The organism is Amycolatopsis sp. CA-128772, assembly GCF_002904295.1.
GTDB lineage: Bacteria > Actinomycetota > Actinomycetes > Mycobacteriales > Pseudonocardiaceae > Amycolatopsis.
This window is the reverse complement of record NZ_PPHG01000060.1, coordinates 1-54310: the sequence shown is the minus strand read 5'-3', so window position 1 is coordinate 54310 and position 54310 is coordinate 1. Positions and strand designations below refer to the sequence as shown.

58 protein-coding genes (1 of these 58 cut by a window edge) are annotated in these 54310 nt (G+C 71.8%); 19 read left to right on the top strand and 39 right to left on the bottom strand.

The genetic code is table 11. The features are described from left to right. Positions 1–674: the 5' portion of a GntR family transcriptional regulator gene (locus tag C2L59_RS21095; protein ID WP_103351221.1), read on the bottom strand. Its footprint begins 82 nt before the window's first position; only the first 674 of its 756 coding nucleotides appear in the window; the start codon lies at positions 672–674; its stop codon lies beyond the left edge, outside the window. A 148-nt stretch (positions 675–822) separates the two neighbouring features. Here C2L59_RS21095 and C2L59_RS21090 point away from each other — a divergent pair, with 148 nt between their 5' ends. Both C2L59_RS21090 and C2L59_RS21085 read left to right on the top strand, forming a co-directional pair. Then, a complete protein-coding gene (locus C2L59_RS21090) occupies positions 823–1869 on the top strand; it encodes an SIS domain-containing protein (RefSeq protein ID WP_103351220.1) in 1047 nt (348 codons plus the stop codon). Continuing rightward, on the top strand, positions 1866–2822 hold the full coding sequence (locus tag C2L59_RS21085; RefSeq protein ID WP_103351219.1) for an N-acetylglucosamine kinase: 957 nt from the start codon (positions 1866–1868) through the stop codon (positions 2820–2822). The genes C2L59_RS21090 and C2L59_RS21085 overlap by 4 nt, the downstream gene beginning before the upstream one ends. Positions 2823–2932: 110 nt before the next feature. On the opposite strand, the gene C2L59_RS21080 is transcribed toward C2L59_RS21085, so the two are convergent. Further along, on the bottom strand, positions 2933–3595 hold the full coding sequence (locus tag C2L59_RS21080) for a DUF3159 domain-containing protein (RefSeq protein WP_103351218.1): 663 nt from the start codon (positions 3593–3595) through the stop codon (positions 2933–2935). Positions 3596–3864: 269 nt separating this feature from the next. On the opposite strand from C2L59_RS21080, the gene C2L59_RS21075 reads away from it, so the two are divergent. From C2L59_RS21075 to C2L59_RS21050, 6 genes are all read left to right on the top strand, one after another. After that, positions 3865–4683, top strand: a complete 819-nt coding sequence (locus tag C2L59_RS21075; protein WP_103351217.1) for an SGNH/GDSL hydrolase family protein — start codon at positions 3865–3867, stop codon at positions 4681–4683. A 712-nt stretch (positions 4684–5395) separates the two neighbouring features. Next, a complete protein-coding gene (locus tag C2L59_RS21070) occupies positions 5396–6136 on the top strand; it encodes an OmpA family protein (protein WP_233223613.1) in 741 nt (246 codons plus the stop codon). Between the two features lie 13 nt (positions 6137–6149). Beyond that, on the top strand, positions 6150–6542 hold the full coding sequence (locus C2L59_RS21065) for a hypothetical protein (RefSeq protein WP_103351216.1): 393 nt from the start codon (positions 6150–6152) through the stop codon (positions 6540–6542). Positions 6543–6601: 59 nt separating this feature from the next. Then, entirely contained in the window at positions 6602–7078 is a 477-nt protein-coding gene (locus C2L59_RS21060; protein WP_103351215.1) for a hypothetical protein, read from the top strand. Further along, positions 7075–7956, top strand: a complete 882-nt coding sequence (locus tag C2L59_RS21055; RefSeq protein WP_103351214.1) for a hypothetical protein — start codon at positions 7075–7077, stop codon at positions 7954–7956. The genes C2L59_RS21060 and C2L59_RS21055 overlap by 4 nt, the downstream gene beginning before the upstream one ends. Positions 7957–8262: 306 nt before the next feature. After that, entirely contained in the window at positions 8263–8928 is a 666-nt protein-coding gene (locus tag C2L59_RS21050) for a hypothetical protein (protein WP_103351213.1), read from the top strand. A gap of 262 nt (positions 8929–9190) precedes the next feature. Here C2L59_RS21050 and C2L59_RS21045 read toward each other — a convergent pair whose 3' ends face one another. The 8 genes from C2L59_RS21045 to C2L59_RS21010 form a co-directional block, all read right to left on the bottom strand. Next, a complete protein-coding gene (locus C2L59_RS21045; protein ID WP_103351267.1) occupies positions 9191–11938 on the bottom strand; it encodes a BTAD domain-containing putative transcriptional regulator in 2748 nt (915 codons plus the stop codon). A 544-nt stretch (positions 11939–12482) separates the two neighbouring features. Beyond that, on the bottom strand, positions 12483–13385 hold the full coding sequence (gene thpD, locus C2L59_RS21040; protein ID WP_103351212.1) for an ectoine hydroxylase: 903 nt from the start codon (positions 13383–13385) through the stop codon (positions 12483–12485). A gap of 28 nt (positions 13386–13413) precedes the next feature. Next, positions 13414–13806, bottom strand: a complete 393-nt coding sequence (locus C2L59_RS21035) for an ectoine synthase (protein WP_103351211.1) — start codon at positions 13804–13806, stop codon at positions 13414–13416. Positions 13807–13818: 12 nt separating this feature from the next. Further along, the gene (gene ectB / locus C2L59_RS21030) at positions 13819–15072 is read right to left on the bottom strand and encodes a diaminobutyrate--2-oxoglutarate transaminase (protein WP_103351210.1); all 1254 of its coding nucleotides are present in this window, start codon (positions 15070–15072) and stop codon (positions 13819–13821) included. 15 nt (positions 15073–15087) lie between these two features. Continuing rightward, complete coding sequence (gene ectA / locus C2L59_RS21025) at positions 15088–15597, bottom strand: diaminobutyrate acetyltransferase (RefSeq protein ID WP_199199176.1); 510 nt, start codon at positions 15595–15597, stop codon at positions 15088–15090. Positions 15598–15823: 226 nt separating this feature from the next. Further along, positions 15824–18886 carry a patatin-like protein gene (locus C2L59_RS21020; protein ID WP_103351209.1) on the bottom strand — a complete coding sequence of 1021 codons (3063 nt, stop codon included), beginning with the start codon at positions 18884–18886 and terminating at the stop codon, positions 15824–15826. Between the two features lie 126 nt (positions 18887–19012). Continuing rightward, complete coding sequence (locus C2L59_RS21015; RefSeq protein ID WP_103351208.1) at positions 19013–20248, bottom strand: DUF445 domain-containing protein; 1236 nt, start codon at positions 20246–20248, stop codon at positions 19013–19015. Positions 20249–20252: 4 nt separating this feature from the next. Next, entirely contained in the window at positions 20253–21044 is a 792-nt protein-coding gene (locus C2L59_RS21010; protein WP_103351207.1) for an Abi-alpha family protein, read from the bottom strand. 84 nt (positions 21045–21128) lie between these two features. Here C2L59_RS21010 and C2L59_RS21005 point away from each other — a divergent pair, with 84 nt between their 5' ends. Further along, positions 21129–21950 (top strand): maleylpyruvate isomerase family mycothiol-dependent enzyme, encoded by an 822-nt coding sequence (locus C2L59_RS21005; RefSeq protein ID WP_103351206.1) that lies wholly within the window; start codon positions 21129–21131, stop codon positions 21948–21950. A 27-nt stretch (positions 21951–21977) separates the two neighbouring features. Here C2L59_RS21005 and C2L59_RS21000 read toward each other — a convergent pair whose 3' ends face one another. The 4 genes from C2L59_RS21000 to C2L59_RS20985 are packed head-to-tail and all read right to left on the bottom strand — an operon-like array spanning position 21978 to position 25193. After that, complete coding sequence (locus C2L59_RS21000) at positions 21978–22400, bottom strand: lipopolysaccharide assembly LapA domain-containing protein (RefSeq protein WP_103351205.1); 423 nt, start codon at positions 22398–22400, stop codon at positions 21978–21980. 46 nt (positions 22401–22446) lie between these two features. Then, positions 22447–23586, bottom strand: coding sequence for a dipeptidase (locus C2L59_RS20995; RefSeq protein ID WP_103351204.1), 1140 nt, complete (start codon positions 23584–23586; stop codon positions 22447–22449). Between the two features lie 42 nt (positions 23587–23628). Continuing rightward, positions 23629–24231 carry an alpha/beta hydrolase gene (locus C2L59_RS20990; protein ID WP_103351203.1) on the bottom strand — a complete coding sequence of 201 codons (603 nt, stop codon included), beginning with the start codon at positions 24229–24231 and terminating at the stop codon, positions 23629–23631. Then, on the bottom strand, positions 24228–25193 hold the full coding sequence (locus C2L59_RS20985; protein ID WP_103351202.1) for a ring-cleaving dioxygenase: 966 nt from the start codon (positions 25191–25193) through the stop codon (positions 24228–24230). The genes C2L59_RS20990 and C2L59_RS20985 overlap by 4 nt, the downstream gene beginning before the upstream one ends. An 83-nt stretch (positions 25194–25276) precedes the next feature. Between C2L59_RS20985 and C2L59_RS20980 the strand changes: the two genes are divergently transcribed. Beyond that, positions 25277–25735, top strand: coding sequence for a MarR family winged helix-turn-helix transcriptional regulator (locus C2L59_RS20980; RefSeq protein WP_103351201.1), 459 nt, complete (start codon positions 25277–25279; stop codon positions 25733–25735). Between the two features lie 47 nt (positions 25736–25782). Continuing rightward, positions 25783–26163 (top strand): VOC family protein, encoded by a 381-nt coding sequence (locus C2L59_RS20975; RefSeq protein WP_103351200.1) that lies wholly within the window; start codon positions 25783–25785, stop codon positions 26161–26163. Positions 26164–26217: 54 nt separating this feature from the next. Here the strand turns inward: C2L59_RS20975 and C2L59_RS20970 are convergent, their stop codons facing one another. From C2L59_RS20970 to C2L59_RS20940, 7 genes are all read right to left on the bottom strand, one after another. Further along, positions 26218–27072 (bottom strand): amidohydrolase family protein, encoded by an 855-nt coding sequence (locus tag C2L59_RS20970; protein ID WP_103351199.1) that lies wholly within the window; start codon positions 27070–27072, stop codon positions 26218–26220. Next, complete coding sequence (locus tag C2L59_RS20965) at positions 27069–28622, bottom strand: benzoate-CoA ligase family protein (RefSeq protein ID WP_103351198.1); 1554 nt, start codon at positions 28620–28622, stop codon at positions 27069–27071. Before C2L59_RS20965 ends, C2L59_RS20970 begins: the two co-directional genes overlap by 4 nt. Before the next feature lie 8 nt (positions 28623–28630). Next, complete coding sequence (boxB, locus tag C2L59_RS20960) at positions 28631–30052, bottom strand: benzoyl-CoA 2,3-epoxidase subunit BoxB (protein WP_103351197.1); 1422 nt, start codon at positions 30050–30052, stop codon at positions 28631–28633. A gap of 5 nt (positions 30053–30057) precedes the next feature. Next, entirely contained in the window at positions 30058–31677 is a 1620-nt protein-coding gene (gene boxC / locus C2L59_RS20955; protein WP_103351196.1) for a 2,3-epoxybenzoyl-CoA dihydrolase, read from the bottom strand. Between the two features lie 32 nt (positions 31678–31709). Continuing rightward, the gene (locus C2L59_RS20950; RefSeq protein WP_370444761.1) at positions 31710–32135 is read right to left on the bottom strand and encodes a hypothetical protein; all 426 of its coding nucleotides are present in this window, start codon (positions 32133–32135) and stop codon (positions 31710–31712) included. An 81-nt stretch (positions 32136–32216) separates the two neighbouring features. Next, the gene (locus tag C2L59_RS20945; RefSeq protein WP_103351195.1) at positions 32217–33119 is read right to left on the bottom strand and encodes a GNAT family N-acetyltransferase; all 903 of its coding nucleotides are present in this window, start codon (positions 33117–33119) and stop codon (positions 32217–32219) included. 153 nt (positions 33120–33272) lie between these two features. After that, on the bottom strand, positions 33273–35699 hold the full coding sequence (locus tag C2L59_RS20940; RefSeq protein WP_103351194.1) for a glycoside hydrolase family 3 protein: 2427 nt from the start codon (positions 35697–35699) through the stop codon (positions 33273–33275). A gap of 95 nt (positions 35700–35794) precedes the next feature. On the opposite strand from C2L59_RS20940, the gene C2L59_RS20935 reads away from it, so the two are divergent. After that, complete coding sequence (locus tag C2L59_RS20935; protein WP_103351193.1) at positions 35795–36376, top strand: TetR/AcrR family transcriptional regulator; 582 nt, start codon at positions 35795–35797, stop codon at positions 36374–36376. 2 nt (positions 36377–36378) lie between these two features. Here C2L59_RS20935 and C2L59_RS20930 read toward each other — a convergent pair whose 3' ends face one another. Beyond that, positions 36379–36762, bottom strand: coding sequence for a PPOX class F420-dependent oxidoreductase (locus tag C2L59_RS20930; RefSeq protein ID WP_103351264.1), 384 nt, complete (start codon positions 36760–36762; stop codon positions 36379–36381). Between the two features lie 28 nt (positions 36763–36790). After that, positions 36791–37378: a dihydrofolate reductase family protein gene (locus tag C2L59_RS20925; protein ID WP_103351192.1), complete on the bottom strand. Its 588-nt coding sequence runs from the start codon at positions 37376–37378 to the stop codon at positions 36791–36793. Between the two features lie 90 nt (positions 37379–37468). Here C2L59_RS20925 and C2L59_RS20920 point away from each other — a divergent pair, with 90 nt between their 5' ends. Further along, positions 37469–37924, top strand: a complete 456-nt coding sequence (locus C2L59_RS20920; RefSeq protein ID WP_103351191.1) for a helix-turn-helix domain-containing protein — start codon at positions 37469–37471, stop codon at positions 37922–37924. A gap of 155 nt (positions 37925–38079) precedes the next feature. Here the strand turns inward: C2L59_RS20920 and C2L59_RS20915 are convergent, their stop codons facing one another. Further along, positions 38080–38523 carry a MarR family winged helix-turn-helix transcriptional regulator gene (locus C2L59_RS20915; protein ID WP_103351190.1) on the bottom strand — a complete coding sequence of 148 codons (444 nt, stop codon included), beginning with the start codon at positions 38521–38523 and terminating at the stop codon, positions 38080–38082. 48 nt (positions 38524–38571) lie between these two features. Here C2L59_RS20915 and C2L59_RS20910 point away from each other — a divergent pair, with 48 nt between their 5' ends. Together C2L59_RS20910 and C2L59_RS20905 are read left to right on the top strand one after the other, a co-directional pair. Continuing rightward, the gene (locus tag C2L59_RS20910) at positions 38572–39084 is read left to right on the top strand and encodes a DUF1579 family protein (RefSeq protein WP_103351189.1); all 513 of its coding nucleotides are present in this window, start codon (positions 38572–38574) and stop codon (positions 39082–39084) included. A gap of 62 nt (positions 39085–39146) precedes the next feature. Continuing rightward, positions 39147–41009 (top strand): ABC transporter ATP-binding protein, encoded by a 1863-nt coding sequence (locus C2L59_RS20905; RefSeq protein WP_370444760.1) that lies wholly within the window; start codon positions 39147–39149, stop codon positions 41007–41009. Between the two features lie 525 nt (positions 41010–41534). Here C2L59_RS20905 and C2L59_RS20900 read toward each other — a convergent pair. Further along, positions 41535–42290: a 2-keto-4-pentenoate hydratase gene (locus tag C2L59_RS20900; RefSeq protein ID WP_370444758.1), complete on the bottom strand. Its 756-nt coding sequence runs from the start codon at positions 42288–42290 to the stop codon at positions 41535–41537. Further along, positions 42287–43090, bottom strand: a complete 804-nt coding sequence (locus C2L59_RS20895) for a 2-keto-4-pentenoate hydratase (RefSeq protein ID WP_103351187.1) — start codon at positions 43088–43090, stop codon at positions 42287–42289. Before C2L59_RS20895 ends, C2L59_RS20900 begins: the two co-directional genes overlap by 4 nt. Positions 43091–43228: 138 nt before the next feature. Between C2L59_RS20895 and C2L59_RS20890 the strand changes: the two genes are divergently transcribed. Genes C2L59_RS20890 through C2L59_RS20880 form a run of 3 tightly spaced genes read left to right on the top strand, consistent with a single transcriptional unit; the run spans position 43229 to position 44786 of the window. Then, positions 43229–43732 carry a VOC family protein gene (locus C2L59_RS20890; RefSeq protein WP_199199174.1) on the top strand — a complete coding sequence of 168 codons (504 nt, stop codon included), beginning with the start codon at positions 43229–43231 and terminating at the stop codon, positions 43730–43732. A gap of 56 nt (positions 43733–43788) precedes the next feature. Next, on the top strand, positions 43789–44361 hold the full coding sequence (locus tag C2L59_RS20885) for a hypothetical protein (RefSeq protein ID WP_103351185.1): 573 nt from the start codon (positions 43789–43791) through the stop codon (positions 44359–44361). A gap of 23 nt (positions 44362–44384) precedes the next feature. Then, positions 44385–44786, top strand: coding sequence for a CoA-binding protein (locus C2L59_RS20880; protein WP_103351184.1), 402 nt, complete (start codon positions 44385–44387; stop codon positions 44784–44786). Here the strand turns inward: C2L59_RS20880 and C2L59_RS20875 are convergent. From C2L59_RS20875 to C2L59_RS20815, 13 genes are all read right to left on the bottom strand, one after another. Further along, positions 44783–45310, bottom strand: a complete 528-nt coding sequence (locus C2L59_RS20875; RefSeq protein WP_103351183.1) for an NHL repeat-containing protein — start codon at positions 45308–45310, stop codon at positions 44783–44785. The genes C2L59_RS20880 and C2L59_RS20875 overlap by 4 nt on opposite strands. 74 nt (positions 45311–45384) lie before the next feature. After that, positions 45385–45945, bottom strand: coding sequence for a GvpL/GvpF family gas vesicle protein (locus C2L59_RS20870; protein ID WP_103351182.1), 561 nt, complete (start codon positions 45943–45945; stop codon positions 45385–45387). Further along, positions 45942–46259 (bottom strand): gas vesicle protein GvpJ, encoded by a 318-nt coding sequence (gene gvpJ, locus C2L59_RS20865; RefSeq protein ID WP_103351181.1) that lies wholly within the window; start codon positions 46257–46259, stop codon positions 45942–45944. Before gvpJ (C2L59_RS20865) ends, C2L59_RS20870 begins: the two co-directional genes overlap by 4 nt. Beyond that, positions 46256–46489 carry a gas vesicle protein K gene (locus C2L59_RS20860; RefSeq protein ID WP_103351180.1) on the bottom strand — a complete coding sequence of 78 codons (234 nt, stop codon included), beginning with the start codon at positions 46487–46489 and terminating at the stop codon, positions 46256–46258. Before C2L59_RS20860 ends, gvpJ (C2L59_RS20865) begins: the two co-directional genes overlap by 4 nt. Beyond that, on the bottom strand, positions 46486–46740 hold the full coding sequence (gene gvpJ / locus C2L59_RS20855; RefSeq protein ID WP_103351179.1) for a gas vesicle protein GvpJ: 255 nt from the start codon (positions 46738–46740) through the stop codon (positions 46486–46488). The genes C2L59_RS20860 and gvpJ (C2L59_RS20855) overlap by 4 nt, the downstream gene beginning before the upstream one ends. Continuing rightward, positions 46733–47467 (bottom strand): GvpL/GvpF family gas vesicle protein, encoded by a 735-nt coding sequence (locus C2L59_RS20850; RefSeq protein ID WP_103351178.1) that lies wholly within the window; start codon positions 47465–47467, stop codon positions 46733–46735. Before C2L59_RS20850 ends, gvpJ (C2L59_RS20855) begins: the two co-directional genes overlap by 8 nt. After that, entirely contained in the window at positions 47464–47748 is a 285-nt protein-coding gene (locus C2L59_RS20845) for a gas vesicle protein (RefSeq protein ID WP_103351177.1), read from the bottom strand. Before C2L59_RS20845 ends, C2L59_RS20850 begins: the two co-directional genes overlap by 4 nt. 17 nt (positions 47749–47765) lie before the next feature. Next, the gene (gene gvpO / locus C2L59_RS20840) at positions 47766–48095 is read right to left on the bottom strand and encodes a gas vesicle protein GvpO (RefSeq protein ID WP_103351176.1); all 330 of its coding nucleotides are present in this window, start codon (positions 48093–48095) and stop codon (positions 47766–47768) included. Between the two features lie 185 nt (positions 48096–48280). Beyond that, positions 48281–48961: a response regulator transcription factor gene (locus C2L59_RS20835; protein ID WP_093953491.1), complete on the bottom strand. Its 681-nt coding sequence runs from the start codon at positions 48959–48961 to the stop codon at positions 48281–48283. Next, positions 48961–50349, bottom strand: coding sequence for a cell wall metabolism sensor histidine kinase WalK (locus tag C2L59_RS20830; protein WP_233223610.1), 1389 nt, complete (start codon positions 50347–50349; stop codon positions 48961–48963). Before C2L59_RS20830 ends, C2L59_RS20835 begins: the two co-directional genes overlap by 1 nt. 165 nt (positions 50350–50514) lie before the next feature. Beyond that, positions 50515–51231, bottom strand: a complete 717-nt coding sequence (locus C2L59_RS20825; protein ID WP_103351174.1) for a type 1 glutamine amidotransferase — start codon at positions 51229–51231, stop codon at positions 50515–50517. Next, a complete protein-coding gene (locus C2L59_RS20820; RefSeq protein WP_199199173.1) occupies positions 51224–52453 on the bottom strand; it encodes a MurT ligase domain-containing protein in 1230 nt (409 codons plus the stop codon). Before C2L59_RS20820 ends, C2L59_RS20825 begins: the two co-directional genes overlap by 8 nt. Positions 52454–52509: 56 nt before the next feature. Next, positions 52510–53400 carry an NADP-dependent oxidoreductase gene (locus C2L59_RS20815; protein WP_103351173.1) on the bottom strand — a complete coding sequence of 297 codons (891 nt, stop codon included), beginning with the start codon at positions 53398–53400 and terminating at the stop codon, positions 52510–52512. A 74-nt stretch (positions 53401–53474) separates the two neighbouring features. On the opposite strand from C2L59_RS20815, the gene C2L59_RS20810 reads away from it, so the two are divergent. Further along, positions 53475–54038, top strand: a complete 564-nt coding sequence (locus C2L59_RS20810) for a TetR/AcrR family transcriptional regulator (RefSeq protein WP_103351172.1) — start codon at positions 53475–53477, stop codon at positions 54036–54038. The last annotated feature ends 272 nt before the right edge of the window (positions 54039–54310 follow it).

The window sequence follows — 54310 nt, the reverse complement described above, 5'->3', positions numbered from 1 at the left end:
GCGAACGAGTGGCGGGTCAGCATCAGCACCGGCATGCCGACGTCCGCGCCGAGCATTTCCGCTTCCTGCGGCCCCGCCAGCGACGTCTCGATCGTCTCTTCCGCGCGCTCGAGTTCGACGCCGTAGTGCTCGCGTAGAACGGCGTACAACGAACCGCCGGCCGAAACGTGCTTGCGCAGCCCGCGGAACCGGCCGACCGGCAGGTGCGTCGTTTCGAGCGCCATCGGCTGCGAGTCCGCCAGTCGAAGTCGTCGAAGGCGGAGGATTTTCGCGCCGGTGCGGATTCCGAGCAGCTTCGCGAGATCGCCCTCGACCGGCATTTCCTCGACCTCGAGGAGCTTCGACGACGGCTTCAGGCCCTGCTTGCGCATGTCCTCGGTGTAGGAGGACAGCTGCAGCCGCTGGGCGAGCTTCGGCTCGGCCGCGAAGGTGCCTTTGCCCTGCACACGGTGCAGGCGGCCCTCGGCGGTCAGGTCGGCCAGCGCCTGGCGCACGGTGGTGCGGGAGACCGTGAACTCCCCGGCGAGCGCGCGTTCGGTCGGGATCGGCGACCCCGGCGGCAGCACGTCCAGGAGATCGAGGAGGTGCTGTTTCAACGCCCAGTACTTGGGCTCGCGCTGCCCGCGCATCCCGGCGACGGCGCCCGCCTCGCCCGTGGTGGTGGTCTCCAACATGCCCGGCTCCCTATGTCTTCCCTCATCGCACGCCACGTCCCCGTAAGAAACGTACCCTTTTCCCCAAACGCGCCGCCCCTATAACATTGGTCTAGACCTGACCGACGCCGCCTGAGTCCGGTACATAATGCCGGAGGTGGAGAGGAAAATGATGACCGAACAACGGCCCGGCGAGCACATGGCCACGGAGATCGCCCAGCAGCCGGACGTCCTGGCCGGACTGGTGGCGCGTCAGGCGGAAATCGCCGAAGTGGCGGAAAAGATCTCACAACGCCCTCCGCGGTTCGCTTTGCTCGCCGCGCGTGGATCGAGTGACCACGCAGCGTTGTACGCGAAGTACCTGATCGAGGTACTGCTCGGCCTTCCGGCCGGTCTGGTTTCCCCGTCCACGGCCACGCTGTACGGCGCGCGGCCGGATCTGCGGGACGTGCTTTTCGTCACCGTCAGCCAGAGCGGCGGCTCGCCTGACCTGATCGAGGTCACCGAAACGGCGCGGCGCCAGGGCGCGCTGACCGTCTCGGTCACCAACACGCCGGACTCGCCGCTGCGGGCGGCGTCCGAGCTCGGTGTCGACATCGGCGCGGGCGTCGAGCAGGCCGTCGCGGCGACCAAGACGTACTCCGCGACGCTGATGGCGCTGTACCTGCTGATCGACGCGGTGCGCGGCGGCAAGGCGGCCGACGCCGAGAAGATCGGCGAGCTGGCGCAGCAGACCCTCGACGGCGCCGAAGAGGGCGTGCAGCGCGCGGTCGACCGGTACCGCTTCGTGGACCGCGTCCTCACCACCGGCCGCGGCTACTCCTACGCCAGCGCGCTCGAGGGGTCGCTCAAGCTCGCCGAGACCAGCTACCTCGCGGCCCGCGCGTACAGCGGCGCGGACCTGCTGCACGGCCCGGTCGCGGCAGTCGACGGCAAGACCGCCGTGCTCGCGGTGACCAGCGCCGGGCACGGCGGCCGGGCGATGCACGAGGTCCTGGAGGCGGTCGGCAAGCGAGGCGCGGACGTCCTCGCGGTCGGTTCGGCCGCCGCCGAGGTGCCCGCGGCGCTGCGCATCGACGTCGCGCCGACGGTCGAGGAGCTGGCGCCGATCCTGGAGATCCTGCCGATCCAGCGGATCGCGCTCGGCCTGTCGCTGGCTCGCGGCGGCGACCCGGACAGCCCGCGCGGCCTGCTGAAGGTGACCAAGACGAGGTGAGCTTCGCGATCGGCGTCGACGCCGGCGGGACGTCGACCAGGGCCGCCCTGGTCGACGCCGCCGGCGCGGTGCTGGGCACCGGGCGCGGCGATGGCGCCAACCCGAACGCGCACGCGCCCGAGGTCGCCGCGGGCCGGATCGCCGGAGCGATCACCGCGGCGCTCGGCGCGTACGACCCCGGCGCCGTGCGGGCGTGCGTCGTGGGGATGGCCGGGGTCAGCAAGCTGAGCGACGCGGGCGTGGCGACGGTCTTCGACGCGGCGTGGACGCGAATCGGTCTCACGTGTGTCGTCCGGACCGTCGCCGACGCCGAAGTGGCGTACGCGTCGGCGACATCGGCGCCGGACGGCACGGTCCTCGTCGCCGGCACCGGTTCGATCGCCGGCCGGATCCGCAAGCGCCGTCTCGCCGGCACCACGGGCGGCTACGGCTGGCTGCTCGGCGACGAAGGCTCCGCGTTCTGGCTCGGCCGCGAAGCCGTCCGTTCCACTTTGGAGGCTCTGGGCCGCGGGCGGCCGCTCGACGGGCTCCCGTCGGCGGTGCTCGCCGCCGCGCTCGGACCGTCCGGTTTGGACGTCCGGACCGACGCCGGCCGGCTCGCCGCGTCCCGCGCGTTGATCACGGCGGCCAACGCCGAGGCGCCGGTGCGGCTCGCCCGGTTCGCCCCGCTGGTGAGCGCGGCGCACGACGCGGGTGAACCGGCGGCCCGGGAGATCGTCGCCCGCGCGGCCGAGCTCCTGGTCGCGAACGCCCTCGCGGCGCGCGAGCCCGGCGAGTCGACTCCGGTCGTGCTCGTCGGCTCGGTGCTCACCGGAGCGAGCCCGGTCGGCGCGCTCGTGCGCCATCGGCTGGCCGGTCTCGAGGTGCTGACCAGCTCCGATGGCGTGCTCGGGGCCGCCTGGCTCGCCGCCGTGGACGCCTTCGGCGAGGGCACACCGCGGCCCCCGGCATAAGGATCTCGAGCAAAACGCGGCGCAAAGCCGCGAAAACGTCGACTGAACCCGGGTCGGCCGGGTACCGTAGGCAGTGGCCCCCGGACCCTCCCCCCTCGCCGGGGGCCGCCTTATGCCCCGGGTACGTCGTCCGAGCGGGTTTCGGGAGCCAGGCGCAGGCCCGGGTGCTCCGGCGGTAACGCCCGGTAGAGCACCCAGCCACTCACCGCGACGGTCAGCGCGACCAGCGGCCACGAGAGCACCGTGCGGGCCACGCCCAGCGCGATCACCTGGCCGGACCACCACAGCAGGCCGTAGACGACCACGCGCAGCGTGTACTGGCCGAAAACCCAGACCCAGCTGGCGCGCGAGTACGCCTTCAGCAGCGCCGGGTCGCGGCGCCAGCGCGTCTTCTGGCCCAGCACCAGGCCGACGACCACGCCGAGCAGCGGCCAGCGCACGACGATGCTGGCCGCCCACAGCAGCGCGCTGGCCACATTGGACATCAGCTGCAGCAGGAAGAAGTCCTGGGCGCGGCCGGTGTGCAGGGCGATCAGCGCGGCCGCGACAACGGCGGCCAGGCTGACGACCAGCGCCCGCACCTTGCCGCCGCGGGCGTACCGGTAGATCCCGAGCGCCACGGCGACCACGATGGCGGCGCCGGCGCCCCAGGCGACGGACTGCCCGGCTGCGAGCCAGCCGGCGACGAAGCCGACCGGCGGGATGCTGGCGTCGAGGGCGCCCTGGCGGCCGCCGAGGATCTGCGCGAGCGACTCACGGGGTTCTGCGGGCACGTCTCCAGCCTGCCGGATCCCGTCCGAGACGCCCCGGCCAGGGAGATTTTCGCCACATCGGGGCCCCTGTTTGCCTCCCAGTGTGCTGTTTCACGGCATGCCGAAGGTGAAGACTACGTAATAGAGAGGCGGAGAAGGCCGACAAGATAAGACACTGTTACCGCAGACTGAACGCTCGGGGGTGGAGCGGGTTTGCGGCCGATGGTTAGTTGAGGTGTACAACTACACGTCGGGGTGTGTCGGTCGCAGGGATGGGAAGGGGACCCAACGTGTACGGATTCGACAGCTATGTGGCGCTCGGTGACAGCTTCACCGAGGGCCTCAACGACGGTCTGCCGGACGGCTCCTTCCGGGGGTGGGCCGACCGCCTGGCGGAGGTCCTGGCGGGCGGCCGGAACGACTTCCGCTACGCCAACCTGGCCCTGCGCGGCAAGATGCTCGACGAGATCCTGGACGAGCAGCTGCCGATCGCGCTGGAGCTCAAGCCGGACGTGGTCACGCTGTGCGCGGGCGGCAACGACATCATCGTGCCGGGCGCGGACGTCGACGCGGTCACCGAACGCCTGGAGGAGGGCGTCGCGAAGCTGCGCGAGGCGGGCATCCCGGTGCTGATGTTCAACGGCCCGGACACGAAGGTCCTGTCGGTGATGTCGGTCCTGCGCGGCAAGGTGGCGATCTACAACACGAACCTGTGGGCGATCGCCGAGCGCTACGGAGCCCGCATGGTCGACCTGTGGACAATGGGCCCCCTCCACGACCGCCGAGCCTGGAGCGACGACCGCCTGCACTTCTCCCCGGAGGCCCACCGCCGCATCGCCCTGAAGGCGGCGGAGGTCCTGGGCATCCCGGTGGAGAGCGACTGGCGCGAGCCATGGCCCGCGGAGGTGGTCCCGAGCCGCTGGATCGACTCGCGGCGGTCGGATCTGACGTGGACGAAGGTGCATTTGCTGCCGTGGATCCGGCGGCAGATCCGCGGCGAGTCGATGGGGGACGGGTTGTCGCCCAAGCGGCCGAAGCTGGTGCCTTTGGTGCCGCTGGAGGTGCTTGAGGTGCCGGTTTCGGACCAGGCTCAGCAGCAGGCTAGTTGAGGGGTTGGGAGCGGGAGGGGGATTAGGGGCCACAGGGGGCGGCTCGGCGGGCCTTGGCTCGGCGGCCGCTCGGCGGCCGTTGGCGGGCTCTTGGCTCGGCGGCCGCTTGGCTGCCCTGGCTAGGCAGCTTCTGGCTGAGCGAGCCCCTGCCAAATAGCCACCCAGCCCCTCGAAGGCGCCTTCGGCCCGGCAAACCCCCTGGCCCAGCAGCTTCTGGCTGAGCGAGCCCCGCCAAAGAGGCCGCCGACCCCGGGAAGCCGCGCGCGGCCCGGCAGACTTTCGGCCCGGCAGGCATGCCGCCCCACGGCAGCAGCCGGCGCCCGATGAGCAGCCCCTCGCCACCCCGCCAATCCTCGGGCCCCGCAGCCTCGCCCGGGCTCCGGCAGCAGCCAGCCTCGGCAGGCGGACCGGCGGCCTCAGCCCCCGCGGCACCAGCCGGCCGCGGCAGGCCCGGCAGGCATCCCGCCCCGGCCGCAGCCAGCCCCGGCAGGCAACCCCGCGCGCCCGATCCCCGCCGCCTCGCCCGCCGCAAAACCGCAAACTTCCTGGGGCTGCGCCCCCCGGTATCCAGCCTATCCGCCACCTCCGACAGAACGTGCCCGGCCGATCACCCGCCCCCGAGTTGTCCACATGTCGACTTGCCTGGGGACAACTTGTGGATACCACCCGGATTCAGGTCGCCAACCCGTCGCACCCGGCTTAAAGTCCCCTTATGTCCGGTGGTCGGCGCTGGATCCTCGTGGTCCCGATCGCGGTGCTGGTCACAGCACTGCTTGCGGGGGTCGCCACCTGGGCTCAGTCCGGGGGCATGGAACGCGATCTCGCCGCCCGCGCCCAGACCGCCCTCTTCGAAGCGGGCCTTCCGACCGGGGATGTCCGGTTCGACGGGCGGGATGCCATCCTCAGCGGCTTCCCGCCCGACCAGGCGCTGCGAGCTCTCGAAGTCGTCCAGGGCGTCGATGGTGTCCGGGCCGCCAAGGTCACCGGGGACGTCGTCCCCCTCGCTCCCAGCACCACCGCGAGCCCGCCGAGCAGCACCGTCCCCACCACCACCAGCTCGCCGCCGCCGACCACCACCACTACCGCGCCGCCGCCCACCGACAAGGCCGGGGTTCAGGCCGAGATCGATCGGATGCTCACCGAGACGCCGATCAGCTTCGAACCCGACTCCGCCCGGCTCACCGCCGATGGGACGCAGGCCGCGCGCGGCATCGCGATCGCCCTCGCCAAGGCGCCGGCCGGGTTCCGGTACCGGGTCACCGGGCACGTCGCCCGGGGGCCCGGTGGGGAGAGCGCCGCCCTGAGACTGTCGCGGGACCGGGCGCGGGCCGTCGCGCGGATCCTCACCGGCAACGGGCTGGCCGTCAGCCGGGTGACCTACCGGGGGCTGGGCGACACCCGGCCGGCCGGTGACGGCGAAGAAGACCGGCGCGTCGAAATCACAGTCGTCTAAGGGGTGATCGCGGATGTTGTGGCTGTTCGGGCAGATCTGGCTGTGGCTGGTCGTCGCCTTCGCGCTCGGTGCGCTCACCTCGTGGCTGCTCCTGCGGGCCGCGCAACGACCCAAGCCGGCACCCGAACCCGAACCCGAGTACGAACCGGAGTACGAACCGGCGCCGCCGCCCTTGTCGACCGAGCAGACGCAGTTCATCCCCGCCGCCTGGGCGCAGCACGAGCCGGAGCGCCGGCCGCCCGCCCCCGACGAGCCCGAGCCCGTCGGGCACCGGGAAGGGCACCTGCCGCTTCCGCCGCAGCGCGGGGCGGAGGCCGAAGACTGGCCGACCGAGGACGAACCGGCCTGGCCCGAGTCCGAAGAGGCCACCCCGCAGTGGCCGCACCAGCCTGGGCGCGGAAGCTGACACCCATCCTGGTAAATTCCGCTACGCACTGTGAGCGTGACGGTTGAGAAGGGGGTGGCGTGGCGCTCCCCCATTGGACGTCGCAGCAGGTCCTGCCGCCGGGCCGGCACGCCTGCGACCTGGCCGACGTGTACGAACGGCTGGTCTTCGACGCCCCGCACCAGAACGAGCGCGAAATCCTCTTCAGCGCGCTCAACAGCTACCTCGGCGTCGCCCGGCGGATCATGCCGTCCGGCCGCGCCTGGATCGGCGGCGAGCTCGTCACCCGGACCGCCCACCCGCCGCGCGGGCTCGACGTCGTCCTCATCCCGGACGAGTGGGGCGCGCTCAAACGGCTCGACGACGACGGCCGGTCCGCACTGTACGGCCTGCTCACCCTGCGCGGGGTGATCGTCGGGCAGCCGGCCATGTACCTCGACCAGGTACAACCCGTCGGCGGCATGCTGGACGGCTTCCTGTGCCGCCCCGGCGACGAAGACGTGTGGGCCGAGGTCTGGGCCGAAGGCGGCAGGGGCTACCCGGAGATGATCTGGTGAGGAACGAGTTCCGGCGGATCGCCGACGAAATCCCCGGCGGCACGTGGCTCGACGACCTGGCCCGCGCCTCGGCGATGGCGGCCAACGCGAAGTTCGAGCGGACGTCCCGCTCGCCGCTGCTGCACGTCTCGGTGATCGGCGAGCAGACCATCGACGCCTACACCTTCTCCGACATCAGCCGCGCCCTGCAGGACGCGACGGCGAAGATCGGGCACATCATCCGGAACCCCTCCGGCGAGGTCACCCAGGTCCAGCAGACCGACCGGGACAAGGCGCCGCTGATCCAGCGCGGCCAGGCGGGCAACGCCATCTTCTTCGGCTTCCCCGAGCCGGTGGCCGACGACGCGCTGATCGTCGACGGCATCGAGACGCTGTCCGAGCGCGCGGTCAAGGAGCTCTGCGACTTCCTGCCGGCGAACGGCTCGGACGACGGCGCCCTCGACGCCGTCCTGCTGCAGCGCGACACCGTCCGCAACGCGGTGAGCGACATCGTCAACGCCGTCGCGAAGAACGCGGGCATCGGGATGGCGCTGACCCCGACCGCGGGCGAGCGGGTCACCCGCAGCATGACCACCGAACAGGCCCGGATCCTGCAGGGCAGCCTCCGCGAGTCCCGCGAAGAGGTCGGCTACGAGACGGTCCGCGGGCGGCTCGACGGCGTCCGCACCCGGCGGCGGATCTTCTACCTCGACCGCGAATCGGGCGGCACGATCCAGGGCGCGGTGGCGCCGGACCTGCTCGACGAGATCAAGGAGAACCTCGACCGCCCGGTGACCGCCCGGTTGCGCGTCGTGCGCACGACGACGATCGACGGCCGCCGCGGCCGGCCCGTCTTCGAACTGCTCGAAATCACCCCGGAAGTAAGCCTTTTCGACTGAGAAGTCCGGTATGCGACCTTCGTCTTGAACGCTGTGACCTACGGTCGTCGTAAGCCTCACGGTGGTGCCCGGATGTCCGTACGGTATTTACGATACCGGCTGCGAGGTCGCCGAAGGCCGCGTCGAATAGTGGGAACTCCGATATTCTTCCCATTGATCACCGGGTCACACCCTGCCCGCGATGTCAGGAAATACCGATACCTGACGCAAAATGGTGGGACAATGACTTTTTCCAGAATGTAACAATTTCGTTCGGGGCCACACTTATGGGTTAACGTCGTCGCACTCCCACCCGAAGGGGCCCGCATGATGACCGACCCGCAGTACCCGCCGACCACCGCGCGCCACGGAAGACCCGCGCCGCCGGTGACGGCCACGGAGCGTCGTCGAGCCAACGCGCGGTCCGGCCGGAACATCCTGGCGATCGTCGGCCTGCTGCTCGGCACGGCCGCCCTGGTCGTCACGTTCGTCCCCGATGTCGAGTTCGTCGCGTGGCCACTGGGCGGGCTCGGGCTGGTCTTGGCCGTCGCCGGGCTGGTCCAGGTCAAGAAGGGCACCGCGGGCGACCGCGGGCTGGCGATCACCGCCACCACCGTCTCGGTCGCGGCGCTGCTCACGGCGGCCGGGATGCTGCTGTACACGACCTTCCTGGGCGGCGGGGAGTCCGGGCTGCACCTGCCCTCGGTGGCCGGCGACAAGCACGCCGTGATCTTCCAGGTCACCTCGGCCGGCGGCGCGACCGTGCGCTACGGCAGCCTCAGCGACCAGCGCACGGAAAACGCGCCCGCGAGCACCGACGCGTGGCAGGGCCAGGCCTCCTACAACAGTGGTTCGTATCTGTTGACGCTCACCGCGGACACGCGCAACGCGAATGTGGACAACGAAATCAAGTGCGCCATTCTGGTCGACGGCAAGAAGGTCGCGGAAAACAGCGGGACGACGATCGCGCTCTGCACGGCGAACGTGGGCTGAGCGCCTGGCGACCGGCCGGCCTACCCCCATCTCGGCCGGCCGGGCCGCCACGAGCCGCTCCTGGCGGCTCCCGGCCCCGCGGCGGTTTCCCGCGCGGGGCCCGGCACCGGCGTCTCAGCCTGCCCCTCCCCTAGGGCTCAGCCGGCACCGCCGAACCTACGCGGACACCGCCCGCACCCACTAAGAATCCACTAAGGATTCAGCGCACGGGCCCCCGCCGTGACCCATTCGCAACCCGAACCCGGAAAACCGCCGGAAACCTTCACCGGAGATCGGCGAGTTCGGCGCGGACCTCACCGACGAGCTTCGGGTGCACGCGCTCGTAAATGCGCACGGACAACGCCAGCTGTTCCCGCGCGCCGTCGAGATCGCCGCGGGTCCGCAGCACCCGGCCGAGCGTCAGCCGCAGGCCGCCCTCCCGCGCGACGAACCCGCGGCTGATCGCGAGGTCGATCCCCTCCCAGACGTTCCGCTCGGCCGCCTCGACGTCCCCGGCCCGCAGGCTGAGCTCGGCCAGCTTGTCCAGCGCGACGACGACCCGGTCGTCGTCGCCGAGTTCGCGGTCGATCCGCAGGCCGGCGCGCTGGTGGGCGATCGCGTCGGTGAGCCGGCCCGCCCGCTTCTCCGCCTGCGCGCAGCTGCTGAGCGCCTGCCCGCGCAGCGTGACGTCCGGCGCCTCCTCGACGGCTTTGGTGAGCCGCGCGATGGCCTTCTCGTGCTCGCCGAGCCGGCTCAGGGCGCGCCCGAGGTGCAGGTCCACCGACGTGCCCAGCCGCCGGTCGGTGAGTGCGGCGGACAGCTCCGCCGCCCGTTCGGCGTCGGCGAGCCCGGACCCCGGCAGCTCGAAGGTCAGCGCGATCTCGCACCGCGCGAGCAGCAGCCAGCACTGCCCCGCGACGTCGCCCGCGGCTTCGGCGGCGGCGACACCGAGGTCGGCCATCCGCGTCCACTCGTCCAGCAGCGGGCAGGCGATCCGGTAGCTGTGCCCGAGCCGGGCCAGCCGCCAGACGTCGTCGTGGCGGCCCGCGGCGTAGGCGGCGTCGAGGACGGCCAGGAGGTTCGGCCACTCGGCCGCGAACCAGTCCTGCGCCTCGGCGAAGCCGGGCAGCGGCGGCATCGCGTCGTCGGCGAGCACGTGGGCGAAGCCGAGCGGGTCGGCGACCCGGCCCAGCCGGCGCCGCGCCCGGTCGGCCACCGCCTGGTAGTAGCGGATGGTCCAGCCCAGTGCCTCGTCCCGGTCCTTCTCCCCGAGCTCCTTTTCCGCGAGCTCGCGCAGGTACAGCCAGACGAGGTCGTGCGGCACGAAGACGTCCCGGCCGGTCTCGGCCAGCAGGTTGTGCGCGGCCAGCGCCCGCAGCCGCCGCCGGGCCTCGGCCACCGGGATCTGCGCGACCGCGGCCATCACGTGCGGCCCGACCAGCACCCCGGGGATCGTGCCCAGCTGCAGGAACGTCTCGGCGATCTCGCCGGGCAGCCCGCGGAAGGAGACGTCGAAGGCGACTCGCACGCTGTCGTCGGCGCCGTCGACCTGCAGCGCCGCCAGCCGGGTGCGTTCGTTGCCGAGCTCGTCCACGAGCTCCTCCGCGGTCCGCTGCGCGCTCGCCGAGAGCCGGGCGCCCGCGATCCGCAACGCCAGCGGCAGGTAGCCGCACAGCCGCGCGAGGGCGTGGTTGAGGCTCGCCGGACCGGCGAGCTCCTCGATGAGCTGCACGGCGTCCTCGGGCGCCAGGGTGCCCAGGACGCGTTGCTTGGCCGCGTTCGACACGGCGAGCCCGTCGAGGCGCGACCGGCTGGTCACCACGGTCATCGTCCGCGCGCTCGGCGGCAGCAGCGGGCGCACCTGCTCGGCGGTGCGGGCGTCGTCGAGCAGCACCAGCATCCGCCGGCCGGCGATCAGCGACCGGTAGAGCGCGACGCGTTCGTGCAGCAGCTCCGGGATCTTCGCGGTGTCGACGCCGAGGCCGAGCAGGAACTGCGTCAGCAGCTCGGCCGGCTCGAGCGGCGGGTGGTGCGGGTCGAAGCCGCGCAGCGACGCGAACAGCACGCCGTCCGGGAACCGGGACGCGACCCGGTGCGCCCACCACACGACCAGGGTGCTCTTGCCGACGCCGGCGGTCCCGGTGACCACCGCGATCGTCGTCTCCCCGGCTTCGACGCGGGCGACCAGGCCGTCGAGCCAGGCCAGCTCGCCGGCCCGGCCGGCCAGGCTCGGCACCGCGCCGGGCAGCTGCGAAATCGCTTTCGCCGGCTCGCTGCCGGTGGCGGGGGCAACGACGTTGCGCGCCGGGAGGTCGTCGTTGAGCACCCGTTCGTGCAGCCAGCGCAGCTCGGCGCCGGGCTCGACACCGAGGGTGCGCAGGGTCGCGCGGGAGACGGTCCGGTACAGCTCGAGCGCGTCCCCGCGGCGGCCCGCGTGGTACAGCGCCCGCATCAGCTGCCCGGCGGTCCGCTCGGCCAGCGGATCGGCCCGGACGATCGGGCTGAGCTCGACGATCAGCTCCGCGTGCCGGCCGAGTTCGAGGTCGGCGTCGACGCGGGCGCCGTGCACGGCGAGGCGGAGGTCCTCCAGCTCGGGCGCCCGCAGGGAGTCGGGCACCCCGCCCAGCGCCGGGCCCTGCCACAGCGCGAGCGCTTCGGCCAGCAGCGCGGCCGCGACCTCCGGGGTGGCCACCGCCGCGCGGTCCAGCAGCGTGCGCGCCCGGTGGACGTCGATCCGGTCGGGTTCGACGTCCAGCCGGTAGCCCGGCGGCGTGGTGAGGATGCTCAGGCCGTCCAGGTCGCGCAGGATCCGGCGCAGGTGCGAGACGTTGCCGTGGACGATGGTGCGGGCGGTCGCGGGCGGGTCGTGGCCCCACAGCGCGTCGATGATCTCGTCGAGCCCGACGACCTTGCCGGGCTTGAGCGCCAGCAGCGCGAGCAGGCCGCGGACACCGGGACCGCCGATCGGGACGGGGTCGTCGCCGTGGAACAGCTGGACGGGCCCGAGCAGCTGGAGTCGGGTCCGGGCCATGCGCGCGCCCACCTCCCCGGTTCCACGGTGTGCCGGCGTCGCCCCCGCCGGAGAAGTCAACCTACCGTGATCGCCCGTCGGCGAATACCACCCGGCCGGGCCGGGACCAGGACGTTTCGTAGCGCTGCGGATTCCGCTGTACTGGTGTCCGGGGCGTACGGCATCCACCGGAGTACCCGACCGGACGACACGCGGACCCCGCCGGACGACACGGCGCACCCGGACGGGCGGCGCGTGTCGTCCATCCGGGTAAAGGTGTCGGCCACGTGGGTACGCGTGGCCGACGGCCGGGTACGGACATGACACGACCCCGTACCACCGGTCCCGATCCGGTGGTACGGGGTCGTGCTGAACTTCCGGCCGGGCCGCCAGGGGGCCGGTCCGCCCGTCCGTCGCCGTGGCCGTCCGGGCGGGTGTGCTCACCCCGAGCGAAGCACCCGCCGCCGTTCGTCCGCGAAGACGTGTTGCGCGGACCACACGCCCACGCGGTGGCGACACGGTAACAAAGCGCACCGGGCCGGTCACCGGCGGGTCAGGGTTCGGCCTACCTGGTGATCGGCGCCGAGTCGCGGCCGGCGATGAACGCGGGCCGCGGCGCGCTCGCCGCGAACGGCTCCTGCAGGGCGTTGTCCACGCTGTTGAACACCAGGAAGATGTTCGAGCGCGGGTACGGGGTGATGTTGTTGCCCGAGCCGTGCATGACGTTCGAGTCGAACCACAGCGCCGAGCCCGCCTGGCCGGTGAACTGGTCGATGCCGTGTTCGGCCGCCATCTTCGTGATGTCGTCCTCGCCCGGCACGCCCACCCGCTGGTCCTTGAGCGAGCTCTTGTAGTTCGCCTCCGGCGTCTCGCCGGCGCACTGGACGAACGTCCGGTGCGAGCCCGGCATGATCATCAGGCCGCCGTTGAACGGGTGGTTGTCGGTCAGCGCGATCGAGCAGCTGACCGCGCGCGGCGACGGCATGCCGTCCTCCGCGTGCCAGGTTTCGAAGTCCGAGTGCCAGTAGAACCCGGTGCCCTTGAACCCCGGCATGTAGTTGACGCGGCTCTGGTGGACGTACACCTCGGAGCCGAGCAGCTGCCGGGCCCGGTCCAGCACGCGCGGGTCGCGCACCAGCTCGGCGATCAGGCCGGAGATCTCGTGGACGTCGAAGATCGACCGGACCTCACCGGTCTTCGCCTCGGTGATCACGCGCTCGTCCCGGGCGAGCTCCCGGTCGGAGGACAGCCGCACCAGCTCCTGCCAGTACGTCTGCACCTCGCCCACGGAGAGCATGTCCTCGACCACGGTGTAGCCCTTGGTCTCGTGGTTCGCCAGCGTGGCGGCGTCGATCGGGCCGTCGGCTTCGGTACCCCACACCGTGGGGTGCACGCGCGGCAGGTGCTCCGGCGTACCGGTGATCCGGGTCGGGTAAGCGTCGTCGACCCGGGTGTCCGTCAGCGTCACGGGCTTCGCCTCCTGTTGCCTCTCCGGTTTACGCGTCCTCGGTGATCAGCGGGTACACGCCGTTTTCGTCGTGCACCTCGCGGCCGGTCACCGGGGGGTTGAACACGCACACGCACTTGATCTCGGTCTTCGGCCGGACCTGGTGCTTGTCGTGGTCGTTGAGCAGGTAGAGCGTGCCGGGCTTGAGCTCGTACACCTTACCGGTGGCCAGATCTTCGATCTCGCCTTCACCGGAGGTGATGAACACCGCCTCGATGTGGTTGGCGTACCAGAAGTCGTTGACCGTCCCCGCGTAGAGCGTGGTCTCGTGCACCGAGAAACCGACGCCCTCCTTGGCGAGGATGATCCGCTTGCTGCGCCAGTTCTCGGTCTTGATGTCGGCGTCGGTGTCGGTGACCTCGTCGAGTGTGCGGACGAGCACGGGCGAACTCCTTTACTTCTTCAGTACGGCTTTGACGGACTCGTCGATGATCGACAGGCCCTGGGTCAGTTCGTCGTCGGTCAGCGTCAGCGGCGGCAGCAGTTTCATGACTTCGCCGTCGGGGCCGGAGGTTTCCATCAGCAGGCCGCGGGCGAACGCTTCCGCGCAGACCCGGCCGGCCAGGTCGCCGTTCGCGAACTCGAGGCCGCGCGCGAGGCCGCGGCCCTTGGCGGTCAGGTTCGCCTCCGGGTAGGCCTCGACGATCCCGCTGAACGCGCTCGCGATGCGCTCGCCCTTGGCCTTGGTCGACTTCTCGAGCGCGTCGTCGCTCCAGTAGAGGTCGATCGCTTCCTTGGCGGTGACGAACGCCGGGCTGATGCCGCGGAAGGTGCCGTTGTGCTCGCCCGGCTCCCAGACGTCCAGCTCCGGCTTGATGAGCGTCAGGGCCATCGGGATGCCGTAACCGCTGATGGACTTCGACAGGCAGACGATGTCCGGCGTGATCCCGGCGTCCTCGAAGGAGAAGAACGGGCCGGTGCGGCCGCAGCCCATCTGGACGTCGTCGAGGATCAGCAGGATGTTGTGGCGCTTGCAGAGGTCGTCGAGCCCCTTCAGCCACTCCAGGCGCGCGGCGTTGATGCCGCCCTCGCCCTGCACGCCTTCGACGATCACCGCGGCCGGCTCGTTGAGCCCGCTGCCGGAGTCCTCCAGAAGCTTTTCGAAGTACAGGAAGTCCGGCATCGCGCCGTCGAAGTACTTGTCGTACGGCATCGGGGTGGCGTGCACCAGCGGGACGCCGGCGGCGCCGCGCTTCATCGAGTTGCCGGTGACCGACAACGCGCCCAGCGTCATGCCGTGGAAGGCGTTGGTGAAGTTGATGACCGACTCGCGGCCGGTCACCTTGCGCGCCAGCTTCAGCGCGGCCTCGACGGCGTTCGCGCCGCCCGGACCCGGGAACACGACCTTGTAGTTCAGGCCGCGCGGGTCGAGGACCTTGTCGCGGAAGCTCTGCAGGAAGTCGCGCTTGGCCACGGTGAACATGTCCAGCGCGTGGGTGACGCCGTCGCGCTGGATGTAGTCGATCAGGGCCTGCTTCAGCTGCGGGTTGTTGTGCCCGTAGTTCAGCGCGCCGGCCCCGGCGAAGAAGTCGAGGTAGGGCTTTCCGCTCTCGTCGTAGAGGTGGCTGCCCTGCGCGCGGTCGAACACGACCGGCCAGCCGCGGCTGTAGCTGCGTACTTCGGATTCGAGCTCTTCGAAGATGCTCATGTGTTTCTTTCTCTCCTAATCGCCCGGATTCGACGGCGGCAACAGCGGACCGATGCGGTAAAGCTCTTCCGGCAGGTGCCCGGCTTCGGGGAAATCCGCCCCCTCGAACAGCACACTGGTTTCGACCGCGGCGTTCCACCGCTTCGCGAACGACGTGAACAGCCGGATGGACGCCTCGTTGTCCGGGGTGATCGTGGTCTCGAGGTAACGCACGCCCGCACCGACCAGGCGCGTGTACAGCGCATCGAGCAGGGCCCCGGCCAGGCCCTTTCCGCGCTGCGAACGGTCGACCGCGACCTGCCAGACGAGCGCCGCAGCGGGCTCGTCGGGTCTGCGGTAGGCGATGACGAAACCGACCGTCTTGCCATCCTCGCGCGCGACGACCGAAGACTCGGCGAAATCGCGGCACCACAGCATGTATGCGTACGGCGAGTTGAGATCGAGCTTGGCGGAATCACGCGCGATTCGCCACAGCTCCGCGCCGTCCGCCTTGGTCGGGGATTCGATCAAGTGCGTTACGGACATACTCAGGAAACGTAACAGAGAATTTTCCGCGTGCCAGCGACGCAGGTCACGACCCCCGCGATGACCTGCAACGACGCGGTATACCCGGTGAGCAGTCACACAAACATGTTTGACGTGGCCGGAGGCTGGGCAGAAGCGCGGTCCGCGGCCCACGACCCGTTAGCACCATGACCCCGAACCGGGATGATCGCAAGGCGACGGGCCGGAACCGCCGGCGGCGAGTCGCTCAGCGCACGCGTCCGGCGACGGCGTCCGGGGCGGCCGGCTTGGTCGCGACCCGCCGGGGCGAACCACCGCTGCCCCGGCCGGCGCCGGCGACGTTGAGCGCCACCGCCTTCGCTTTGCGTGACCGCAGGCGGTGGCCGAGGCGGCGCGCGATCGCGCTCACCGGCATCACGACCGCGGGCAGGATCAGCAGCCCGGACACCACCAGCCACCACACCGCGCCTTCGCCGCGGCGCCAGCCGGCCACGACGTCACCCAGCCAGCCGAAGAACGGGCGAGCGAGCGGGGGCAGGAACGCGGCCAGCAGCAGCGCCGCCACGACCAGCACCCCCAGCGCCGTGCACAGCCACCGCATCTTGCGGCCGGTCGTGAGCAGCGCCGTCGCCAGGTAGACGGCCGCGCCCGCGAGGACCGGGAGGCCGATCCACTGCAGGACCGCGCCGCCGTTGCTGCCGATCACCAGGCCGGCCAGCAGCGCCAGCACGCCGGCCACGAGCGAGCCGGCCGTGCCGAGCCGGGACGCGCCCTGCGCGACCCTCGCCGTGCTCCTGGCGACCGTCCGCAGGATGCCCGCGACGGTCTTCGGCCAGCCGCCGGGCAGCTGGAACGCGACCGTCCCGGCGTTGACCGTGGCGGCGCCGAGGGCGACCAGGGTGCGGGTCAGCCGGGCGGTCCCCTGCTCCCCGGCGAGCGTCTCGGCCGAGACGCGGCAGGACTGGAACCGGGCCTGCGAGGCCGCCACGTCGATCCGGGGCAGCTCCTCGGCCAGCGCCTGCTCGATGCCCGGGCGGTCTTCGGCGTCGAAGCGTGCCGCGAGGTCGACGACCGGGAGTTCCTCGGCGGCGATCTCCTCCTGCCGGCTCCGGGCCAGCACCATGGCCGTGACCGGCATGCTGACCGGGCGTTCGGCGTCCGGCCCGGCCACCGGGTTCAGATCGGCGTCGAGGCCGAGGAAGGCGAGTTCGGCGGCCAGCTGGTCGCCCAGCTGCTTCGCCTCATCGGTCGTGCAGCGGTCGCGCTCGTCCGGCTTGCGCCAGCCCGGCGCCAGCGCCGCGCGGAACTCCTCGCGGAACCGGTCCCGCCCGACGACGTCACGCACGGTTTCGAGGCGGACCGGGTCGAGCAGGCACTGGACCAGCCAGCCGGCGCCGTCGACGCGGCCCCACATCCAGTCGCTGGCCCGCCAGGACGCCTTGTAGAAGGCGCCGAAGTAGCTCGCCTGCATGCCGGTCAGCTTGTCCCACGACCGGCGTCGCGTCATGTCCAGCAGCGTCCGGGAATCGGCGCTGACCTGCACGAGGTCGACCCGCTGGTCGACCGACGGCGCCTGCGCGAGCAGCCCGCGCGTCGCCACGTGCAGGGTGAGCAGGCGGGCTTGGACGACGTCGTCGGTGCCGGCGGCGTCCGGGCCCAGTGCCAGCCAGTTCAGCAGGGTCGTGACGGATTCCGACTTCTCGGTTTCCGCTTCGGCCAGCGCCCGCAGGGCCGGCGCCGCGGCCCGCAGCCCCTGAACCAGCAGCGGCCACGCCCCGGCCACCGCGGCCGTCTTGTCCGGCTGGACCCATTCCCGGGCGAGGTCTTCGATCCACGTCTCCAGCGAGGCGGCGCCGGGCCCCGGGTGCGCGGTGACCCACTGCCCCAGCCGCACGCCGCGGCCGGCGGTCCGGCGCGCCTCGTGCAGCTGTTCGCGCGCGGCGTTGAGTTCCGGCGACCGGCCGGCGTCCGCCTGCAGCCGGAAGCCGGCGTTGATCAGCTGCAGGCCGATCGCGACGGCGTCGTCGAGCGCGGTCGTCCGGTAGGGCACCAGGCCGGCGACCGGCACGCGGCCGGCCGGCGGCGCGACCGGGATGTCGCCGGCGAGCCCCGCCACCGCGATGTCCCGCAGCCGCTGCGACATCCCGGACGCCCACTGGGTGCCGGGTTCGGCCAGCGCGTACCGCCGGGCGGCGACCCGCACGAGCTCGGCGGCGTCCTCCGCGGTCCGCCGCTCGAGGTAGGCGGCGGCGATCCGCGTGTCGACCAGGCATTCCGGACCCCCGCGCAGCCCCAGCGCGGCCAGCGAAACCCGGGTGTCGCGGGCGCGCAGCACGGCGTCGTTGTGCCGGGTCAGGTCGTCGAGCTCGGCGCTGATCGACTGGCTCATCACGGTGTTGACGACCTTGGCCATCGCGTTCGACAACAGCGGCGGGCGCCCCGCATCACACCCGACGGCGTCGGTCTCCCCCTCGCCGGTCGGCACGACGTAGAGCAGCAGCCGCCGCACGTCGACGTTGGACCGCCGTTCGAAGATCTCCCGCAGCGCCGGCCGCAGCGGCTTGTTCAGCAGCACCCCGCCGTCGGTGAGCCAGTGCGAACGCGTCAGCTCGGTGTACGGCGTCATGTCGGGGTGCAGCCGATCGGTCCCGTCGGTGCCGATGGGCATCCGCGACAGCTCGAAGGCGCCGGGGAAGGACGCGGTGGAGCGGGCGGCCAGCGCGAGCGGCCCCTCCACCCCGACGGTCCACAGTGGACCACAGAACCGGAAGAGCATCCGGTGTTCGGTGTCCCGCACCAGGTTCCCCAGCGCATCGTCGAACCGGGTGGTCTCCCCATCGATCATCGTGCCGGTGAGCAGCACGGTGATATCCGGCTCCTCGACCGGCGGCGCCCCACCGGCGGTGATCTGCCGCAGCGCCCGTTCGACGTCTTCGAGCAGCACCCGATCCCCATCGAGCACGGACCGCGGCTGCGCCTCCCGCGCGTCCCGCACGAGGTTTTCCAGTGAGCCGGTGGTGATCCAGGTGTCCCGCAAGACCTGCGGCGTGGAGCGGAAGGCTTCCGCGAGCCCGAGACAGGCGGCGTTGATCCCCCCGGCACTGGTCCCGGTCAGGACGTCGATCGACACGCTCGCCCGCAGGACATCAAGCAGCCGCCGGTAGAGACCGGGCGCGCTGCCACGCGACTCCCGCAGCAGCTGCGACGTCTCGGTGGCCACCCCGCCCATCCAGATGGCCAGGCTGGCCCCACCCACCATGGTCATCGCCAGGCGGATTTCCTGCTGCCACGGTTCCGCGGTCTCGGCCATGGAGTTCTCCCGCCGATCGGTCATCCTGACGCACAGTAGAGGCGCCGGGCGAGCGCGGAGATACGTACGGGCGTACGGCTGTTCGGGTGGATTTCTTCGCCCGGACAGCCGCCCCCGGCGACGCACCTAACCCGCCAGCTGCTCCAACGCCAGCACCTGGGCCTCACCGACCGCGAACCCCAGCACCGCCCCCGTAGCGATCAGAATCCACTCGTCCTGCTCGAAAGCCGGCCGCAGCAACCGCTCGAACTCCCGGGGTGACAGCTCCTTCATCTTCGACACCAGCACGTTCCGGATGTCCATCGCGTCCGTCGCGTAATCCTCGATGTAGCGCATCGTCTCCGGCAGCCGCGACATGATCTGGGACGCGATCGCCAGCTTCACGTCCTGGTACTTGCGCGAGCCCACCGCGAAAACCAGCAGCGGCTTCGCGACACTCCCCAGCTCCCGGTCCAGCTGGCGCTGGATCAGCGCCAGCACCCGGTCCGACAGCGGTCCGTGGAGAATCGCCTCGATCACGTTGTGCGGGGTGATGATCTCCTTCGCGATCAACGACCCGTACGCCTCCGCGACCTCCGCCCGCCGCTTCAGGAACAGGCCCTGCCACTGCACGCCGAAATACCGGCGGGGCTCGATCGGGTAGAAGATCATCCGCAGCGCCAGCCAGTCCGTGAACCAGCCTGTGAACAGGCCGAAGACCGGCATGATCGGCGGGAACTTGAACAGCACCCACGCCACCATCTGGACGACGCCGATCGCGCCGCCGAAGACCAACCCGGACCGCGCGATGAACTTGAACTCGCGAGCGCCCGCCTCCTGGAAGATCCGGTTGAGCAGGCGCTTGTCCTTGACCAGGCTGGTGACCACCATGCCCTTGAGGTCGAACACACTGTCCACATCGGACTTGATCAGGTCGAGCACGGCGGCGACCATCCGCGGCGATTCGTGCTGGACGCGCTGGATCACCAGGCGCTGCACGCGCTCCGGCAGCGACTCCCACAGCCCCGGCCGGTAGTGCGCCGCCACCTCGCGGACGATGTCCTCCACGCCCGCCAGCAACGGCTTCTCGATCTCCTGGGCGATCCGGGACGCGTCGAGGCGCGCGACGACCTCGGCCGGCTTGATCAGCTGCTCGGTCATCGTGTCGCAGGCGATGCTCGCCATCCGGGCCGCGCGCTTCGGGACGATGCCCTGCCAGCCCAGGAACGGCTTGACGCCGACGAACTCCACCGGCTGGAACATCATCCGGATCGCCACGAGCTTGGTGCCGTAGCCGATCAGCGCCGCGACGAGGGGGATCGAGACGTAGAGGGGCCAGTGCCGCGCGAAGTCGGCGAGGATGCCGCCGAAGAAGGCCCCCATCCCGCTAACCCAGGCTCGGGTCGCAGGCCTGCCAGAACTGCGCGCCGAGGCGCGAGACGTGGATCGTCCGCCGGACGAACTTCGCGCGCCGGACGTGCTTCTCCGCCTCGCGCACGGTTTCGTCGGTCAGCAGGATCTCGTACTGCGTCTCCAGCGACGGCACCTCTTCGTCCAGGTCGACCAGGCCGAGCCCGATCAGCCGGGTGACGTAGCCGGGCACTTGGTCGGGCAGCGACACCCCGGCCGCCTTGCCGACCGTCGAGGCGTTGCGCAGCACCACCCGGCCGTTGCCGCCGAGGCCGGTCCGCTCGACGACGTCGACGGCGGGGAACGGCGAGCCGTCGGACAACGCCGACAGGATGCGGGCCTCGTCCGGCGTCAGCTGGCGCAGGATGATCGCGTAGAAGTACTCGCGGGCGCGGTCCCGGCCGAAGCCGATGGAGTGGTTGAGCAGCTCGGCCATCGCGGCGCGCAGCGGCTCGCCGTGGTTGTCGCGCAGGGGCACGAGCGTCACGGCGGCTTCGACCTTCCCGGGCACCGCCGGGCGGTTCATCGCCGACGCGGCGGTCAGGGCGGCGTGGTACGGGTCGTCGACCTCGTCGAGCCGGCGGCGCAGCTCGGTCAGCAGCCGGCGCTCGACCTGCCGGACACCGCGTTCGGCGGTCTCGACGCCGGGGAGCTTGCGACCGAGCGCGAAACCGGTGCGCGAGGCCCAGCCCGCCAGCTGGCCGGCGCGGCGGGCCAGGTCGGCCACCTCGTCGGCCGTGCCCCGGCCGTTCGGTCGCTCTGCGTTCACCGGCGGACTCCCCTCTGCTTACGCGGCTGATGCTACCTGCGGGTAGGCCGAATGGAGGTGTGATGTGCGTGTTGGATGGCCGGTATGAGTCCGACGCGCTGGGGCCCGCCGATCGACGTCCTCCCGTACTTCTCCAAGGAGGAACAGGCGCTGATGACGCTGCTCGGCGCGCTGACCGACGAGGACTGGACGCGGTCGACCATGTGCGCCGGCTGGACGGTCAAGGACGTCGCCGCCCACCTGCTGGGGGACAAGGTCGGCCGGCTGTCCCACGGCCGCGACGGGCACCGGGCGGAATCCCCCCGTTCGGGTGAGGCCTTCCCGCGGTTCATCGACCGGATCAACGAGGAGTGGGTCGTCGCCTGCCGCCGCCTCTCGACGGACGTCCTGCTCACCATGCTGTACGAGTTCATGGGCCAGACGACCGAGTACTGGGCGCAGCTGGACCTCGACGCCCTCGGCATCCCGGTGTCGTGGGCGGGCGACGAGCCCGCGCCGCGCTGGCTCGACGCGGCCCGCGACTACTCCGAATTCTGGGTGCACCACGTGCAGATCCGCGAGGCGCTGGAGCACACGCCGCTGGAAGCGGAGTACGCCGAGCCGATCGCCGACACATTCGTCCGCGCGCTGCCGCACACCCTGCGCGGCGTCGACGCCCGCGTCGGCAAGCAGGTCGGCTACACCGTCACCGGCCAGGGCAGGTGGTACGCGCGCCGCGAGCGCGACGGCTGGGTCCTGGACCGCGGCGCGCCGCCGTCACGCACCCCGCTGGCGTCGGTAACGACGGACCTGGACACGTTCTGGCGGCTCTGCACCCGCAACGCGGCCGACGTCGGCCGCGTCCGGACGTCCGGGGACGAAAGCGTTTGCGCCACCGTCCTCGGGATGACGTCGATCATCGTCTGAGCGTCACTTTCACGTGAAAGTGACGCTCTAGCGGCGGCGCGCCTGCTTCCGCAGCTGCAGGATCCGGGCGCCGCCGATCAGGGCGACCAGCACCGCCCCGCCGATGGCCGAGAACAGCATGGCGATGGCCAGCGGCAGGCGGCCTTCGGCGCCGAAGAAGTGCACGGTCACCGAGTCCAGGTTCTGCAGGATGAAGATCAGCAGCACGACCAGCACGAGCAGGCCGGCGATCACCGCGACCCAGGTGCCGCTGATCCGGGTCGGCCGGGTCTTGCCCGCCGGTTTGGCGGGCGCCGGCCGCACCGGCGTCACCTCCTCCGCGCCCGGCCGGACGTCGCCGGCGCGCAGCTCGGCGGGTTCCAGGGCGCCTTCCGGCACCTCGGTGCCGGGCAGGTCGTGGTGTACGGGACCGGTGGGGCGGTCGGCCGCGCCCCCGCGCGCGTGCGTCATGTGACCAGTGTCCGTCCGGCGGGCGGGGAGCGCTGGCTCAAACCCCCTAACGGGCGAAGCCGTCGACCTCACGGAGAACGCGGAGGGTGTTCTTGCCGGCCAGTTTCGCGCAGTCGTCCTCACTCCACCCGCGCTCGAGCAGGGCGGCGAACAACACGGGGTACTTGGACGTGTCCTCCAGCCCCTCCGGCAGGGAAGCGACGCCGTCGTAGTCGCCGCCGAGGCCGATGTGGTCGATCCCGGCCACCTCGCGGGCGTGTTCGACGTGCGCGACGACGTCCTCGACGGTGGCGAGCGGCTTGGGCGGGCCGTCCCACTCCTTGACGAACGCCCCGCGCTGGGTCAGGTTCCGGTACTCCTGCCCGGCCTCGGCCATCGCGGCCTCGAGCCGCTCGTTCCAGGCGGCCACCTTCGGCGAGACGAACGCGGGCACGAAGGTGATCATCGCGACGCCGCCGTTGCCGGGCAGCTGGGCGAGGACGTCGTCGGGGACGTTGCGGGGGTGGTCGTTCACGGCGGTGCACGAGGAGTGGCTGAAGATCACCGGCACCGAGCTGACCTCGATCGCCGCCCGCATGGTCGACGGCGCGACGTGCGAGAGGTCGACCATCATCCCGATCTTGTTCATCTCGCGGACGACGTCGCGGCCGAACTCGGTGAGCCCGCCGTGGACCGGCTCGTCAGTGCCGGAGTCGGCCCAGGTCGTGTTGAAGTTGTGCGTCAGCGTCATGTACCGGACGCCGAGCCGGCGCAGGATCCGGAGCACCCCGAGCGACTCGGCGATGCTGTGGCCGCCCTCGGCGCCGAGCAGCGACGCGATCCGGCCGTCGGCGAAGGCGGCCTCGGCCTCGTCGGCGGTGGTGACCAGGCGCAGCCGGCCGGGGTAGCGCTCGACCAGCTGGTGGACGACTTCGATCTGCTCGAGGACGGCGGTCACGGCACTGTGGCCCTCGAACTCACAGGGCACGTACACCGACCAGAACTGCATGCCGAGCTTCCCGTCGGCGAGCTTCGGGAAGTCGGTGTGCAGGGCGGGCTGCCGGACGGTCAGGTCGAGCGACGCGGCCGCTTCGACCGGGTTCGGGCCGCCGTGCTGCCGCAGCTCCCACGGCAGGTCGTTGTGCCCGTCGGCGAGGATGACCGCGTCCAGCAGTTTGGTAGCACGCTGTAGTGCCTCGTTAGTCATCGCCCGATCGTAGGGTGGTCCGGTATACGGTCCGTACAAACGTCAGGCCGTCATCCACTTCGCGGCCGCGCGGACACCGTCCACAGTGATCTGGTGGCCGCCGGGGTGGCGCTGCGTGACGACGTCGGCCCCGCGTTCGCGCAGCAGCCGGATCAGCTCCTCGGTGGAGGCGAGCGGCGCCATCGGGTCGCGTTCGCCGTTGGCCAGGAAGATCCGCGACGCGGACAGGTCGTGCCCGGGCGGCGCCGGGACCGGCGACATCGCGGCAAACAGCGCCGCTTCCCGGACCACCTCGGGCCGCAGCAGGGCCACCGCGGCCGCGATGTTGGCGCCGTTCGAGAAGCCGACGGCGACCAGCCGCCGGTCGCCGAAGCCGTACTCCTCGCGGGCGTCCCGGACGAAGTCGGCGAGCTCGTGCGCGCGCCGCACGACGTCCTCGTGGTCGAACACGCCCTCGGCCAGCCGGCGGAACCAGCGCGCGGCGCCCTGCTCCGACACCGGGCCGGCCGGCGCGAGCACGGCGGAGTCCGGGCTGAGCTCGCGGGCCAGGCCGAGCAGGTCGTCCGGGCGGCCGCCGGTGCCGTGCAGCAGGAGCAGCACCGGCGCGTCCGGCGCCCCCTCGGCGTACTCGTGCGCCAGCGTCATGACAGCTCCGGGTTGTTCTCGGTGGGCAGGTTGAGCTTCGGCAGCATGTGCTCGATTTCGTCGCGGCGCGGCTCCAGCCACGGCGGCAGCTTCAGGGCGCGGCCCAGCTCCAGCAACGGCTCGTCGATGGCGAAGCCGGGCTCGTCGGTCGCCACCTCCAGGAGCGTGCCGCCCGGTTCGCGGAAGTAGATCGACCGGAAGTACTGGCGGTCCAAAATGGACGTCACTCGCACGCCCTTGCCGACGAGCTCTTCGCGCCACGATTTCTGGGTTTCCTCGTCGGGCGCGCGCCAGGCGACGTGGTGCACGCTGCCCGCGGCGACCAGCCCGCGCGGCGCGTCCGGCGTCACGAGGACGTCGACGAGCGCGCCCGGGCCGCCTTCACCGGCGGCGAACCGCAACCGGTTGCCGTCCTGGTGGGCGAAGCCGAGGCCGAGGTCGCCGGTGAGCATGCCGGCGGTGGCGTCTTCCTCGGTCACCGAGAGTGTCACCGAGTGCAGCCCGCGGATGGCGTGCTCGGCCGGGACGAGCTCGGTGTCCCACGGGTCCCGCGGGTCGCCCTGCGGGTGGGCGACGAGCGCGAGCTGCAGGCCATCGGGGTCACGGAACGTGAGAGTGGCTTCGTCGTCGGCGTTGCGGACTTCGCCGGTGTCGACGCCGGCGGCGGCGAGGTGCCGCTGCCACCAGCCGAGCGAAGCTTCGGGGATGGAGAACGACGTGGTCGTCGCCTGGCCGGTGCCGTGGCGGCCGCTGGGCGCCTCGGGCCACGGGAAGAACGTCATCAGCGAACCGGGTTTGCCGGAGCTGTCGCCGTAGTAGAGGTGGTAGGTGCCCGGGTCGTCGAAGTTCACGGTGGTCTTCACCAGCCGCAGGCCCAGGGTGCGCAGGTAGAAGTCGGCGTTGCGCTGCGGGTCGCCGCCGATGGCGGTGACGTGGTGCAGGCCGGTCGTCCGGATCGACATGGGTGCCTCCTCGTCCAAGGTAACCCGATAACCTCTCGCTAGCAAGATATATTCCGGCGAAGCTTTGCGGTAAGGTGGCGCACGTGACGCCTGATCCGAACACCGACGACGACGAGATCGTCACCTGGTGGGGCCTGGTCATCGAGGGCTACCTGGCCACCCAGGACAAGCTGATGGGCGAGATCGCCGGCCGGTTCGGGCTCGCGCCCGCGTCGTTCGACATCCTGCTGCGGCTGGTCCGCTCGCCCGAACACCGGATGCCGATGACCCGGCTGGCCACCGAGGCGGCGCTGTCCAGCGGCGGCTTCACGAAGGTGGCGGACCGGCTGGTGGCGGCCGACCTGATCTGCCGGATCCCGAGTCCCGACGACCGCCGCGTCACGTTCGCGTCGCTGACCGAGCACGGCCTCGAGGTGGCGAACCAGGCCCGCGCGGCCGCCGCGGACATCCTGCGCCGCATCGTGCTGACCCCGCTGGGTGACGACGCGGCGGCACTCGCCGAAGCCATGCGGACACTCCGGGCGTTCAACGACGGGCGTTGAAAAAGTCGAGGTCACCGCGGTGCCCGCGACGGCGCACCATGAGAACCATGCTGACCGAATCGACGATCACGACGATGCTTCCGGTGACCGACAGTGAACGAGCCGGTCACTTCTACGCGGACTCCCTCGGCCTGAAGCAGGTGGGGAAGGGCGAGGACGGAACGCTCTACTTCGCCGCGGCCGGCGGCGCGATCGGCCTCCGCCCGATGCCGGCCGGCGCCCAGAGCGAGAGCACGGCGCTGAGCTTCGAGGTCAGCGACCTGCCCGCCGAAGTCGACGCCCTGGAAAGCCGCGGCGTGCACTTCCAGGACTTCGAGACGGAAGGGCTGAAGACGGTCGCCCACATCGCCGAGCTGGGCAACGAGCGGGCGGCCTGGTTCAACGACTCCGAAGGCAACGTCCTCTGCCTGCACGAGGTGCTGACCTGACCTCTGGGGGCGCGGGGGTGCCGGAGTCTCACCGGCACCCCCGCGTGCGCACCACTACGCCAGCGACGGCATCAGCTTGACCGCGTTCCCCGCCAGCACCCCGCTCAGCACGTCGTCCGGCAGCCCCAGCCCGGCCAGCGCCCGGACGTTCGCGGCCACCGACGGCACGCCGGGCCAGTCGGTGCCGAACACGAACTTCCCCGCCAGCCGAGCCAGGTCGAACCGCTGGTAGTACTCCGGAAGCTTCTTCGGCGGCAGGCCCGCCAGGTCGAGCCAGACGTTGTCCCGGGCCAGCGCGAGGAACGCCGCCACGTCGTACCACCACCCGCGGCCGCCGTGGGCGAAGACGAACTGCAACGCCGGGAAGTCCTCGACCACGTCCGACAGCAGCTCAGGATTGCCGAAACTCGTGCGGGAGCCGGGAAAGCTCGACGTTCCCGAGTGGAGGATCACCGGCACCCCGCGTTCGAGGCACAGCTGGTAGACCGGGTACAGCTCCTTGTCCGCCGGGGAGAACGCGCCGTGCACCGGGTGGAGCTTCAGCGCCACCGCGCCCAGGTCCAGCTGCCGCTCGGCTTCCGCCGCCGCCGGGTGGTGCAGGTACGGATTGACGTTCGCCACCAGCCGGAACCGCTCCGGGTTGTGGGAGACCAGCGCCACGTTGTCCTCGATCGGCTGAATCCCGGTCGCGCGCGGGCTGTACTCGCAGAACAGCAGGACCCGGTCGACGCCTTCGGCCGCCATGAGCTCGTCCATCGCCGCCGGGACCACGGACCCGTCGTCCGCGTACACCGACCGCCACGGGTACGTGCCCGCGAAGTCGTGGGCCCACTGCAGCCACGCGGGTTTCAGCGTCGGCAGCCGCGGCGCGTGTACGTGCGCGTCGACCACGAAGTGCCCGTCGATCATGGGTGCGGTGCCACCGCCCGCAGCACGTCGCGGACCTGGTCGCGGATGACGTTGCGGCGGATCTTGCCGGTCGCCGTCTTCGGCAGTTCGGCCAGCTCGACCACGCCGCGCGGGCGCTTGAACGCCGCCAGGCCCTCGCGGCAGAACTCGATCAGCTCGTCCGGGTCGACGGCGAACCCGGGTGCGGGCACCACGCACGCCACCGGCTTGTCGAGCCCGTCGGCGTCCGGTGCGGCGACGACCGCCACCTCGGCCACCGCCGGGTGCTGCCGCAGCCGTTCCTCCACTTCGGACGGTGAAACCCAGATCCCGCCCGCCTTCAGCATGTCGCCGAACCGGCCCAGGCAGCTGTAGGTGCCGTCCTCGTTGCGCACGTAGCTGTCGCCCGTCCGCAGCCATTCGCCCTGGAACACGAGCTTCGTCGCGTCGTAGCGGGCCCAGTACCCGGTCGCCGTCGACGGCCCGGCCACGAACAGCTCACCCGGCTGCCCGGCGGCCTCGACCACCGCGCCCGCTTCGTCGCGGATCTGCAGCGAGTACCCGGGCACGGCGACGCCGGTGGTGCCCGGCCGCACCGCGCCGGGCTGGTTCGACAGGAAGATGTGCAGCGCCTCGGTCGACCCGATGCCGTCGAGGATCTCCAGCCCGAAGCGCGCGCGAAAGCGTTCGAACAGCGACGCGGGCAGCGGCTCGCCGGCCGAAACCGCGTACCGCACCGAAGCGAACGAGTCGTCGGGGACGTCGCTGGCGAGCAGCGCCGCGTAGAACGTCGGGACCGCGAAGAACAACGACGGCTGCTCCTCGCGTGCGCGTCTCGCGAACAACGCGGGCGTCGGACGCGAAGGCTCGAGCAGCGTCGTGCCGCCCGCGCCGAGCGGGAAGAAGCACGAATTCCCCAGCCCGTAGGCGAAGAACAGCTTGGGCACCGACAGGAACCGGTCCGCCGCCGACGTCGCCAGCACGCCGCGCGCGTAGGTCTCGCAGACCGCTCGGATGCTCGCGTGCCGGTGCATCGCGCCCTTCGGCTGCCCGGTCGTGCCCGAGGTGTACAGCCACAGCGCGGGCGAGTCCGCCCACGTCCGGCCGCCGCGGAACGCCCCGTCCAGTTCGGACCACCGGTGCGTCCGGACGCCGTCCGGGACGCCCGTCGCGTCGGACCGGTCGAGCAGGACGTCGGTGACCTCGGGGGCGAGGCCGAGCGCGGTCACCGCCTGCTCGGCGAACTCCCCGGACACGCACAGCACCCGCGCCCGCGAGTCGGCCAGCACGTTGCCCAGCTCCAGGCCGGTGACCATGGTCGAGACCGGGACGGCGACCGCGCCGGCCAGCATCGCGCCGAGGATGCCGGTGAGCAGCTCGACGTCGTCGACCATGCAGAACATGACGCGTTCTTCGGGTCGCACCCCGAGCGCGGCGAGCCCGCCGGCGACGCGCCGGGACTCCGCCGCGAGCTCGGCGTAGGTGAGGGACCGGCGGGGCGACACGACCGCGGTCGCGTCCGGGTGCCCGGCCTGCAGCAGGTACTCCGCGGCGTTGAACCCTGTCGCCACCAGTCCTCCTACGTGAGGTGCACGTACTCGTAGTCGATGGGCTTGCCGTTGATGCCGTGGCGCGGCGGCGCCACCCAGCTCGCGATCTTCCCCCGCTCGTACACCGGGTGCATCAGCGAGCGGACGAACGTGAGGTCCTCGGTCGTGGGCAGCCACTTCCGTTGGCCGGCCTCCCAGGTCGCCTCGTCGACGATGGTGCCGTCGGGAGTGACGTGGTGGCCGGAGTTTATGCCGACTTCGCGGTTGAAGCCAGGGTGCGGCAGGCGGAACGCGAAGTCGACGCCGGCGTCGGCGAGGATCTTGTTCCAGCGCTTCACGCCGGTCTGGCAGTCGGCCACGTACTCGCTGCGCAGGTCCAGGTTGAGCAACAGGATCGCCTGCTGCTCCTCGGTCGTCCAGGTGCCGTCGCCGTTCGGCCGCTCCAGCGTGCGGGCGTCCCCGGTGAGCTTGTGGTCGTCCCTGCGCCGGGTTTCCTGCCAACGGCCCTTGAGCCCGGCGGTGTAGTAGTTGGCCGCGTTGGTCGAGGTCTCGCTGCCGAAGAGGTCGAGCGAAACGGTGTAGTGGAAGTTGATGTACCGCTGGACGACTTCCAACGGGATGCCGCCGTGCGGGCCGATGTCCAGGGTGTCGTGCTCGCGGATCAGCTCGGCGCTGCGGATCACCACGCGGTCGACGCCGGTGGTGCCGACCATCATGTGGTGCGCTTCCTCCTTCAGCATGAACTCGCAGGTGCGCGAGAGCGGGTCGAAGGAGGACTCCTTGAGCGTGCCGAGCTGGTACTTCCCGTCGCGGTCGGTGAAGTAGGTGAACATGTAGAACGCCAGCCAGTCGGCGGTTTCCTCGTTGAACGCGCCGAGGATCCGGGGCGCGTCCGGGCTGCCGGAGTTGCGCAGCAGCAGCCCTTCGGCCTCGTCCCGGCCTTCGCGGCCGAAGTAGGCGTGCAGCAGGTACACCATCGCCCACAGGTGGCGGCCTTCTTCGACGTTGACCTGGAACAGGTTCCGCAGGTCGTACAGGCTCGGCGCGGTCAGGCCGAGGAGTTTCTGCTGCTCGACCGACGCCGGCTCGGTGTCGCCCTGGATGACGATCAGCCGCTGCAGGTCGGCCCGGTATTCGCCGGGCACCTGCTGCCACACCGGCTCGCCCTGGTGCTCGCCGAAGGCGATCCGGCGGTCCGGGTCGCGCTCGGCGAGGAAGATGCCCCAGCGGTAGTCGGGCACGTTGACGTGGTCGAAGTGCGCCCAGCCTTCGCGGCCGACGCTGACGGCGGTGCGCAGGTAGACGCCCTGGGTTTCCAGCGTCGGGCCCATTTCGCCCCACCAGTGCAGGAACTTCGGCTGCCAGCCTTCCAGCGCGCGCTGCAGCCTGCGGTCCTCGGAGAGGTTGACGTTGTTGGGGATCTTGACGTCGTAGTCGATCTTCTCGGGCATCTGCGCTAGACCCGCTTCCTGTCGAAGACGGCCTTCTGCCCCGTACCGTATCGGCGCAGCGCGCCTTCCGGCCCGGATGCGTTCGGGCGGGTGAAAATCCAGTTCTGCCAAGCCGCCAGCCGGCCGAAGATCTTGGTCTCGATGGTCTCGGGACCGACGAACCGGTGGTTGGCCTCCATGCCGGTGAGCGCGTCCGGGGACAGCGACGCGCGGCCTTCGAGGGCGATCCGGATCTCGTCCTCCCAGTCGAGGTCGTCCGGAGCGTCGGTGACCAGGCCGAGTTCGAGGGCTTCGGCGGCGCTCAGCTCGCGGTTCTTCTCGCGCGCCAGCCAGGTGAGGTGGTCGTCGTCGCCGTAGAACCGCGTCTGCAGGCGGGTCAGGCCGTTGCCCATCGGGAACGCGCCGAAGTTGGCGTCGGTGAGCTCGATCGAGGCACGTTCGTCGCTGTCTTCGTCGTCGATCGGCGGGCCGTCCAGGATGTACTGGCGGTCCGCGGCGAGCGCGATCTCCAGCAGGGCGCCGGTGAAGCAGCTGCCGGGTTCGATGAGCGCGATCAGGCTGCGGCTGGTGACGTCGAGGCGCTTGAGCGTGCGCTTGAAGTAGTGCGTGATCTCGTTGGCCAGCCAGTGCTTCTGCCCGAGTACGGCCTCTTCGTGCGCCCGGACCTTCGCCGGGTCCCCTCGGGTCTTGAGGATCCACGTCCCGGCTTCGACCTCGTTGGTGCGCAGCCGCAGGATGGCGTCGTCCAGCTCGCGGGTCATGGCGAGGAACCAGCCGCCCGCGCCCTCTTCGTGCAGGTCACCGGGGTCGTTTTCGGGACCCTTGATGGTGATCGTGGCCTGGTTCTTCTCGACCTCGATGTCGACATAGCGATGTTCGAGCGGGGTCAGCTCGATGCCGTGGTCCGCCTGCTTTCCGGACTCGCGGGCGAGTGCCTTCGCCTTTTCGAGGACCTTCTCGCGGAAGTCCTGGCGGGGCACCAGTTCGTCGACCAGCCGCCAGTCGACCGCCGTCTTGCCCTTGACGCCGTCCGGGCGGGTGGCGAAGACGTCGGCGAGGTCCCGGCGGACGCGCCGCTTGTCGACGACCCGGGTGAGGCCGCCGGTGCCGGGCAGCACCCCCAGCAGGGGCACCTCCGGCAGCGCGACCGTCGAGGCGTTGTCGTCGATCAGAAAGATCTTTTCGCAGGCCAGCGCGATCTCGTAGCCGCCACCGGCGCAGGTGCCGTTGACCGCGGCCACGTAGGTCTGGCCGGAGTGCTCGGTGGCGTCCTCCATGCCGTTGCGGGTCTCGTTGGTGAACTTGCAGAAATTCACCTTCCAGTGGTGTTCCGACGCGGCGAGCATCCGGATGTTCGCGCCGGCGCAGAAGACCCTGTCCTTGGCGCTGGTCACGATGACCACGCGGACCTCGGGGTGCTCGAACCGCAGCCGCTGGGTGGCGTCGTACAGCTCGATGTCGACACCGAGGTCGTAGGAGTTGAGCTTGAGCTCGTACCCCGGGACCAGGCCGCCTTGTTCGTCGACGTCCAGTTCCAGCCAGGCCACCTCCCCGTCGATCCGGAGGCGCCAGTGGCGGTACTCGGCGGGACGGCGATCGAAGGCAACCGGTGTGGTGGTGGTCACTCACCTGATTGTCTACACGAGTCAGACGGAGGTCAATGTTGTGTAGAAACTTGATCTCGGGCGGTCACCCGGTTGAGCGTGGCCCAGGCCCAGGTGAGGAACACCCACAGGGCGAGCCCGGCCGCGGCGTCGGTGAAGATCGTCGCGAACCAGAACGCCGGGATCTGCGGGACGCCGGTGAGAAAATGGCCGAGGGTGACCATCCCGGCCAGGGAATAGACCAAGAGGAACGCCAGGGCGCGGGGATATCGGCCTTGCGCGTACGCGCGGTAGCCGAACCAGCCGAAGGCCGTGAGCAGCACCCAGGTGACAGCGACGACAATGCTCCCGACGAATGGGGAGACGCCCTGGAGCTGCGGGTAGTCCGCGTACCGGATGGTGTTGTGCGCGTAATGGATCGCCGTGCTGAGCAGCGAGAAGCCGAGTATCCCGCGAAGCGGTGTCAGTCCCTTGTCCACCACGGCCCCCAATTTGATAGATCGCTCTAGCGACGGTAGCGCGCGGCGGCCGCGCCCGGCAAGACGCGGCCGCCCCCGGGGTCACACGAAGTCGATGCGGTGCTGGACCACCGGATAGCCCGCCTTCGCGAACGCCTTGGCCATCGGGACGTTGCCGACGTCGGTGCCCGCGACGATCCGGTCCGCGCCGTAGCCGACTAGGTCGTGCGTCGCCTCGACCAGGAGGTCGTAGGCGTAGCCCTTCCCACGGTGCTCGGGCACCACGGCGACGTAGCCGACCACCGGGTCGTAGACGTTGCGGCTCGGCAGCACGAGCCCGGCGAGTTCCCCGTCGGGCGTGTACGCCAGCCGCCACCAGTCCCGCGGCGCCGGCATCCACTTCATGATGTCGAGGTCCTCCTGCGCGGCCGCGTCGAGGCCGTGCTTCTCGACGGTGTTCCGGACGTGCGCGTCGAGGCTGCCGACGTGCACCCGCTTGAAGACGTCGAGGATGACGTCGTCATCCGGCTCCGGCCGGAACTCGAGCCGGCCGGGCTTCGCCGGCAGGCCGTTTTCCGGGGTCCAGCGGAAGCGGAAGCGCTCGACGAGCTTGCGGTAGCCCGCCGCTTCGGCCGCCTCGACCCGGCCGGTCACCTCGGCGGCGACCTGCGGGTCGTCCTGCCACGCCGGGGGCGTGTGCAGCGCGTACTCCGCGTGCAGCGGTGCGGTTTTCAGAAGGTGGACGGCCGCGTCGAAATCGGTGAAGTCGAACCAGTCCAAGGCGATCGGCTCTTCGTCGCCGGCTTTGGCCCACCAGGCGGCGCGAGCCACGACGACGTCGTCGCGCAGTGCGACCCAGGTCCACCCGGGCCGGTACTCGCCCCTCTTCGCCATCTCGATGAAGTCGTCGCCCAGCAGCGCGCGGCCGACGAGACCGCGGTCGGGCAGGGAGGTGAACAGTGCTTCTTCGCCCGCTTCGAGCGGGCGCACGACCAGTTCGGTCATGGAAATCCTTCCGGGAGTACGCGCTCCCGGTCAGACAGCCGGCACCCTCGCTGCGAGGTGGGAGCGCGTGATCGGTTGCGTGATCATCGGTCCCACCTCCTTTCGCTGGTCAAGGTGCCTTCCCGAGACCTTAGGGGACAAGCGCGCCGGCGATCAACGTATTTTCTGCAGCACCACGCGCGTGCTCAGCCGCGGCTCGGCGTAGGAGTGCGACGCCTCCAGGACGTACTCGCCGGCGATGTGCTGCCAGCCGTCGCGCCAGACCTCGGCCGACCTCGGCGTGATGGCGATGTCGGTCTCGACGGCCTGGCCTGGGCGGGCTTCGACGCTCGCGAACCCGGCCAGCCAGCGGTGCGGCCGGTCGCCGCGTTCGGTCGGGGCCAGGTAGAGCTGGACGACTTCGCGGCCCTTACGCGTCCCCGTGTTGCGTACGCGGACTCGGACGCGCGCGCCGCCTTCGTCGTCCGGGTAGGCGTCGAGCTCTTCGTACACCCAGGTCGTGTAACCCTGGCCGTGGCCGAACCAGTAGGCCGGCTGCTTTTCGCCGCGGGCCCAAGCGCCGTAGCCGATGTACACGCCTTCGCTGTACTCGAGCACGCCTTCTTCGGGCGTCACGTCGGTGACCGGGGCGTCTTCGAGCTTCGCCGGCCAGGTCGTCGGCAGGCGGCCGCCGGGCTCTTCGCGGCCGAAGAGGACGTCGGCGAGCGCGTCGCCGCCGGCCTGGCCGGGGAACCAGGTGAGCAGCACCGCGGCGACTTCGTCCCGCCACGGCAGCTCGACCGGGGCGCCGGCGTTGACGACCACGACGGTGTTCGGGTTGGCCCGCGCGACCCGCGTGACGAGCTCGTCCTGCCGGCCGGGCAGGGCGAGCGACGTCCGGTCGAACCCTTCGCTCTCGACCTCGGCGGTGGTGCCGACCACGACGACGGCGACCTCCGACTTCGCCGCCAGCGCAACGGCTTCCTCGATGGCGGCGTCCGGGTCGAGCACCGGGCTGCGGTGGCCGAGGGCGAAGGTGACCCAGGCGAAGGTGCCGCGGGCGAACTCCGCCATCTCCGACGGGATCCAGTACGTCAGGCTGACGTCGACCGGCTCGCCCTCGGTCAGCTCGATCTCCCGCCGCTGCTCGTGGACCTGCATGATGGACGTGAAGATGTCCCCGCCCTCCGGCAGGTTCACGCCGTCGAAGAGGGTCTGGCCGTCGACGGTGAGGCGGAGGTCGCCGGGGCCGGTGACGCCGAAGGTGTGCGTCCCGCTGCGGTCCGGGAGGAACGTGCCGGTGATCTCGACCGAGGCGAGGGCGCCGATGTCGAGCCCGGCCGGAAGTTCGCCGATCCAGTCGATCCTGGCCTGGCGCAGGGAAAACTCCGCCAGTTCGGTGCCGTCGGCGGCGCGGGCCGTCGCGCGGAGCCGGAAATTGTCGGTGGCCGTCGGTAACGTCGTCCGCGGATCGGCACCGGGGGCGTGGACGAGCTCGGTGCCCGGGGGAACGGCCGCTTTCAGGCCGTCGAGAGGGGAGACGACGTGCTCGGGGAACACGGTGGCACTGCCACCGCCGAGGATCTTCGGGTCCGCGGCCAGCGCGCCGATGAGCGCGATGCTCTGCGGCTCCTGCAGCGGGAGCACGCCGGTTTCGTTGCTGAGCAACACGAAGGACCGGTGCGCGACTTCGCGCGCGACGGCGTCACCGTCCACATCGGAGTGTCCGGGCGCCGGGGCGTCGCCCAGCGCGCCGGCCCGGTGGGCGAGCAGGAGCACGCGGCGCACCATGGCGTCGACGACGGCTTCGCCGACTTCGCCGCCGCGAACGGCTTCGGCGAGCCGTTCCCCGAACACCGTGCGCGGGCCGGGCATGGCGACGTCGAGGCCGCCGTTGGCGGAGGCGACGGTGTCGCGCGCGGCCAGCCAGTCGGAGACGACGAAGCCGTCGAAGCCCCATTCGTCGCGCAGCACGCCGTTGAGCAGCTCGGCGTGCTGGGTCATCGTGACGCCGTTGACGCTGTTGTAGGCGGCCATGATCCCCCACGGCTTCGCGCGCCGGACGATGAGCTCGAACGGCGCGAGGTAGAGCTCGCGCAGGGCACGCTCGCCGACGCGCACGTCGGCGGTGAAGCGTTCGGTCTCGAAGTCGTTGGCGACGAAGTGCTTGACCGTGACGGCGACCCCGCCGTCCTGCACGCCGGTCACGTAGCCGGCGCCGATCATCCCGGTGAGGAGCGGATCTTCGGAGTAGCACTCGAAGTGCCGGCCGCCCAGTGGCGAGCGGTGGAGGTTGACGGTGGGCGCGAGCAGCACGTGCACGCCCTTGCGGCGGGCCTCCTGCGCGAGCAGGCGGCCGGCTTCGACCGCCAGGCGCGGGTCCCAGCTCGCGGCGAGCGCGGTCGGGCTGGGCAGGGTGACCGAAGGGTCGTCCGGGCTCCAGCGCGTCCCGCGGACGCCGACCGGGCCGTCGGAGAGGACCAGGGCGGCGAGCCCGATCCGCGGCAGCGCGGGCAGGGACCAGACGTCCTGACCGGCGAGCAGGCCCGCTTTGGCGTCCAGGTCGAGCTCGGTCAGCAGCGCGTCGACGTCGAAGCTCATGCGCACCCTCCGCGGTCGGTCCTGCCGTCACCCTACCTGGCGGTGGGTAGTGAACGTTATAGTTCCGTGACAACTTGTCCCGTAGGCTCGGGATCATGACCCGGGCCAGGGGCGCCGACCGCCGAGCCAGCATCGTCCGAGCGGCGTTCGAGGTGATCGCCGAACGCGGCTACCGCGGCACGTCACTGGCCGCCGTCGCCGAGCGCGTTGGCCTGACCCAGCAGGGGCTGATGCACTACTTCCCCACCAAGGAAGACCTGCTCGCCGCGGTGCTGGAGACCCGGGACGAGTGGGACCTGCTGCACTTCGGCCACGCGCCGCCGGGCGACCCGTCGGCGATGACCGTGAACCAGCTGGCGGACCTCGTCGACTACAACGCGACCCGGCCGGGGATCGTCCAGACGTACACGGTGCTTTCGGCCGACAGCGTCACGGACGACCACCCGGCGCGGAAGTACTTCCACGACCGCTACGCCCGCGTGCGCGCGGGCATGGCGCAGATGCTCGAGCGCCACCGCGACGAACTGCCGGCCGGGACGACCCCGGAACAGCTGGCCCCGCTCGCCGTCGCCGTGCTCGACGGCCTGCAGCTGCAGTGGCTCCTCGACCCGGCGGAGGTCGACATGTCCGCCGGGTTCCGCACGTTCCTGACCCTGCTGGGAGTGAAGCCGGACTGACGTCAGCGCATCCCCACGCTTTGGCGCTCCGGCTCGATGAGCGCGACGACCCGCTGCTGCTCACGCGTGTACGGGCCGCCGATGTACTTCGTCGCGATCCGGTCGACGATCGCCCAGGCGGCGTCCCCCTCGATCCACTCGGCCACCCGGCCGCGGATGATCACCGGCTCGAACGGGTTGTCCACCGGGGTCAGCGAAAGCGCGACTCGCGGGTCGCGCCGCAGGTTGCGGGCCTTCTGCGAATCCGGGCCGGTCAGGATGGCGATCCGGTCGCCTTCCGGGTCGACCCAGACCGGCACCGAGTGCGGCGCGCCGTCGGGCAGGACGGTGGCCAGGTGACCGATCGCGGTGGTGGCGAGGATGCGGCGGACGTCGGCTTCGAGCATGGTCATCTCCTGGGATTCGGGGCGGGTTTCAGGCGACTGCGTAGTGGAGGTGGGTGACGCCGGGTGCGGGCACGGCCTCGACCAGGTTCAGCCGCACGTGCGACGGCAGCTCCCGGAAGAAGGGCCGGCCGCCGCCGAGCAGGACCGGGACCTGGTGGAGGACGATTTCGTCGACGAGCCCGGCCGCCAGCGCCGAGGCCAGGACGCCGCCGCCCATGAGCCCGACGTCCTTGCCGCCGGCCGCCTCGCGGGCCGCCGCGACGGCCTCTTCGATGGTGCCGACGAGGGTCTGCCGCTCGGTCAGCTCCGGCGCCGGCCGGTGGCTGAGCAGGAAGAGCCGGGCGTCCGGGTGCGGGCTGCCGCCGCCGAAGTGTTCCGAGTCCTCGTAGGTGTTGCGGCCGGCCACGATCGCGCCGACCCGCCCGGCGAAGGCGTCGAAAACGCGGGCGCTCGGGGCGCTGAGCTTGAAGAAGTCGAAAACGCGGCTCGGGGTGTCCCCGTCGGAGTACCAGTCGAAGAGCGTCCCGCCGTCACCGAGCCCGTGCCCCGGACCGGCCCCACGGCCGGTGATGTACCCGTCGACCGACACGGCGTGGGCGCTGAAGACCTTGCTCATCGCGACACTCCCTTCTGGGTTCCTTCAAGAGACTCCAGAACCTTAGCAGCTTCAGTTCCTTAAGGGAACCCCAAGTGCTAACCTGGGGACATGCAGCGCACGAACTTCAGCGAACTGGCCGCGTGCTCGATCGCGCGCACGCTCGACGTGATCGGCGAACCGTGGTCACCGCTGATCCTGCGGGACGTGTGGGCCGGGGTCACCCGGTTCGAGCAGCTCCAGGCCGACCTGGGCATCTCGCGCAAGGTGCTGACCGAGCGCCTCAACCACCTGGTCGGCGAAGGGGTCCTCGAGCGCCGCCCGTACGACCGCCGCCCGCGTTACGAGTACGTGCTGACCGAAAAGGGCACGGAGCTGGTGGACATGTTGATGGTGATGACCCGCTGGGGCGACAAGTGGCTGGCGGGCCCGGCGGGCCCCCCGGTCCTCTACCGCCACCACGCATGCGGCGAGGTGGCCACGGTGGACCTTCGCTGCGCCCACTGCGGCGACCCGATGCACGCCGACGACGTGGAGCTGCTCCCGGGCCCCGGCGCGACGCGCTGAGCCCTGCGACCGACGGCCGGCGGCCACGGCGGCGCCGCCCGCTTGCCACCGCGCCGCGGCATGTCACCGCCGGCGCCGCCCGCTCGGCCCGCCCACAACAACCGAGCCACTACCGCCGCGCCGCCGTCATCGCCATCCCGATCGAGCGCGCGCCTTCACAACCGTTGCTGCGCCACAACTTCCCGTAACCGCTGCAGCGTCCGCAGCGTCGTCTCCAGATCCTCCCGCGGCACCTCGGCCGCCAGCTCCTCCGCCCACGCCACCTGCGCCTCCCCCAGCTCGCGCATCGCCGCGCGGGCCCGCCGCGTCAACGACAACAGCGGCGCCCGCGCGTCGGCCGGGTTCGGGAGGCGGTCCAGCATTCCGTTGCGCAGCAAGCGGTTCACCGTCTCCTGCACGCTCTGCCGCCGCAGGCCGCGGCGGCGCGCCACCTCCGCCGCCGTCGCCGGGCCGTCCTCGAGGAAGCCGAGGACCTGCCACTGCGCCGCGGTCAGCCCGACCGGCGCGGTCAGCGCGTCGCCCGCCGCGAGGAATCCGCCGTTGCACGCGAAAACCGCGTCGATCACGCGGGTGAACGTCTCGGCACGAGGGGATCGCATGCGTGCTAGTCTCGCACATCGACAGGTACCTGTCGAAATGGAGACACCATGGACATGCCCCGCCTCGGCCCCGCGCACGAAGCACTGAAGGCGTTCGTCGGCGACTGGACCGGCACCGAGGAACTCGCCGCTTCGCCGTGGGCCCCGGCCTCGACCGCGCACGCGGACTGCGAATACCGCCTGGCGCTCAACGGTTTCGCCGTCATCCAGCACTACCGGCAGCGCCGCGAGGACGGCTCGGAGTTCCTCGGCCACAACGTCTTCACCGCCGATCCGGCCACCGGCGAAACCCTTTGGTACGGCTTCGACAGCTACGGTTTCCCACCCGAGTCGCCCGGCCGCGGCGGCTGGACCGGCGTCACGCTGACCCTCGAAAAGACGACCGCCCGCGGGGTCGCGCGGCACCGGCTCACCCCGGACGGCGGGACGCTGACGCACGAAATCGACCTCCGGATGGGTGAAAACCCGGGGTACAGCCCGTTTTTGCGGGCGCGGTACACCCGGAAGGAGCAGCAGCGCGCCCGAAACTGTCAGACCCCCGGAGTACAGATGAAGGCGTGACCGGATCCGCCGAAACCACCGCCACGGACCCGCCCCCGCTGATCGGGGTCGAGAACGTGAAGATGCCCGAGTGGGCGCGCGTCGACGAGCGCGTGGCCGCGGCGGGCTTCGGCCAGGCCGTGCGGGCGTTGCCCACCGCGGTCTCGGTCGTGCTGCGCCTGGCCTGGCGGACGTCGCCACGGCTGACGCTGCTGGCCGCCGTCGTGCACGTCGTTTCCGGCTGCGTCACGGCGTTCGGGCTGCTCGCCACCGCGAACGTCTTCACCGCGCTGCTCGAACAGGGCCCGACACCGGACCGGGTGCTGCAGTCACTGCCGGCGATCGCGGTCGTCACCGGGTCGTACGCGGCGCGCGCGTTGCTGGACGCGGCCGTCGCCGCCGTCGAAGGGGCGCTGCGGCCACGGGTCACCGCGGCGGCGGACGACGCCGTGACGGCCGCGGTCGTGCGCGTCGGGCTGATCGCGTTCGAGGACGCGGACTTCCGCGAACTGGCGCGGCAGGGCGCGCGGTTCGGGGTGCGGGCCATCGAGACGAGCCTGCGCCGGCTGGCCGACCTGACGTCGTCGGTGATCTCGCTGGCGGCGGCGATGATCACGGCCGGGCTGCTCGACCCGTGGCTGGCCCCGGTGCTCCTGCTCGCCGCGGCGGCCGACGGCTGGGCCGCCGCGCGCGTCGCGAAGCTGAACTACCGGCACTTCCTGGACACGGTCGGGCGCAACATCCGCAAGTCGGTCGTCGAAGAGGTCGCCACCTGGCGCTCGATGGCCCTCGAACGGCACGCCCTCACGCTGCAGGAGCCGCTGCTCGGCGAGTACCGGCGCATCTCGCGCAGCCTCACGCGCGAGGAGATCCGGCTGGCGCACCGGAGCAACGTGGTGCGCACCACCGGGCGCGCAGCGGCCGGCTTCGGCACGGCGGTCGCGTACCTGGTGCTCGGCTGGCTGCTCTACACCGGCGGGATGGAGCTGGCCCTGGCCGGCACGGCGGTGCTGGCCATGCGCACGGCGTCGACGGCGCTGTCCAACACCATGCGCGCGGTCAACTCGCTGTACGAAGACTCCTTCTACATCGGGTTCTACAACCAGCTGCTCGAGGAGTCGGCAAAGCGGCAACCGCCGCCGACGTCGGTCACCGCGCCCGCCGACCCGGGCGAGATCCGGCTGGACGGTGTCACGTTCACCTACCCGGGCGGGAAGTCCCCGGCCCTGCGGGACGTCTCGTTGACCATCCGGCGTGGCGAGGTGGTCGCGCTCGTCGGCGAGAACGGTTCGGGCAAGACCACCCTCGGCAAGCTGCTCACCGGGCTCTACCCACCGGACGAGGGAACGGTCCGCTGGGACGACGTCGACCTGGCCGGGGCCGACCCTGCCTCGGTGCACGCGAACATCGCGGTGATCGCGCAGGAGCCCGCGGAGTGGCCGATGACGGCGGCGAACAACATCACGGTCGGCCGCCTCGGCCGCCCCGACCCGGATCGGCTGGCGTGGCGGGAAGCCGTCGACTACTCGGGCGCGGACGAGGTGATCGCCTCCCTGCCCGTCGGCGAGAACACGGTCCTGTCGAAGAAGTTCGACGAGGGCCACGACCTGTCGGGCGGCCAGTGGCAGCGCATGGGCATCGCCCGCGGCATCTACCGCGACGCGGCGGTCCTGGTGGCCGACGAGCCGACAGCAGCGCTCGACGCCCGCGCCGAAGCCCGGGTGTTCGCCGGCCTGCAGCACGCAAGCCGCTCGGGCCGCGGCCGCCGCACAACGGTCCTGGTGACGCACCGCCTGGCCAACATCCGTTCGGCCGACCGCATTCTGGTCCTGGAGAAGGGAAGGCTAATCGAGGAGGGAACACACGACGACCTGATCCGCGCGGGCGGGGTCTACCACGAGCTGTACGAAATCCAGGCCCGCGCCTACCGCACCGAACCCCCATAACCACCCCCTTCGGCCCAGCCCACACCCCCGCCCCGCACCCGGCCTGCCCGCCGACCCACGCACGCCAGCGGTCACCCCACGCACCCAGACAGTCGGCCCACGTACCCCAGCGGTCGGCTCGCGTACCCCGGCGGTCGGCTCGCGCACCCAGACCGTCGGCTCGCGCACCCAGCCAGTCGGCTCGCGTACCCCGGCGGTCGGCCCGCGCACCCAGCCGGTCGGCCCGCGCACCCAGCCAGTCGGCCCGCGCACCCAGCCAGTCGGCCCGCGCACCCAAACCGTCGGCCCGCGCACCCAGCCAGTCGGCTCGCCGGCCGACCTTCCAGGTACGCGAACCGACCCTCCAGGCACGCGGCCGACCCTCCGGGTACGCGAGATCGCCGGTCCGGTACGCGTCACTCGCGTGATTCAGCGCGGATCTCGCGTGACTGGGCGCGGGACTCGCGTGACTGGGGACGGGACTCGCGTGACTGGGGGCGGATCTCGCGTGATTGGCGGGGCATCTTGCGGGATGGGGGGCGGGTGTTAGGGGGTGAGGGTCAGGGAGCCCAGGTGGGAGAAGTGGGCTGCGATGCGGGAGGCGGGGCGGAGGGGGACCGCGTCCGTCATGCCGCCCGTCAGGACCAGCCAGCCCGGCTCCAGGGCCAGGCCCCGCGCGGCCAGGGCGTTGGCCGCCAAGGCGAGGGCCTCCGCCGGGTGGCCCTGGACCGCCGCTCCCGTTGCCGTGTCGACTATCTGGCCGTCGACCTCCAGGAGCGCCGCCTCCAGGGACAAGTCCAGCGAGGACGGGGGGACCCCGACCGGGCCCACGCTGAAGTACGCCGACGAGCCGTTGTCCGCGATCGCGTCCGGGAGGGTGAACCGGTAGTCCGGGTAGCGGCTGTCGATGACCTCTATGCCGCCGTACACGCGGTCGACCGCGGCCAGGGCCGTCGCCGCCGTCACGCCCGGGCCGGCCAGCCGGCGGCCCAGGACGAAGACCAGCTCCGGCTCGGCGCGCGGGTGGATCAACGACGGCACCGGTACGCCCGCCGGCAGGACCATCGCGTCCGTCAGCCAGGCCAGCAGCGGCGAGCCGATGCCCATCCGCTGCTGCTTGGCCCGGGACGTCAGCCCCAGCTTCACGCCGATCAGCGTCTCGCCGCGGGCCCGGCGCTGGCGCAGCGCCTCGTCCTGGATCGCGTACGCCGTGTCGACGTCGAGGTCCGGCCAGCCGGCCGAGAGCGGCGCGCGCTCCGAGACCGTCCCCAGCAGCGCAGCGGCCGCCTCGCGCACGTTCACGATTCCTCCGAAGCAGCGGGTGCGAAGACCGCGGTGACGCTGCCGATGCCGGCGATCGTCGTGACGATCGTGTCGCCCGGGGACACCGGGATCGCCCGGGTCATCGACCCCGGCAGGACGACGTGCCCGGGCTCCAGGGTGACGCCCAGCGGCCCCACCGTGTTCGCCAGCCACACCAGCGAGTTCAACGGCGACCCGAGGACCGCGCCGCCCGCGCCCGTCGCCGCCACCGTGCCGTTCTGGTACAGGACACAGCCGGCCAGACGCAGGTCGGCGGCCGAAAGCGACGTCGGGCTGCTGCCCAGCACCACCCCGCCCGACGACGCGTTGTCGGCGATCGTGTCGAACAGCGAAATCTTCCAGTCCTGGATGCGGGAGTCGACGATCTCCAGCGACGGCAGCACGAACTCGACCGCCCGGACCGCGTCGGCGACCGTCACGCCCGGGCCGCGCAGGGCCGAGCCGAGCACGAACGCGATCTCCGGCTCGATCCGCGGCTGCAGGAACGCCGACGTCGGGATCGGCTGGTGCTCCAGGTGGAACATGCTGCCGGTGAGGTGCCCGTAGTCGGGCTGGTCGACGCCCATCTGCCGCTGCATCGCCGCCGACGCGAGGCCGACCTTGTGGCCGCGGACGGCGTCGCCGCCCTCGACCCAGCGTCGCACCTGCTCCTGCTGGATCCGGTACGCGTCCTCGACGCCCGCCTCCGGGTACGTCTTGATCAGCGGGTCGATCGGCTCGCGCCTGGCGTAGGCCCCCGCCAGTGCGGCGGCGGCCTCCTGCACCTTGCTGACATCCACGCTCCCGACTCTGCCGTGCGTGACAACCGCGCACAAGCGACAACGTTCCGCCCAGCGGAACTCTCGCCAGGCAACCTCTTGCGCGCGAGATAAAACCGGCGTAGCGTCGAAGGCACACCAGGAAGGGACGTGAGGGACATGGCACCGACCCAGGCCGAGGTCACCCGGCTCGCCGAGGTCCGCGACGAGCTGCGCGAGCGCCACCTGCGCCCGGCCGCCGACCGCCCGGCGACGAACGGCCGCGGCATCCACCACACCGCGCTGATCTCCAGCGACGTCGAGCGGACCATCGAGTTCTACCAGGACGTCCTCGGCTTCCCGCTCACCGAGCTGATCGAGAACCGCGACTACCCCGGCTCCAGCCACTTCTTCTTCGACGTCGGCAACGGCAACGCGGTCGCCTTCTTCGACCTGCCCGGTCTGGACCTCGGGCCGTACGCGGAAGTCCTCGGTGGACTGCACCACCTGGCCCTTTCCGTGCCGCCTGACCGGTGGAGCGCCATCAAGGACAAGCTCGACGAGGCCGGCGTGCAGTACCTGCTGGAGAGCAATACGTCCATCTACCTGTCCGATCCGGACGGTGCCCGGGTCGAGCTGATCTCGGACCCGCTCGGCGAGATGTACGGCGAGAAGATCGGCTGAAAGCGTGGTCCGGGCGTCGCGCGCCAACTAGCCTGTGCGCGACGCCTGGAGGTCCGATGTCCGATTGGTCGCTCTCGCGCGCGAAGGCGCGGCTCGATCACCGTGAGGTGCTCGACGAACTCACCGCGCGCACCCGGTTCGAGGTGCGGCTGCACCTCAACGAGCCGGCGACGAACGGCGCCTACGACGAGCTCACGAGCATCTTCGCCATCGGGCACGGCGAGTGCGCCGCCCTCCTCAGGCACCACCGCCTGCTGCCGTGGTGGGAGCGCACGCTGCTGTTCCGGTACGCGCGGCGCATGCACGGCAAGGCGATCACGCGCAGTGTCGGCGTCGTTCCCGCCGAGGTGGCGCCGCAGTCGGCGCGCGCGTTCGGCGCCGAGATCGCGGAGCTGGCCCCCGGCTCCGGCGACACCGGCGCGAAGTACGACCTGCAGGGCCGTGGCCTGCTGACCGTGTTCCGGATTGCGGTCGGCGCCAAGGGCGCGATCTGGCCCGACCGCCACGAGGTCACGACGACGTCCGCCCGCAACATCCTGACCTGCGCCGGGACCTTCGCCCGGCGGAAGCCGTGGCACGTGCTCTGGCCGGTCTACCGGGTGCGCGGCCTGCGGCTGTGGAAGCTTTGACGCGTGCCGCGCGTTCCACCGGTATGAACGCAGAGGAGATCCTCGCCGGCGCGAAGACCATCGCCGTCGTCGGCCTGAGCCGCGATCCGGCCAAGGCCGCGCACGGCGTCCCGGCGGTCCTGCAGGCGCACGGCTTCCGGATCATCCCGGTGCACCCGACCGCCACCGAACTGCTCGGCGAGAAGGCGTACCGGTCGCTGAAGGACATTCCCGAGCCGGTCGACCTCGTCGACGTCTTCCGCCCGGCGCCCGAGGCGCCCGGTATCGCGCGGGACGCCGTCGAGATCGGGGCCAAGGCGCTGTGGCTGCAGCAGGGCATCGTCTCCGCCGAAGCGCGGCGGATCGCCGAAGAAGGCGGGCTCGGGTACGTCGAGAACCGGTGCACCGCCGTCGTCCGGGCGACCGCCGCGATTTCGAAGAACTAGGCGGACGCTCCGAAGTGGACGATGCGGTGGTTGCCGGTCTCGGCGACCCAGACACCGCCCACGCCGTCGTCGGCCATGTCCCGCGGTGAGCCGATCGGCTCGGTCGTGCCGGACAGCGCGTCGCCCGTGCGGGTGTCGAACCGCGCCACCCGCCCGATGTCCTCGACCAGCAGCCGCCCGGCGTGGTCGAGCGCGACTCCGCGCGGCCGGTCCAGGCCGCCGAACTCGCGCACGAACCCGCCCCACCACGAGAACTGCACCACACGGCGGTTGCCGGTGTCGGCGACGTAGACGTGACCCGCCGCGTCGACCGCGACCGCTTCCGGCGCCTTGAGCCGCCCGGCCAGCACGCGCACGAGCGCGCCTTCGCGGGTGAACGCCTGGACGCGGTCGTTGCCGGTGTCCGCCACCCACACGCGGCCGCGCGCGTCGACGGCGATCCCCGTGGGCGCGCGGAACTGCCCCGGCCCGGCGCCGGGCCCGCCGAACGCGCGCGGGAGCGCCGCGACTTCGCTGCTGGTCACGGCACCAGGATCACCGGCCGCGAGCCACGGTGGCCAGCGCCGGGCCGAGTGTTCAGCGACTGTTCCGCCCCCGCTCACCAGCTCCACCGCGAGCACGTCCGCCGGTCGAGGAAGCTGTACGCGGGCAGCGGTCCGAGCCAGTCGGCTTGGACGCCGTCGTCGCGGGCGAGCCCGGCGACGGTGTCCCGGACGACGAGCAGGTCACCCAGCCCGACCAGGAACGCCCACCGCTCGTCGGCGCTCTCGCCCGCCGGCAGCGCCACGGAGTCGCGGGCCCGTTCGGCGACCCGGGACAGCAGCACGTCCGACCGGGCCGCCCGCCACGCCGACCCGGGTCCGGTGAACCGCAGGCAGACGTGCACCTCGGCCAGGCCGTCGAGGCGGTCGAGGTCGGCGCGGTAGGTGTCCGCGGCCGGGGCGAGCACCTCGGTGCGGACGGCGTCCTCGTCCTCGGCCACCGTGCCGAACCGGACCGGCAGCACCGGGCCGCCCTCGACGAGCGCGGACACCACCGCCAGGTGCGCCGCCGGATCCGGCTCGGGGTCGCCGACGACCATCGCAAGGTCTTCCCAGCCCACCGTCCGCGGCACCCGCGGGTGGCCGGCCCGCACGACGCCGTAGAGCTGCAGCGTCACGGCTGTTCGACGGGGACGACCGGCTCGACCGGCACCGCGACGGCCGGTGTCGGCGGCGGGGGCGGGATGAGCCCCGTCGTCTGGCCGAGGCCCTGCGAAACCTGGCCGGGCACGGCCGTGTTCTGGAGGCGCTGCATCGCTTCGAGGTACCGGATGTACGTGTCGACGCTGGCGATGACGATCCGGGCCTCGATCGCCAGCAGCTCGATCCCGATCACCGACACCCGGACCGACGCGTCGATCACGAGTCCCTTGTCGAGCAGGATGTCGAGCGTGTCGGCGAGCCCGCCGCCGGCCTGTCCCGGTCTGGTCACCTGGGTCCTTTCGTCACGGGGATGTCGTCGAGGGCGGCGCGGATCTCGGCGAACCGGAGTTCCAGCGCGATGAGGGCCTGGCCGAGCGCTTCAACCTGGGCCGGGGTGAGGCTGCCGGCGTCGAGCCGGCGCAGCGCCTGGCGCTCCAGCACTTCCTTGAGGATGTCTAGCACGGTGACGACCAGGTGGCCGAGCCCGCGCCCGGCGTCGGCGGCGATCCGTTCGGTCATCCGGGCGTTCCTCCGATGCCGAGGAGCAGCAGCCGCAGATCGAGCCGGACGAGGTCGATGCCGGCCAGGGAGATGATGACGTCGCCGGTGACGACGGCACCGCGGTGCACGACCCGGTCGAGCAGGTCGACGACGGCTTCGGCGGCGTCGGTGCCGCTGGGCGTGAAGACCTCGCCCGCGAGCAGGTCGCTCACCGCCGGCCCCGGCGCTGCGGCCGTACCCGGCGCGGACGCGCCCTCGGCGTCAGCCATGGGCGGCCGCTCCGAGCTCCACGTCCGTGAACGAATACGGCGGCCACGGTCCCGACGTCTCCACCGTCGCCCCCGCCGCGTGCAGCTCGCGGGCGAACCACGCCACCTCGGCGTGGAACGCCGCCTCGCGGCCCGTCTCCACCAGGTACGCCGTGTTCACCAGCACCCCGTGCGGCCGGGCGCGGCCCACGCTGTCCGCCGCGGTCCGCCACAGCGCCTCCTCGAGGCGGCCCGCCGCATCCACCACGTCCTCGCGGGCTCGTTGGATCGCCTTCAGCCGCTCGCGGCGCCGGACCAGGTACTGCGTGCCCGTCAGGCCCGCCGCGTCCGGGCGGGTGGTCGCCGCCGGCTCCGCGTGCCGGATCCGGACGCCCCACTCGCGGTGGCCCGCCACCTCGTCGAGGCAGTCGCGGGCCTGCTCGTACCCCGCTTCCAGCAACCGGCGGGCCGCGTCCTCGCCGTCGAGGACGGTGCCGAACCGCAGCGGCAGCACCGGCTCGCTGCGGAACACCGCGCGCACCACGGCGTCGTGCTCGCGAGCCAGCTCGGCGAGCGTGCCGTCGACCGGGTCGAGCAGGTCGATGCGGTCGAAGCGGGCCGGGGCCACCTCGGAGACCACCACGCCGAGGTCGCGGTAGCCGATCAGCCGCGGCGCCGGGCCGGCGTCCCACGTGGCCGGCCGGTTTCGGGTGATCGCGTACGCGCACAGCCAGTTTCCGGTGCTCACCGGGGTTCGTCCCTCCCGCCCGGCGCGGGCAGCCGGGCCTCCAATTCGGCGACCCGCCCCGCAAGTTCGCCACGTTCGGCATTCGGCGCGAAGAACGGGTCGTTCGTCCACCAGTCCATGCCCATTTCACGGGCGGTCTGCGCGGACGCGATGAAGAGGCGGATCCGCAGCGTCAGCAATTCGACGTCGACCACGCTGACGCCGATGTCACCGGCGATCACCACACCCTTGTCAAGCACGCGTTCGAGAATGTCCGCCAACGAATCGGACGAAGCGGCCAATCGTGTCGACCTTCCTTTCAGGAATCGGTGGTGCCCCGCGTGAACCGCCGCAGGCGCTCGCACGCGACGAGCTCGCCGCCGGCGTCCACGTCCACCCGATAGGTGGCCAGCACGCTGGTGGAGTCCGGGATCCGGGCCAGCTCGACGACGTCGACGAGCACGGACCAGCCCCCTTCGCCTCGGCTGCGGATCCCGGTCACCGCGTGCGGGGTTTGCCCCGTGACCACGCCGAACTGGGTCGTCGCCGCCCGGATGGCGTCGGCGGCACGGAGCCGGGAAACGGATTTCCCGGCCGGTTCCGGAGTATTGTCTTCGAGGGCAGGGAAAGGTGTTGGCGATTCCGGCATCGCTTTCCTCTTCGCGGGTGGGTAGCCCACGGTAGCAACCACGCGGAGTCGGTGCACGGACGTCCCGGCACGGTATTTTTCACCGGTTCGCGGGAACGACTGGGCGGTCTGCGGCAACCGGCGGGAGCAAATGGCGCAACCGGGGAACGGCCAGCGGAACCAATTTCCGGAAAACGCCCGGCAGATTACGATCGAGTAACGTCCACCAGCCGGTAGCCGACACCGCGGACCGTCTCGATGGTGTGCGTGCCGAACGGCGCGTCGATCTTGCGCCGCAGGTACCCGATGTACACCTCGACGACGTTCTCGTCGCCGTCGTAGTGGGCGTCCCAGACGTGGCCGAGGATCTCGTTCTTGGACAACGCCGTTCCCGCGCGCCGCAGCAGGAACTCCAGCAGCCCGAACTCCCGCGCGGTCAGCTCGATCCGCTTCTGTCCTCTGTGGACGGTGCGGGCGGAGGGGTCCAGCCGCAGGTCCCCCGCCTCCAGCACGGCCGGGCGGGCCGGCGCGCCGCGCCGCAGCAACGCCCGCAGCCGCGCGATGAGCACGACGAACGAGAACGGCTTGGAGAGGTAGTCGTCGGCGCCGAGGTCGAAGGCGTCGGCTTCGTCGTACTCACCGTCCTTCGCCGTCAGCATCAGCACCGGCGTCCAGTTCTCCGCCGCCCGCAGGCGTTTGAGCACTTCGTAGCCGGACAGCTCGGGCAGCATGATGTCGAGCACGACGACGTCGTACGCGTGCTCGGTCGCGCGCCAGAGACCCTCGCGGCCGGTGTGCGCGACGTCGGCGGTGAAGCCCTCGGCGACCAGCCCCCGCCGCAGTGTCTCCGCGAACTCGCGTTCGTCCTCCACGATCAGCAGGCGCATCACTCCTCCTTCGGCAGGTCGATCACCGGCAGTTCGATCACGAACCGCGCCCCCGGCTCCTCCGACGCCGCGTAGCGCGCCCGGCCGCCGTGGCGCGCCGCGATGCCGGCCACGATCGGCAGGCCCAGCCCGGTGCCGCCGTGCCCGCGCTGGCGCGACGCGTCCAGCCGGACGAACCGTTCGAAAATCCTTTCCCGGTCGGCCGGCCCGACGCCGGGGCCGTCGTCGCTCACCTCGACGACGGCGAGCTCGCCGCGCACCGCGCTGCTGACGCGGACGCGCGAGCGCGCGTGCCCGCGGGCGTTGTCGACCAGGTTGCGCACCGCGCGCCGCAGCTGGGCCTCGCTGCCGTGCACCTTCGCCGGCCCGGCCCGGACCTCGATGTCCAGCGCGCTCTCGCCGCGGAGCCGCTCGGCCTCGGCGCGGACGATGTCGTCGAGGTCGACCTCGGTGCGCTGCGGCCGGTCGGTGGCGTCGTCGGTGCGGGCCAGCATCAGCAGGTCGTCGACGAGCTCGCGCAGCCGCGCGGTCTCGCGGCCGATCACCGGCACCAGGTCCCCGGTGCTTTCCGGGTGCCGCCCGGAGACGTCGAGCGCGGTGCTGATCGTCGACAGCGGCGAGCGCAGCTCGTGGCTGGCGTCCGCGACGAACCGGCGTTGCGCGGCCTGCGCCGACGCCAGCCGCCCGAGCATCTCGTTGAGCGTCACGGCGAGGCGGTGCACCTCGTCGCCGCCCGGGGGCAGCGGCACGCGCGCGGTGAGGTCGCGCGTCGAAATCTCGGCCACGGTCCGGCGCATCCGCTCGACCGGGCGCAGCGCCGAGCCGACCGCGCGGTACACCGCGAACCCGGAAGTCGCCAGCAGCGGCACGGCGATCAGCCCGAGCAGCAGCCCCAGCCGCGTCGACGCCTCCGTCACCGGTTCCAGGGAGCGCGCGGAGATCACGGTGAACGGCCCGCCCGGCCCGCTCACTTCCTGCGACACCACGCGGTAGTCGTCGCTGTCGCCGTTCAGCCCGAGCGGGAGGGTCTCGATGACCTCCTGCCCGACGGCGGGGCGGGCGGTGGTCAGCGGCGGGTGCCCGACGATCGCCGGGTCGCTGGCGATCGGCGTGCCCCGCGCGTCCAGCACCTGCGTGACGGCCTCGGTGTCGCCGGTGCTGGCGACGTCGCTGGCGCTCAGGTCACGCGCGCCTTCGCGGACGAGCTGGATGGCGACCTGCCGCCCGGTGCTGCGGGCACTCTCGGTGACACTGCGGTCGAGCGACTCCTCGAGCAGGAACACCACGACCACGCCCGCGGCGGCGATGGCCAGCGCCAGCGCGAACACCGCCACCGCGGTGGTGCGCATCCGGACGCCGGTCGCGGCGAGCACCCTGCCCAGTCTCACCAACGCAGCGTAGCCACGACCGCGGGCCCCGACCGCCCCAATGTGGCGTTGGTTGCGCTCAACGCACCCAATGTGGCGTTCGGTGCGTCTGACGCACCGAACGCCACATTGGGGCGTCCTCGGGTGGCCGGTTGCGGTGGCCGGGGCAGGTGGCTCGATCACGGTTCACCGGCGACGCCGCGGGACGGCCAGCCGCTCGCCGCGCAGCCGCTCGACCTCGGGCAGGCCCAGCGGGCCGAGCGGGTGCCCGGTCGTCCAGGCCAGCAGCAAGTCGGCCAGCGCGGGGTTGCGGGCGAGCGCCGGGCCGTGCAGGTAGGTGCCGACGACCCGGTCGGTCACCGCACCTTCGGTGCCGTCGCCGTTGCCGGTGCCGCGCACGACCCGCCCGAGCGGCTCGCTGCCGGCGCCCAGCTTGCTGACGCCCAGGTGGTTCTCGAACCCGGTCAGGGACTCCCCGGCCAGCAGCCGCGACGACGTCGCGACCAGCTCGGCGACCGCGCGCTGCGGACCGGGTTCGGTGGTGACGTCGAGCAGGCCGAGGCCGTCGTGGTCGACGCCGTCGAGGCCGCGGAAGCGGGTGCCGAGCACCTGCAGGCCGGCGCACACGCCGAACACGACCGCACCGGCCGCGACGGCCCGCCGCAGGCCGGGGTACTTGCGCAGGTGCGCGGCGGCCAGCACCTGGGCGCCGTCCTCGCCGCCGCCGAGCAGGTAAAGGTCCAAAGTGGACGGCACCGGGTCGCCGAGGCCGACCGGCACCACCTCGGCGTCGAGCCCCCGCCACTGCAACCGCTTGCCGAGCACCTGCGCGTTGCCGGTGTCGCCGTAGGTGCCCAGCACCTCCGGCAGCAGAAGTCCGATGTGGACGGTCGAGTCAGCCACCGGGCAGCCTGCCCACCAGCTCGCGGAAGGCGGTGTAGTTGGCGACGAGCTCGACGGCGCCGGGCGGCAGCGCGTCGATCGCGGTGACCGGGTCGGGCTCGGCCCAGTGCGCGACTTCGGCGTAGCAGAGCCGGACGGACAGGTCGGCGCCGCGCTCGCCGGTGACGACCACCTGGCGCCCGCGGAGCCGTTCGAAGTGGACGTCCCACAGCCAGGACAGGTCGCGGCCGTCGGCTTCCTGGGCGTTGACCGCGACGACCACCGGGGTGTCCTCGTCCAGCACGCGCAGCGTCTCCACCCAGCCGGCCGGGTTCTTCGCCAGCATCAGCCGCACGGAGTGCCGCGACCGGCGGATCGTGCGGTAGCGGCCGCCGATGTCGGTGATGGTCCGCAGCCGGGCCGCGGCGGTGTGCGGCGGCACGCCGAGCCGGTGCGCCGCGGCGAGCGCGAGGGCGGCGTTCGCGCGGTTGACCTCGCCGGGGAGCCGCAGGTCGAGGTCGACCTCGCGGCCACCGGGCGTCCGGACGAGGTCGCCGTCGAGCGTCCAGCCGGGCTCCGGCCGGGCAAGCCCGCACTCGCAGCCCCAGTGCCGCTCGTGGGTTTCGACGCGGCCTTCGCAGCGCGGGCACGCCGTCGAGTCGCCCGTCCAGCGGCGGCCCGTGCTCACCCACACGAGCTTCGCGGCCACGCTCGCCGCGGACGTCACCAGCACGTCGTCGCAGTTCGCGACGACCACCGTGCCGGGCAGCTTCGCGATGGCGGCCCGCAGGTCGCGTTCCATGGCGCGGACCTCGCCGACCCGGTCCAGCTGGTCGCGGCTGAGGTTGAGCAGCAGCAACACCGCGGGCCGGACCTGGTCGGCCACCCAGGGCAGGTAGGTCTCGTCGACTTCGAGCACGGCGTACGGCGCGTCGGGCCGGGCGGTCAGGGCGGCGAGGACGCCGTCGGGCATGTTGGCGCCGTCGCTGTTGGCGGCCACCTCGGCCAGCGTCTCGAGCGCGCGGGTCAGCATCAGGGACGTCGTGGTCTTGCCGTTGGTGCCGGTGACGAGCACGACGGTGCGTTCCCGGCCGAGGCGGCGCAGGGCCTGCGGATCGAGGGCCAGCGTGACGCGGCCGCCGATCATGCCGCCGCGGCCGAGCCCCGAGCTGCGCGACAGCCAGGCGGTCAGCCGCCCGGCGGCGACGGACGCGCGGGTGCGGAGGGGACTTCGGAGGGACACCGGCTGGATGGTGCCTGCCGGGCGCTGTGATTTTCCTGAGTCCGTGACCGCGCTCTCTACAGCGTGACGACGACCTTCCCGTGCACGTGCCGCCCGGCCTGCAGGGCGACGGCGTCCCGGATCCGCTCGACGGGGAAGACGGCGGCCACGGGCACGATGAGCTCGCCGGCGACGACGGCGTCGGCGATCCTGGTCAGCGCCCCCGGCTCGGCGTCGGCGCCCCCGGTGGCCCGCACCCCACCGGGCGGGGTGGGCCCGGCGGCGATCGTGGCGATCCGCCCGGGCGGGACGCCGAGGGCCAGCGCGGCTTCGGCGGTCTCGGTGCCGAAGAGATCGACGGCCGCGGTGACGCCCCGGTCCCGGACCCGGTCCGCCAGTCCGGGGCCGTAGGTGACGGGCTCGGCGCCGAGCTCGCGCAGGAAGGGGAAGGTGCTTTCGGCGGCGGTGCCGATGACGGTGGCGCCGGCGAGCCGCGCGAGCTGGACGGCGAAGATGCCGACCCCGCCGGCGGCCCCGCCGATCAGCACGGTGTCGCCGGACCCCACACCGGCGGCGGCCAGCGCGGCGGCCGCGGAGGAGCCGGCCACCGGCAGGGTGCTCGCCACCTCGTCGCTCATGCCGTCGGGGGTGGGGAAGAGCTCGTCTCCGGCTTTGACGATGACGAAGTCGGCGACGGCGCGCCCGAGGGCACCGCCGTAGACGCGGTCGCCGACGGACGCTCCTTCGTCCACGACGCCGGCGAAGTCGTACCCGAAGCCGGACGGGAGGGTGATCCCGAACCGCGCGGCGGCCTCGGGACGGGCGGCGAGGGCCCAGTCCATCGGGTTCAGCCCGGCGGCGGTCACCCGGACCCGCACCTCACCGGGGCCGGCGTGCGGTTCCGGGACGTCGCGCAGTTCGAGCACCTCGGGCCCACCGAACTTGTCGTAGATGACGGCTCGGCTCATGGAAGACCTCCTATGGGACTTGGTCCCGTCACCGTACACCTTCTGACGGGACCAAGTGCCGTAAGCTGTGCGTCATGGCTCGCTGGGAACCGAATGCGCCGGAAAGGTTGAGCAAGGCCGCGCTCGAGCTGTTCGCGGAGCGCGGGTACGAGAACACGACGGTGATCGACATCGCCCAGCGCGCGGGGCTCACGAAGAGCACGTTCTTCCGCCACTTCCAGGACAAGCGGGAGGTGCTCTTCGGCGGCGGAACGCTGGCCGACGTGCTGGCCGGGGCGATCGTCGCGGCGCCGGAGGGGGTGGCACCGCTCGAGGCGGTGGGGTGCGCGATGGACACGGCCGGCCGGGAAGCGTTCACGGCCGAGCGCCACGAGTTCAGCACGTTGCGGCGGTCGGTGATCGAGGCGCATCCGGAGCTGCGGGAGAGGGAGGCCCTGAAGGGGCTGGCGTTGACTGCGGCAATGGCCGGCGCGTTGCGGCAGCGGGGGGTGCCGGAGGTGGCGGCGCGGGTGGCGGCGCAGCTGGGGGCGCTGGCGATGCGGATTGCCTACGAGCGGTGGAGTGACGCGGGGGGCGAGGAGTTCGGCGAGGCGGCGCGGCGGGCGCTTGATGAGGTCCGGGCGGCGGTTGGTTCCTGAGTGGGCCGGGCGGTGCGGTTTCAGGTTGGCGCTGTTGGGCGGCGAAGGTGGCCGATCGGCCCGGGGCTGCCGGATCCGCGCAGTTCGCGGCCCGGGTTCGCGGCCCGGGTTCGCGGCTCCCGGGGGGCGAGGTTCGGGGAGGCGGCGCAGCGAGCGCTCGATCAGGTCCGGGCCGCGGTTGCTTCCCGAGCTGGCCGAGGCGGCGGCGAAGGTGGCCGATTGGCAGGAGCCGCCCGGGCCCGCAGCCCCCAGCCCGCAGCTCCCAGCCCGCA

What these genes read in the sequence shown, in the direction of transcription:
- C2L59_RS21090 (WP_103351220.1), top strand. Translation starts at nt 823, where the DNA reads ATGATGACCGAACAACGGCCCGGCGAGCACATGGCCACGGAGATCGCC.
- C2L59_RS21070 (WP_233223613.1), top strand. Translation starts at nt 5,396, where the DNA reads ATGTCCGGTGGTCGGCGCTGGATCCTCGTGGTCCCGATCGCGGTGCTG.
- C2L59_RS21065 (WP_103351216.1), top strand. Translation starts at nt 6,150, where the DNA reads ATGTTGTGGCTGTTCGGGCAGATCTGGCTGTGGCTGGTCGTCGCCTTC.
- C2L59_RS21050 (WP_103351213.1), top strand. Translation starts at nt 8,263, where the DNA reads ATGATGACCGACCCGCAGTACCCGCCGACCACCGCGCGCCACGGAAGA.
- C2L59_RS21045 (WP_103351267.1), bottom strand. Translation starts at nt 11,938, where the DNA reads ATGGCCCGGACCCGACTCCAGCTGCTCGGGCCCGTCCAGCTGTTCCAC.
- ectB (WP_103351210.1), bottom strand. Translation starts at nt 15,072, where the DNA reads ATGAGCATCTTCGAAGAGCTCGAATCCGAAGTACGCAGCTACAGCCGC.
- ectA (WP_199199176.1), bottom strand. Translation starts at nt 15,597, where the DNA reads ATGTCCGTAACGCACTTGATCGAATCCCCGACCAAGGCGGACGGCGCG.
- C2L59_RS21020 (WP_103351209.1), bottom strand. Translation starts at nt 18,886, where the DNA reads ATGGCCGAGACCGCGGAACCGTGGCAGCAGGAAATCCGCCTGGCGATG.
- C2L59_RS21015 (WP_103351208.1), bottom strand. Translation starts at nt 20,248, where the DNA reads ATGGGGGCCTTCTTCGGCGGCATCCTCGCCGACTTCGCGCGGCACTGG.
- C2L59_RS21005 (WP_103351206.1), top strand. Translation starts at nt 21,129, where the DNA reads ATGAGTCCGACGCGCTGGGGCCCGCCGATCGACGTCCTCCCGTACTTC.
- C2L59_RS21000 (WP_103351205.1), bottom strand. Translation starts at nt 22,400, where the DNA reads ATGACGCACGCGCGCGGGGGCGCGGCCGACCGCCCCACCGGTCCCGTA.
- C2L59_RS20995 (WP_103351204.1), bottom strand. Translation starts at nt 23,586, where the DNA reads ATGACTAACGAGGCACTACAGCGTGCTACCAAACTGCTGGACGCGGTC.
- C2L59_RS20990 (WP_103351203.1), bottom strand. Translation starts at nt 24,231, where the DNA reads ATGACGCTGGCGCACGAGTACGCCGAGGGGGCGCCGGACGCGCCGGTG.
- C2L59_RS20985 (WP_103351202.1), bottom strand. Translation starts at nt 25,193, where the DNA reads ATGTCGATCCGGACGACCGGCCTGCACCACGTCACCGCCATCGGCGGC.
- C2L59_RS20975 (WP_103351200.1), top strand. Translation starts at nt 25,783, where the DNA reads ATGCTGACCGAATCGACGATCACGACGATGCTTCCGGTGACCGACAGT.
- C2L59_RS20970 (WP_103351199.1), bottom strand. Translation starts at nt 27,072, where the DNA reads ATGATCGACGGGCACTTCGTGGTCGACGCGCACGTACACGCGCCGCGG.
- boxB (WP_103351197.1), bottom strand. Translation starts at nt 30,052, where the DNA reads ATGCCCGAGAAGATCGACTACGACGTCAAGATCCCCAACAACGTCAAC.
- C2L59_RS20945 (WP_103351195.1), bottom strand. Translation starts at nt 33,119, where the DNA reads ATGACCGAACTGGTCGTGCGCCCGCTCGAAGCGGGCGAAGAAGCACTG.
- C2L59_RS20940 (WP_103351194.1), bottom strand. Translation starts at nt 35,699, where the DNA reads ATGAGCTTCGACGTCGACGCGCTGCTGACCGAGCTCGACCTGGACGCC.
- C2L59_RS20935 (WP_103351193.1), top strand. Translation starts at nt 35,795, where the DNA reads ATGACCCGGGCCAGGGGCGCCGACCGCCGAGCCAGCATCGTCCGAGCG.
- C2L59_RS20930 (WP_103351264.1), bottom strand. Translation starts at nt 36,762, where the DNA reads ATGCTCGAAGCCGACGTCCGCCGCATCCTCGCCACCACCGCGATCGGT.
- C2L59_RS20925 (WP_103351192.1), bottom strand. Translation starts at nt 37,378, where the DNA reads ATGAGCAAGGTCTTCAGCGCCCACGCCGTGTCGGTCGACGGGTACATC.
- C2L59_RS20920 (WP_103351191.1), top strand. Translation starts at nt 37,469, where the DNA reads ATGCAGCGCACGAACTTCAGCGAACTGGCCGCGTGCTCGATCGCGCGC.
- C2L59_RS20915 (WP_103351190.1), bottom strand. Translation starts at nt 38,523, where the DNA reads ATGCGATCCCCTCGTGCCGAGACGTTCACCCGCGTGATCGACGCGGTT.
- C2L59_RS20910 (WP_103351189.1), top strand. Translation starts at nt 38,572, where the DNA reads ATGGACATGCCCCGCCTCGGCCCCGCGCACGAAGCACTGAAGGCGTTC.
- C2L59_RS20905 (WP_370444760.1), top strand. Translation starts at nt 39,147, where the DNA reads ATGCCCGAGTGGGCGCGCGTCGACGAGCGCGTGGCCGCGGCGGGCTTC.
- C2L59_RS20890 (WP_199199174.1), top strand. Translation starts at nt 43,229, where the DNA reads ATGGCACCGACCCAGGCCGAGGTCACCCGGCTCGCCGAGGTCCGCGAC.
- C2L59_RS20885 (WP_103351185.1), top strand. Translation starts at nt 43,789, where the DNA reads ATGTCCGATTGGTCGCTCTCGCGCGCGAAGGCGCGGCTCGATCACCGT.
- C2L59_RS20880 (WP_103351184.1), top strand. Translation starts at nt 44,385, where the DNA reads ATGAACGCAGAGGAGATCCTCGCCGGCGCGAAGACCATCGCCGTCGTC.
- C2L59_RS20860 (WP_103351180.1), bottom strand. Translation starts at nt 46,489, where the DNA reads ATGACCGAACGGATCGCCGCCGACGCCGGGCGCGGGCTCGGCCACCTG.
- gvpJ (WP_103351179.1), bottom strand. Translation starts at nt 46,740, where the DNA reads ATGGCTGACGCCGAGGGCGCGTCCGCGCCGGGTACGGCCGCAGCGCCG.
- gvpO (WP_103351176.1), bottom strand. Translation starts at nt 48,095, where the DNA reads ATGCCGGAATCGCCAACACCTTTCCCTGCCCTCGAAGACAATACTCCG.
- C2L59_RS20835 (WP_093953491.1), bottom strand. Translation starts at nt 48,961, where the DNA reads ATGCGCCTGCTGATCGTGGAGGACGAACGCGAGTTCGCGGAGACACTG.
- C2L59_RS20815 (WP_103351173.1), bottom strand. Translation starts at nt 53,400, where the DNA reads ATGAGCCGAGCCGTCATCTACGACAAGTTCGGTGGGCCCGAGGTGCTC.
- C2L59_RS20810 (WP_103351172.1), top strand. Translation starts at nt 53,475, where the DNA reads ATGGCTCGCTGGGAACCGAATGCGCCGGAAAGGTTGAGCAAGGCCGCG.